Below are 57,671 nucleotides of genomic sequence, written 5' to 3' on the forward strand. Positions count from 1 at the left end.
TTCTCTCATTTATGTTAAGATGGTTGTAGTTCATGGGATTCTCCTTGATAAATGTTTGTTTTCTCACTCACATTTTATCATTGAACCCATGGACTTTTTTAATTCTTATAGGCTGTTGCACTTATTATGATAATTTATCAATAAAAAAAACGATGCGAACATCGTTTATTGAAAAATGGCGGTCCAGATGGGACTCGAACCCACGATCTCCTCCGTGACAGGGAGGCATGTTAAACCACTACACCACTGGACCAATAAAATGGAGCAGATGAGGGGAATTGAACCCCCGTATCAGCCTTGGCAAGGCTGTGTTCTACCATTGAACTACATCTGCATCAGATTGGCGGTCCAGATGGGACTCGAACCCACGATCTCCTCCGTGACAGGGAGGCATGTTAAACCACTACACCACTGGACCAATATTCACTTTTAAAATGGCGGAGAAGGAGAGATTTGAACTCTCGCGCCAGTTTCCCGACCTATACCCTTAGCAGGGGCACCTCTTCAACCACTTGAGTACTTCTCCAAAAATCTAGGTCAGAACGCTACTCGTTAGCGCCTACATATAATAGCATGGCCAAAAACGAATTGCAACTATTATTTTCAAAAAAAAATAGGCCTCATTTGAGGCCTACAACATCATTACTTATAAAGATTATAGAAAGCTTTCTTTCCTAAGTATTTTGCAACATGTGCATTGCCACGTTGGTTCAATTCGTCTTCAATACGCATTAAACGATTATACTTAGCAATACGGTCTGTACGAGACATAGAACCAGTCTTGATTTGACCAGCATTCAAACCAACTGCGATATCAGCAATTGTGGTATCTTCTGTTTCTCCAGAGCGGTGAGAAACGATGCAAGTGTAGTTATGTTTCTTCGCTAATTCAATTGCATCGAAAGTTTCAGTCAAAGTACCAATTTGGTTTACTTTGATCAAAATGGCATTCGCAATACCCTTTTCGATACCTTCTTGTAAGATCTTTGGATTGGTTACGAACAAATCATCACCAACTAATTGAACTTTATCACCAAGACGATCTGTCAAACGTTTCCAGCCATCCCAGTCACGTTCTCCTAAACCATCTTCGATAGAGATGATTGGATATTTCTTCAACCATTCTTCATACATATCGATCATTTCATCCGCAGTCTTGTTTCCTTGACCTGATTTCTTCAATTCATACAATCCTGTTTCATGGTTGTGGAATTCACTGGAAGCAACATCCATCGCGATGCACATGTCTGTACCTGGTTCATAACCAGCAGCCTTCATAGCTTCTACTAATAATTCCAATGGTTCTTCGTTTCCATCTTTACAACTTGGAGCGAATCCACCTTCATCACCAACGTTGGTATTGTATCCTTTGTTCTTCAATACTTTCTTCAATTCATGGAAAGTTTCAGCACCCATACGAACAGCTTCTTTGATAGATTTCGCACCAACAGGCATCAACATGAATTCTTGGAAATCTACCGTGGAGTCTGCATGAGAACCACCATTGATGACATTCATCATTGGAACTGGCAATGTATTTCCATTGAATCCACCAAAGTAATTATACAAAGGCATTCCATAGAAATCAGCAGCTGCAAGAGCCGTAGCCATAGATACACCTAAGATAGCGTTTGCACCTAAATTCGATTTTGTTGGGGTACCATCTAGATCGATCATTGTTTGGTCAACAAAGTTTTGATCACGGCAATCCAAACCAATAACAGCTGGTGCAATTTTTTCGTTTACATTTGCAACAGCTTTAGTAGTTCCTTTTCCTCCAAAACGAGTTTTATCTCCATCACGAAGCTCCAATGCTTCTCTTTCACCAGTACTTGCACCACTTGGAACCATAGCACGACCATAAGCGCCAGATTCAGTAGTTACTTCAACTTCAACAGTTGGGTTACCACGAGAGTCTAATACTTCGCGAGCATAAACATCTGTAATAATAGGCATAATTAAAATATCCTCCTTTAAGCCTCTAGCTACGTTTATGATAACACTTTAACAAGCCTCTTTCAACGTAAAACAGAATGAATCAAAGCAATGATTTCTTCCTTTTTTGTTGGACTTTCATCCACAAAATGTACATAGAAATCATTTATATTTAAGGCCTGAAATGCAGGAATCATCGCCAACCAATTTCTTGGTGTCTCATCAAACAATTGCATATAACAATCCTTATTTCCTTTCATCAAAAGACGACATCCATCTTTACCTTCTAATTCAAAATGATGACGATGACACAAATGACAATCCTGTCGCTTGCCATCCAAACACACCGTATTGATGGGACAATGTTTCATGATCATGTATCGAATCTTACCATATATATACACAACAACCGGTGCGTCTACATGATATCGAGCACCAAAAGCTAAAACCGTTTTTTGTATTTGATCCGGTGTCATTTCGATACTCAATGCCACTTTCTCAAATCCCATTTCTAGACAAGCCGCAATACCATAAGAATTCGTTACATTTTTGGTCAGATCAGCCATCGAATCTGGTAGATCTTGTACATATATCCGATGATCACTTGTCACTTTTGGCTGAAATGCATACGGCTTCTCTGGTTGACAGCAAATTTTTGTACGCTCTTTTTCTAACGCTTCGATCGTAGTTCGTCGCAATGCATTGATCACACCCATTGGAAAGAAAATATCACCAACAAGCGTACACGCAAATGCCGTGATTTCGACCCAGCTATCCTTGGTCTTATACATTTGCTTGGCAATGGTATCTTGGTTTAAGGCATGTTTTTGTGCGACCGAAGCCAGTTGTTCGGATACACAAGTTACCGTATGGATACCATCCGACATTGTACAAACAAGAGGTGTGGAAGGGCCATCGCAATGGACAAAACAGGAAACCTTTACTTTACGAATGGTTTCTTTCGAAGCTTTTTCCACTTCTTTTTCCAACGCATACGAAATCGTTTTATAAACGATGCTCCCCTTTTGGATCTTTGATTTCACTTCCACTTCACATCTATGATGACCATCGATATGCTTCTGCAAACGTCCTTTTTCATCAAACAGATAATTAACGCGACATCCATAGGCTTGACCAAAGCGGATGCCATCATTCTGATCAATGGATCGATCCAATTGGATCTTCACACGTTTTCCATGAATGCCAATCACCTTGCCAATGGGAATCCCTTGATGATTGGGTGAGTCCATATGCATCAAATTATATCCGCGCTGATCAAACATATGCCCTAAAGTATATCCTCGATTAAAAGCAAGCTTTAATCGTTCTTTATCTTTTTCTGTCCGTTTTTTCCCATCGCGTACCATTTTAACTTGTCGACAAGCCTCATATACATAGACTGGACTTTTCATACGCCCTTCGATCTTCAAGGAATCTACAGACAACTGTCCAATCTGATCGATCACAGAAACATCTTTTGGGCTTAATAGATATTCTTGATTGAACGATATAGGTTGGCCATCTTTATAGAGAGTGTAAGCCATACGACAAGGTTGTGCACAAATCCCGCGATTACCGCTTCTACCATAACAAAAGCTTGAAAAGTAACATTGACCGGACACGCTGATGCAAAGGGCACCATGCACAAAGACTTCAATTTCCACACCACTTTGTTGGCAAGCTTCGATTTCAGCTTTTGTACATTCTCTGGCTAAAACCACTCGTTTCACTCCCAATTTTTTTAATTGCTCGATCTGGGCTGGTGTATGAATGCTCATTTGAGTGGATGCATGAATCGTTAGTTCGGGTAAGCGATGATGCAACAAATGAATCAAGCCTAGATCTTGTACGATCAATGCATCAACACCCATTTCATATAAGGCTTTGGCTTGCGCATACGCAGCTTCTACTTCCTCTTCATACAAAATGGTATTCATGGTCACATGAACATCGACACCAATAAGATGACAACGCTGAATGATATCTTTTACTTCTTCGAGCGTAAAGTTCTTTGCATAGGCACGCGCTCCAAAATGTTTTAAAGCTAAATACACAGCATCACATCCACCTGCCAAAGCAGCATCTAACATGGAACGATCACCAACAGGCGCTAATATTTCCATTTTCTTTCCTCCCATAAAAAAGGCTGTCCATTGACAGCTTTTACTTCTTATTATTTCTTATTTTTATATAAATTCCGAATAGCTTCAAACGACTCTTCGCTAATGACGTGTTCGATTCGACAAGCATCCTTTGCGGCCGTTTCTTTATCAACACCAATATTTTCTAACATATTAGAAAAGAAACAATGTCTTTGATAGGTAGATTGAGCAATTTCTCTGCCTTCCTCTGTCAAATGTAAGATCTTTCCTTGGTCTAATCGAACTAAGCCTTTTTCCGACATGACCTTGACTGCATGCGAAACACTTGGTTTAGAAAACCCAAGATAGCTTGCCACATCCACACTACGCACACTTTCAAGTTGTTGTGACAAGACCAATATTGCTTCTAAATAATCCTCCATGGATTCACCTAATTGTTGCATAATCCGTCTCCTTTGATTATTTTATTCTATTCTAGAATTTCTCTGGTTGTCAAACAACTTGCCTAAAAAAACAAAGTGGACGTTTTGTCCACTTTGTTAAACGAGGCGTTCAAATAAATTCATCAATGGTTTACGGGATTCATGTGGCATACCTAAAGCTTCGGTAATCGGAATAGCTACGATCTTATTATCACGAATCGCAATACATTGTCCACCAATGCCCTGCATCAACAAGTCAACTGCTTTTTCACCCATTTGAGAAGCCAATAAACGATCAAATGGACAAGGTGAACCACCACGTTGGATATGTCCAAGAGTTGTTGCTCGACCCGCAAATCCCGTATTCAAGCTTACTTTTTTTGCGAATTGATCCACATCTGTGATCTTTTCCGAAATGACCACAATGGCATGACGCTTTTTCTTGATCAGATCCAAGTCACGCAAACGTCCTAAGACTTCTTCTTCATCAAAACCGGTTTCGCTTGTCACAATGATTTCTGCTCCGCAAGCAATACCAGACCATAGGGCCAAATCGCCACAACGATTACCCATGACCTCAACGATGGAGCAACGATGGTGTGAATTGGATGTATCACGCAATTTATCGATACATTCTACAACGGTTTCTAATGCGGTTTGAAATCCTATTGTATAGTCAGTACAAGTAATATCATTATCAATTGTGCCTGGCAGACCAATACAATTCACGCCCATTTCCGTTAATGCCAAAGCACCACGATAGGAACCATCTCCCCCAACGACAACAACGGCTTCAATTCCACGTTTTTGAAGTTGTTTGACCGCTTTTTGACGAACATCTAAATCTTTAAATTCAGGCAGACGTGCAGAGCCTAAGATCGTACCACCACGATTGACAATTTCACCAACAGATTCTCGTGTTAACGGTTCAATATACCCTTCCGTCATTCCTTTGTATCCATTATAAATACCGAAGACTTCCAGACCCGCATTGATACCTACACGTGTAACAGCTCGAATGGCTGCATTCATCCCTGGTGAATCGCCACCAGAAGTCAAAATTCCGATTCTCTTTACCATAAAAAGTCCTCCTAAGAAAACATTAAAAATACTTTCTTACATTTCTTTATTTATCACTTCTATCATACTCTATTTTTGTAAGAATCTCGAAAAAAATCATAACAATTCTATAAGATATTTTACTCCAATATACCTATTGATTTACTAGGATTTTTATCTTATACTAAAAACAGAAGGAGTTTATATGAAAATTTCAACAAAAGGAAGATATGCCCTCCAATTAATGCTCGATATTGCCTTACAACCATCGAATCGACCGGTAGCATTAAAGGATGTATCCAAACGTCAAAATATTTCTTTTAAATACTTAGAGCAAATCATGCCAGCCTTGACCGGTGCTGGATTGATTCGGAGCGTACGTGGTCCAAAAGGAGGCTACTATATCAATAAAGACCTTGATGCGATCACAGTTGGTGATATTTTACGGTTAACGGAAGGCTCACTTGCTCCCGTGGATCAAGTGGATTCAGATCTTCATACCATTCCATCGGACAGTCTGGATACCATCGATATCATGGTTTGGCAAAAATTATACAAAGCTATCTGCGATGTGGTTGACCATGTGACAATTCAGGACCTGGTTGATCAAGAACGATCCAATGGTGGTGAATACTATATATAAATGCGATTTATCGCATTTTTTTATGTCTTTTTTTATTTTCCTATATTTCCTCTTGACTTTATAGGTTTTTAGGTTATGATATAGACAACCCAAGCGAAAGGGGGCTTACAATGAATAGCGATTGTTGTTGTCAAAACTTACATATAGAAACCAAGATCAATAAAGAAAATTTAAGGAGGTATGAATCATGGGATACTATACAAGTGCAAGTCAATTAATTGGAAACACACCATTATTAGAACTACAAAACATTGAAAAAGCAGAAGGATTACAAGCCAAAGTATTTGCGAAAGTTGAATATTTTAATCCATCCGGATCGGTTAAAGATCGTATCGCGTTGTCGATGATCGAAGATGCGGAAAAAGAAGGAAAATTAGCACCTGGCACTACGATCATTGAACCAACTTCTGGAAATACCGGTATCGGTCTAGCTTCTATTGCCGCCGCCAAAGGATATCATTTGATCATCGTAATGCCAGAAACAATGAGCGTTGAACGTCGCCAGATCATTAAAGCATACGGTGCCGAAATTGTCTTAAGTGAAGGTTCAAAAGGAATGAAGGGTGCCATTGCGAAAGCTGAAGAATTATCAAAAACACATGCCCCTGCCTTTATTCCAAGCCAATTCACCAACCCTGCAAACCCTAAAATCCACTATGAAACAACAGGACCAGAAATCTATAAAGATCTAGATGGTAAAGTCGATGTATTTGTTGCCGGTGTTGGAACTGGTGGAACCGTTACAGGTACAGGAAAATATTTAAAAGAAAAAGCTAATACAAAAGTTGTTGCGGTTGAACCAGAAACATCTCCTGTATTATCTGAAGGACATGGTGGACCACATAAGATCCAAGGTATTGGAGCTGGTTTTGTTCCTGAAACATTGGATACCAATGTATATGATGAAGTATTGACTGTTTCCAATGAAGATGCATTCAAATATGCGAAATTGTTAGCGCATAAAGAAGGAATTAGCGTTGGTATTTCTAGTGGTGCTGCTTTACAAGCTGGTTTAGTAGAAGCTAAGAAGCCAGAAAATGCTGGAAAGAATATTGTTGTATTGTTGCCAGATAGTGGCGATCGCTATTATTCTACTGCCCTTTTCCAAGACTAAAATCCTTAAAATACAGCCATCCTAAAAATGTGAACCTTTTGTGGGTTCACATTTTTTTATACAAGACCATCGAAAGCCCGTTTTCATTCCTTTCTTATATGCAATGAAATACAATATTACATAGACCACCTATGATCATGATCCAAATCAAGTTTAGTTTGGTTTTGCGGGCAAGCAACAAACATACACATGTCAAGATCACCAAGAATACATTTTTGGCGTATCCTTGCAAGATCAAAAGTCCCGATCCCAAGATCATGGCTAGAACAATAGGTCGCAAAACTTGAAAGATCTTTTTCATCACATCCAGATTTCGATATGTAAAATAAATCTTCGCTAAAATCGTGACCAAGATCAAAGATGGTGCAATACATCCCAAAGTGCAAGCAACTGCCCCACCTAAAACAGCCACTTTTTGACCAACAAAGGTCGCACTATTAATGGCAATAGGACCTGGCGTCATTTGAGAAATCGTGATCAAATTCGTAAACTCTTTCATGGATAGCCAATGATGAATGGTCACGGTTTGTTCTTTGATCAAAGGTAAAGCCGCATATCCACCACCAAAACTAAAAGCGCCGATCCATATAAAACTAATAAATAAAGTTATGTAGATATTCATTTTTTTGTCCTCTGGAAGATCGCTTCGAGACACACGAATACCATACCACAAAGAATGATCCATACTACAGGGATATGAAAGATCGAATTGGCACAAAGGGCAATTCCAAAACAAAGCATAGATACATATTTTTTGTGTTTGATATAGGGAATGCCCATATCTAAACATACCGAAAGGATGATGGCAACAACGCCTGCTTGCATACCTTCTAACAACCAACGAATCCAGACATTGGCGATAAAAGCATCGTATACAAGCGATACGATCGATAAAATAAGAAAAGGTGGCAATATCGTTGCCACCAAAGCAACCGCAACACCAACGATACCAGATAGTTTATAGCCCACAACGATTGCACCATTTACAGCAATCGCACCAGGACTAGACTGAGCAATCGCCACCAGATCTAACATTTCTTCATCATCGATCCAATGGTATTTTTTCACAAATACATCACGCATCAAAGAAACGATCACATAGCCTCCACCAAAGGTACAAGCACTCAAATAAAACATGGAAGTAAACATTTTCCAAAGTTTTTTCGTGTCCATATTACTCCATCACTACATAAATCGAACTAAATGGCGGTAAAATAAAATGATCCGTAGACTTCTTTTCCTCTGGCTCTTTTGTGGAACCATTGAATCGTTCCCAATCCGTATGAAGCGTCAATACCCACTTATCCTCTGTATGAAGCGTTTGGGTCTGATTCGAAAAATTAAAGAAGGCAGCCACTGGTTTTAACGTACCAGCCGAACGTTTAAATCCATAGACATTGGTTTCCTTTTCATTGATCGTGATCCATTCAAAACTGCGAGGATCATCGTCCCATTCATACAATTGTGGTGTAGATTGATAAATCGTTCCCAACGCTTTAAAGAAATCATGAAAAGTATCATGCATAGGATATTTCAATAAAAACCAATCCAATGCCTTGGTTTCATCCCATTCCCGGAACATCGCAATTTCATTGCCCATAAAATTCAATTTTTTACCGGGATGCATCATCATATACAGATAAAGCGAACGCAATTGAGCAAATTTTTCTTCATAACTTCCATAGATCTTATCTACGATCGTTCGTTTTCCATGTACAACTTCATCATGTGATAAAGGCAATAAATATCTCTCCTTATAAAAATAATACATAGAAAATGTGAGTTTGCTTGATAATTCTTTGCGTTCATCACTGGTCTTCATCATATAATCCAAGGTATCATTCATCCAGCCAAGATCCCATTTATAGTCAAACTCCAAACCACCTTCATTCACTGGCTTGGTCACATTTGGATATGCCGTAGAATCTTCCGCAATCAACATCGCGCTGGGATGCAGAGCATGCAGACCCGCATTCATTTGTTGTAAAAATTCAATAGCTTTGGGATTGACGCCTCGATTTTCATCACCCATCCAATAAATGAGTCGACTCACTGCATCCATACGGATCCCATCAAAATGATACATATCCAGCCAATAATTTGCGGCCGATTGTAAAAAGCTACGCACCTCATAACGAGAATAAATAAAGTTACATGTGCCCCATTCACTTTCACCCACATCACTGGTAGGATACTCATAGAGCTGTGACCCATCATACAACTTTAAACCATAAGGATCTGTCGCAAAATGAGCTGGCACAAAATCAATAATAGCGCCAATACCCGCATTATGTAAGGCATTCACCAATGTTTGTAACTGTTTGGCACTGCCATAACGAGAGGTTGGACTGAAATAGCCAGTCGTTTGATAGCCCCACGAACCATCGAATGGATATTCACTTAACGGCATGAATTCCACATGGGTAAAATGATTTTCGATACAATAGGCAATAAGATCGTTAGCAATGGCATCATAACAAAACCATCCATTTTCATCCTGATCATTTGTTTTCCAGGATCCCAAATGCATTTCATATATATTCATGGGTTGATCAAAATTACGTGAGCGTTGGTTCATCCACGATGCATCCGTAAAAGAGAGAGCATCGATATCTCGTATGATCGATGCATAATTGGGTCGTAATTCCATCCCAAAACCATAAGGATCACAATGTTCCACACGTCCATTGGCTCCATAGATCACATATTTATACATTTGATTCACTTCTGCATCTCTACAATATAATTCCCAAATGCCACTTTGTGCATCCTGACTCATCGGTTCTTCTTGCCAATGATTCCATTCACCGATCACGCAAATGCTTTGTGCTTGTGGTGCATACGTTCGAAAGATGACCCCCGCATTTTGGGGATGTGCACCAAAATATGTATAAGCATCAAATGCTTTGCCCTCATAAAAATCTTGCCGTTTCATATATTTTCCTCCACGAAGTCATTTCGTAGTTTCATCATACCATAAAAAAAGCACTTCCGAAGAAGTGCCGATTATTTATTAGTTGTTGATCAATTTGTCGCCTTCATTGTTCCAAGAATACAAAGCACGGATTTCTTCACCGACTTTTTCACATGGATGTTCAGCAGCTTTCTTACGCAAAGCCTTAAAGTGAACTTGTCCACCAGCAGGAGACATATCAAGCAAGAAATCTTTAGCGAATGTTCCATCTTGGATATCACTTAATACCTGACGCATCGCTTTCTTAGTGTCTTCAGTAATGATCTTTGGTCCAGTGATGTAATCACCATATTCTGCTGTATTCGAAATTGAATAACGCATTCCCGCAAATCCAGATTGATAGATCAAATCAACGATCAATTTCATTTCATGGATACATTCAAAATAAGCATTACGAGGATCATAACCTGCTTCACACAATGTTTCGAAACCAGCTTGCATTAATGCACATACACCACCACAAAGAACAGCTTGTTCACCGAATAAGTCGGTTTCCGTTTCTGTACGATATGTTGTTTCCAACAATCCAGCACGAGCACCACCGATTGCAGCACCATATGCCTTTGCGATATCCCAAGCATGTCCAGTTGCATCTTGTTCAACAGCGATCAAGCATGGTGTTCCTTTTCCTTCCAAGTACTCTGAACGAACTGTATGTCCTGGAGCCTTAGGAGCAATCATTGTAACATCGACATCCTTTGGTGGAACGATACATCCAAAATGAATGTTGAATCCATGCGCAAACATCAACATGTTACCTGGTTCCAAGTTTGGTTCGATATCTTTCTTATACATATCTGCTTGTTTTTCATCATTGATCAAGATCATGATGATATCTGCTTGTTTTGCTGCCTCTGCAGAAGTATATACTTTTAAACCTTGTTCTTCTGCTTTTTTCCAAGATTTAGATCCTTTATACAATCCAACGATGACATCTGCACCACTTTCTTTTAAGTTCAATGCATGTGCATGTCCCTGTGATCCATAACCAATGATGGCAATTTTCTTTCCATCCAAATAAGATAGATCACAATCACTTTCATAAAAAATTCTTGCTTGTTCTGCCATGTTCTTTTCCTCCTTCATGGTAAGTTGTCATACAACTTTATGTGTTGTTGTATGACAATCATAAAACGCTTCAAGCCAATTGTCAATCAAAGATTTGTTTTTTCTACCGAAATTTCTTCACGAATCAAAGTATGATGCAAATGGATCAATACCGCACTACGCAATGCTGGTCCATCCCGATGTTTTAAAAACTCCATGATCAAAATATGATCGGCATATGCATCTTGTGCGATTAATTCCAAATTCGCATGAAATTCAAATGTTTTTTCGATGGTTTCCTTGATGACCATGATAAAATTATTCAAAAATTCATTATGAGCCGCACGAATGATCGACGAATGAAATTCCGTTTCGGTACTAATGCGTTCTTGAGCCGTAGGATCCAACAAAATCAAATGTTGCACCGTTTCACCGAGCTTTAAAATATGCGCAATCTCCTCATCTGTCGCCCTTTGACAAGCCAATTCCGCCGCTTGTGGTTCGATCATCAATCGCGTTTCAAATAAATCATGCAACGTCACTTTCATGGATTGCACCTCTTGCATATCCAGTTGAGAATCCGTTTTGATATCTCCCTGATTCACCACAAAAGTGCCATTTCCTCTTTCCACTCGCAACAAGCCTTCTGAGACTAAAATACGAATTGCTTCCCGCAAAGTGGTTCGACTGATCCCCATTTGAATTGAAAGTTGATTTTCATTGGGTAATTTCTGACCCGGCATGTAGACATGATTGGTCAAGATAGATTCTCTAAGTTGATCAGCTGTTTTTTGAGATAAAGTTTGATTTGCCATAAAACAACTATATCCCAAAACATCAGACAACTCAAATTATTTATAAGACAACTTAAAAAAAAGAAGGCCAAAGCCTTCTTATGCAGCCGTATTCCAACCTAAGCTTGGATCATATTCCGATGTATCATAATCATAAGGTGTGGTTGGTGTATACGTATTGTTGTTGTCTTCATATGTTCCATTGTAGGAGTCATTCGCATTGGCATCATACGTATTTGTGCTCGGATCCGTGGTTGTCTGTTGTTGCGTTGTTGTTGATTCCTGTGTCGTGGTATCTTCACTCGTAGACCAAACAACTTTTACCTTAAATTTCTTTGCTCTTTCATTGCCCGATGTATCAGACGCTGTTACTTTGGCCGTATACGTACCCGGTGTATTAAAATCTACAGCACTTGTATCAAACGATAATGTAACTTTCGTTTGATCCTTCGCTTTAAATTTCTTGCTGAAGTCATAGCTATCATCACCCACAGTGACTTTCACGCTCGTCGGTGCCTTGGTAAACGTCGGTTTTTTCGTATCCGAAATAGTGACACGCAAATATTTGACTTGTTTACCTGCAACCGAATCAAACGAAGCCTCCACAATATAAACCCCTGGCTTGTTCTTATTGATCTTACTGGTATCTACCTTAAAAGAATAAGCATTACGACTCAAAACATCCGTCGCTTTGATATCAATCTTTTGACCCAATTCATAATGCAAGCTGGTATTGCTCCATTCCGGCATCATACGCAATTGAATATTAAAGATCAAAACAACCATAAAAGCTAAAGCTAAAACGATGGCTATCGCAATTCGTAATTTTGAACCTCTATCTAAATTTGATGACATATTATCGCTCCTTTTCTTTGGCCAGAAAAACATATGCCTCGATTTCCATCGCATCCATCAAATGTGCAAACGCATGCAAAGAACGCTCTCTTTGATTTCCACCTAATAAAAATCGATTCACAATATAATCATTTGGACAATGCAATTCAATTTTGTTTTCTGATTCCAAAAACGCAAATCGAATCCAACAATCACAAGATTGGCTTTCTCCTTCTACAAAAACATCTGGACAATCCAATCCGCGAAGGTCCGGATCATGAAAACCATCAAAAGTTTTGGCATCTACATCCTGATAGTGACAAACATTTTGATAATCTTTCTTTTCATATGTCTCCAAATTTTGTATTTTAGCTAGATCCCGTAAAGCCCAGACTTGGATCATGGCACAAACAACATCATGATTCAATGGAAACGTAGGAACATATGTGCAACACACCTGCCGTTTATTGATTTCTTTGATGTTGGAAATATCAATTCTATTCATTTCCATTGTATCATCCTCCCATGTACCCATTGTACACTATCCCCCATAAAATAAAATATAGATACCCAAAAGTATCCTTAAATTTGGACTCGAATCAAAGTCATATTATCTTGTGAGCCGGCATGCAATGCCATTTGAAAAATTTGTTCGATCGATGTATTTTGATCCAATGCATGAGCTAATTCATCCACAGATAAAGACTCCAGTACACCATCTGAACCAAAAACCAATTGATCCCTTGCTTGAATAGACAAAGAATGCGCATAGTAAGCCGTTAAATACCCCATACAAGAAGTAATCACATGCGGATAGCCTTCTAAAATATGCGGTTTTGATAAAAGCATCAAAGTATGATCCCGAAACAAAAAAATCGGACTATCTCCCACATTAAAATACGTAAGTCGTTTTTTTCGATATATCCACCCGAAACCGTGCACATGGATCCATTCATCCTTTTTTTGATTGTTTGATCCATGGCTTGCAATGTCTTTTGAATGTCTTGCCCTTGCCAGTCTGCCAATTGTTGACAAGTAAAACGAGCAGCCCGCAAAGGAGCATTCGAAGTAGAAACCCCATCCGCAACAAACAATCCCACATGATCTTTCGCATGTCGTGTATGGATCCAACTTGATGGCATGATCAACTTTCGACCTTTCTGATATACACCAAAATAATCTTCATTCTGTGCTTTTTTCCCAGCTATGCTGAATGCTTGAATTTTCATTACTTGTATTATATAAAAAAACACAAAAAAGGGCATCCTAGATACCCTCACCTTTGATAATTTGTACCAATATTTCTACCATTTGTGCCATTTTAGAAAGAGAAGCAAATTCCCGTGGTCCATGATGAAGAAACGTTCCCGTACCCAGATTGGGGCAAGCCAATCCCTTTTCACTCAACATCGCGCCATCCGTTCCGCCACGAATCGGGATGGATACCGCTTCCAAGCCACAGCGCGCCATCGCTTTTTTCGCCCGATTTACTGGCGTCTTATCGGTCATAAATTCGGCCATATTATGATATTGATCATGCATTTCGATGGAAAATCTTTGTCCATACTTGTCATTTAAAGCATCGACAACATTGTTCATCAACGCTTTCTTACGTGCAAATTTTGTGGCATCATGATCACGAATGATATAGACCATCTTTGCCTTGGCCACATCACCCTCCAGCTTTAATAAATGAAAGAACCCTTCTCTACCTTGCGTATGGGCTGGCGTTTGATTATGCGGAATACAATGGGCAAAATCCATCGCCAACAAAGAAGCATTCACTAATTTATCTTTACCTTCGCCAGGATGAATTGCGGTTCCTTTGATCGTGATCGTCGCTTGGGCTGCATTAAAATTTTCATATTCAACATTATCAATACGATCGCCATCGATCGTATATGCATAATCGACTGGAAACTTCTGCAAATCAAATGTATCCGTACCACGACCAATTTCTTCATCCACAGTAAACGCAACACAAATCTTACCATGTGGTAACGATCGTATTTGTTCGATAGCCGTAAGAATAATGGCGATCCCCGCTTTATCATCTCCACCCAATAAGGTATTTCCATTCGTTACGATCAAGTCATCGTGGATACATGTCTTCAATACCGGATAGATGTCCGGATCGATCACAAGTCCATTCTTTAAAGTAATCGATTGCCCATCATAATCACGAATCATCTGTGGTTCCACCCTGGCTCCACTGATTTCAGTTGCTGTATCCATATGGGCTAAAAACCCAATGGAATCGTCCGCTTTGGTGGCATTTAATGTTGCATAAACAATCCCATCGTTTCCTTGTTCAACATGATCAAACAAGGAAAGACATTCTTTATACAATTGATTCGATAATTCCCATTGTTTTGCGGTACTGGGAATTGTCGTACTTTCTTCATTGGATTGGGTATCATACGATATATACCGCAAAAAACGATTGGCAACACTCATAATAACACCTGCGCTAGTGACGGTACGATTTGTTTTTTCCGAGAAACAAATTGCTGATCGGCAAAACGAGCTACGGCCGGTGCCACATCTTGTGCTAGATCACCGACACATAAGAAACGAGAGCCATTGCCTTCTACATTGGTAAAGACCATCATCAATAAATCATAATGAAGCTTTTTGTTTTCTTGTTCCATAAATGCCTTAAAATCTTTTTCGATATAATCTACATCATCCAGATTATAAGTAAATACTTGTGAAATATCGATACGATGACCACTCAAGATATATTCTTTTGTATCGTTATACAATAAGTTTTTAAATTCCTTTCCCTTGATAGTTGCCGTATTTTCAAATAGTTCTTTTGCCATGTCGTTCAAACACAATCCATATTCTTTTTCCAAATATGCCTTTAGATCTATATCTATTTGTGTTGTTGTCGGTGAATGAAAATTTAATGTATCACTGATCATGCCATAGGCACATAACATGGCTATTTCATTGGACATATGAATATGGGCTTCGCGATACATCATCGCAACGATCGAGCAAGTACTACCAATGATCATATTTCGAAACGAAATGGGACGACTTGTTTCAATATCACCAATACGATGATGATCCACGATTTCCACAATTTCAGCCGTCTCAATATCATCAATCGATTGTTTGACTTCATTATGATCAACCAAGATAAATTTTTTCTTTTCACTCTTCAACAAATGATATCGTGCAACCGAACCCACCAAATGATTCTGAAAAAGGACGGGATAACTCGAATGACGCGTTTTCAACATTTCACTTTCCACCTGCTCCACAAATTCCGATTGACTAAAAGATATGATCTTTTCTTTTGGCGTCATGATAAAAGATACCGGAATGGAACGATAAATCATTTGGATCACTTTCATGATATTGTAGGGCGTCTGGATCAATGTTGCACCCTTTTGTTTGGCAATTTCGATGATATAATCCGATGGACGATAATTTTGCGTACAAACAATGACAGCACAACCACGAACGATGCTCTTAAACATATCATCTTCATGATCATCCAAGACCATGATGGCCCCTTCCAAATTTCTTTCATTCAACCGTTTATCCGATATGCGCACATATCCACTACGACAAAGATTTCCCTCATAAATAAATTGACCTTTTAAAGCACGGACAATATTTGCTAGAGGGGTGTCTTTTAATAAATCTTTGGTGATGCTTACATCCTGCATCTGGATCTTTGAAATGTCATTGATCGTACAAATACCTAGATATTCATCTTCTTCATTAACGACATATAATGTTTTTACATGATGCTCTAAACAAACATCCCAAGCAAAACGAATCGTATCGTCTGGATGCACCCGAACAGCTTCATCAATTTCGATTTCAGATAAAGAACATTTGGCAGTATTCATATATAGTGGCGGTTGTATGCCTACTTTATCTAATATAAATGAAGTTTCTGGACTTAAATGTCCAATTCGACCGGCTACGGCATGAATTCCTTGGGCTTCTTTAAAGGCCGTAAGCGCCAATGCAGAACATATCGCATCCGTATCTGGATGTTTATGTCCTATTACGTAAATTGGTAAACTCATAAATTTCCTCGTTTTCTAATAGTATGTATCTATTATAACAAAATTTATAGCGCTTTCACGGTTTCGCACATATTTTAAAAAAAGAGCACATCGTGCTCTTAGTCCATATCCTTATTTCACTGCGTCTTTCAAAGTTTTTGCCGCTTTGAATTTAACGCTCTTCGAAGCAGGAATCTCAATCTTTTCCTTCGTCATTGGGTTAATACCTGTACGAGCTGAACGTTGAGCCAAGGTAAATTTTCCAAAGCCAAATACATCAACGGTTCCATCATTTTTCAATGTATCAGCAATCGTATCAAATACGCTTTGTACATATGCAGTCGCATCTTTTTTCGAAATACCATACTCTTCAGCTAATGCATTAGCTAAGTCTTGTTTTTTTACCACTTCTGCCATGATAATTGTTCCTCCTTTAATTCTTGAACGCGCTTATTGTAACACTTACAAACTGAAAAGAAAAGCTAAAACCGCACGTGGAAAAATTGACATATTCTTTCCATTGGTAAGCCCACAACATTGGAATACGAACCATCGATCCATTCCACAAAATCGCATTCTTGGATTCCATATGCACCGGCTTTATCCATGCAAGCTCCACTTTTCACATATTTATCCATTTCAAAATCCGATAAATCTCGAAAATGCACTTTGGTCGTTTCCACAAACGGATAACACTGATGATCTTTGATGATACAAACCCCCGTTTTCACTTCATGGGTTTGATTGGATAATGCATGCAGACATCTTTTTGCTTCGTTTTTATTTTTCGGTTTTCCTAACCGTTTTCCTTGAAAATAAACGATCGTATCCGCACCAATCACAACATAGTCCGGATACACATCCGCAACATCCATAGCCTTTGTTTGCGCTACTTTCATTAAAGCTTCATCAATGGGTAAGCTTTCATCAAATACCTCTTCTACTTTGGCAGGTTCCACTTCAAAGCGAAAATGAGCCTGTTCCAATAATTCTTTTCTTCGCGGTGAATTCGAAGCCAATACTATTTTCATGAATCCTCCTCAAATCCAATGGGTGCTTTTTTTAAGAGTAGACGCCCACACCCTATACAAACACATCCTAAGATCACTATGACTGTGATCACGATGCGAATGACTAATTGTGAAAAAACCGTTTCTGGTAACATATCAATCATAAAGTCTACACCTGGGGTCAATAACCAATACTCATTGGTAAAGAAGACTTGATGAAAATGCGTCCAGAAATCCGTAAAATCGGTCAAGATCCACATTCCTAAGATCCCAATCAATATCAGAAAACCGATACACGCACGTAAATATCCCTTCGCCAAAAAGAATTTGCCATTTTTCTTACGATACATACATATCCCAATCCCAATGGCTGCCATCGATAGGATGTTTCTGACCATTATCGCATTTTGATAAAATTGTTTCACATCTTTCATATGGGTCGTTTCACGCCAATCAAAAGCTTTGCGTTTCGTTTTGGATTGGGTAATGGTCACTTGAATGTCTTGTCGATCATCTTTTAGATAATCCAACAATACCGTAATACAACGATCCAGGTCACGATCTGAAACATCCAAGCTATCGGCTAGATCCATTTGATCATAGATATGATAATAAAAACTTGGTTGAAGTGCCCAAAGTCGCACGCTCCATAAAAGAACGGCAACAATGACACACCAACCAAAAAGTAAACTGATCCATTTTTTCATCTTATTCTACAGCAACCAGATCTACTTTATCGATGACATCTAGATTTGACAATAAATGCAAGAAAACGTCGATCGTGACATCCATATCGGTGATATCCAAGGTCAAAGATAAAGTATGGATCCCATTGATAGGTATTGTTTGATTGATTGCTAAGATATTCCCATTTTTAGAAGCTACTAAATTCAATACTTTGGATAAAGACCCTGCTTCTTGAGAGATGATCATCGTAATGACCGCTCGGCGACGAGATGTTTCATCATTGAAAGAAAAAACAGCATCTTTATATTTATAATACGTACCACGTGATACACCAACCGCTTTTACAGCTTCACTAATGCGTTTGACCTTTCCTGACTGCAACAAGTTACGTGCTTCTATGACTTTTTCTAATACATCTGGCAATATATCTGAGGAAACGACATAATACTTACTCATACTCTATATACGCTCCTTTTTGAGAAATTTGTACATGATGCCAAGGAACAACCAATGTACTGGCAAGATCATCTAATTTTTTCTTGTCTTTTGAAATCGCAAGCATCGAACTACCCGAACCAGAAATCCACATGGATAAATCATGTGCTTGACAATAGGCATGAATCCCTTCATATTCTGGGATCAAATCTTTTCTATAGGGTTCATGTAAATAATCAACGCAACTCAGAAATAAAGCTTCTTCATCTCCTGTTTGTAAAGCTTGCTCAAACACCAAAGCATGGGCCACTTGTTGTTTGGCCTGATCAAACGAAATCGATGGTGGCAAAACTTTTCGTGCTGCTTTGGTCGATATGGTTTCTTTTGGCACGATGGCCAAGATCTGCCAATTTGCGGTTGGAAGATAGGTCATATGAGGTATCCCATCGACCATGATGGATACCGTAGCTGCACCAAAAATTGCTGGTGCCACATTATCTGGATGACCTTCAATATCGGTCGCAATTTTTAATACATCCGCTTTCGTTAACGATGTATGAAACCAGGCATTCGCACCTAAGATTCCTGCAACAATGCATGTGGCCGAAGACCCAAAACCATGACTGAACGGAATATCCGTTTGAATGTGCAAATGAACGGCTGGTTTTTTTACATCCAATATTTCGCAAGTTCGATAAAATGCTTGCAGGACTAAATTGTCTGGTGTCCCAAATTGAGGATCACAACCAGAAATCCATGTCGTATGTGCAACATCAAATGTAAAGGTTGACCACCAATCTAGAGCAATCCCCATACAATCAAAACCAACACAACAATTGGCCGATGTAGCAGGGACACACACTTTAATCATGAAACAACTCCTCAATATAATTGGCGACATCTTGTTTCATATCATCGATTGAAATGACATCTTTATGTAGAATTGGTAAATCATTCAATTCAGCCAATCCCTTTGGTGTTTTTTCATGGGCATAGTCTTCCAATTTTTTCATGGCCTGCATCGGATCTGCTTCTTTTACACCAATGGCATTCAATACATCTTGGGCGAATTTATAAGGACTGGCGGTAGCCAAAGTCACCATTGGACGCTCCTTAGCTGCTTTACCAATTTCATACCCAATTGCAGAATGAGGATCCAAAATTTCGTTCGTTTCTTGATACGTTTTACCAATGACCGCTTTGGTTTGTACATCATCAATATAACCACAATCAAATAAGGATTGGATCTTTTTCAACAAATCCGCTGGAATTTGATATTTCCCGGTTTGCGCCAATTCATCCATGCAACCTTTCACAAAGTCTGCATCACAATTGGATACATAATAGAGCAAGCGTTCCAAATTCGAACTAATCAAAATATCCATACTTGGTGAGATGGTTTGAATAAATTCACGATTTCGATCATAAATACCCGTTGTTAAAAAATCAGTCAACACATGGTTCGCATTGGACGCAACATAGAATTTTTCAACAGGCAATCCCATCAAGTAGCCATAATAACCGGCTAACACATCACCAAAATTACCAGTAGGAACACTATAAGAAATCTTATCTCCCAATTGGATCACGCCTTGGTTGACCAATTGCTTATAGGCTTCAAAATAATAAACAATTTGCGGAACCAAGCGACCAATATTGATAGAATTCGCACTGGTCAAACGCACATGATATTTGGCAGCCACTTCACGCAAATCAGGATCCAAGAATAATTCTTTTACCTTGCTTTGCGCATCATCAAAATTACCTTTCACACCATATACTTTGACATTCTTGCCTCGTTGGGTGACCATTTGACGATATTGTACCTGACTGACTTTATGATCGGGATAAAAAACCACAATACCCGTATCTTTTACATCTTGAAAACCAGCCAAAGCTGCCTTGCCGGTATCACCGCTAGTTGCCGTAAGGATCAAGGCTTTCTGATGTGCCGATCGTAAGGCGACCGACATCAGTTGAGGAAGCAAAGTCAAGGCAACATCCTTAAAGGCAGATGTAGGTCCATGGAATAATTCCAATACATACACATCACCTACTTTACGTAGTGGGGTGATGTCTGGTGAAGAAAAGGTGTTCCCATAGGCATTGGCCACACATTGTTCCAATTCTTCTTTGGTGAAATCAGGTAATAAATGATGCAAAATATATACAGCATTTTCTTGATAACTTTGTTTACAAATCGTAGTCAAATCTAATTGTACTTGAGCTAGTTCTGGCCAAACATATAATCCTCCATCCGGAGAAATACCTTCAAAAATGGCTTGTTTACTAGTGATTTTTCGATCTCTATTTCGAGTAGATTCGTATACTTCGTGCATGTCAAATCCTCCTTGAAAATCTACATCTCCTATGATACAATGTCCACAATGCAAAAACAAGTGTTTTCAAACTGAAACTTTTTTCTTGCATCATGTACACCATTCGTACACAAAATCTTAATGATAGATATGGAGACTAGCATGTTAAAAATCACAAAATTTGGTGGTAGCAGTGTCGCAAACGCAACACAATTTAAAAAAGTAAAAAATATTGTAAAGTCAGATCCTGCTCGTCAATATGTTGTTGTCAGTGCCCCAGGACGGCGTACGGCAAGCGATAATAAAATTACCGATTTGCTCTATCTATTAGATGCACATCGTCATTATCATGTCGATGCTTCGAATGTCACCAAGATCATTCGCGAGCGTTTTTTATCGATCAAAGAAGAATTAGGCTTACAACTAAATATGGAAAAAGAACTCGATGAGTTCTTTGCGAATTTATCCAAAATGACCCAAGCCGAAATTGTCAGTCGTGGCGAATATTTCTGTGCCAAAATGATGGCTGAATATTTAGGCTATGCCTTTGTTGACGCTGCCGATGTCATTCGTTTTAAAATGGATAAAAGCATCGACTGGGAAGCAACGACCGCAAAAGTAAAAGCCAAATGTGCAAAATATGACCATTTTGTCTTTCCTGGCTTCTATGGAACCGATGCCAATGGTCATATCCAAACTTTCCCTCGTGGTGGTGGAGATATAACCGGTGCTGTCTTGGCACGTTGCATTGATGCTGACATTTATGAAAACTGGACCGATGTTTCTGGTTTCTTGATGGCAGATCCACGCATTGTCAAGAATCCTGAACCCATTACGCATATCACGTATTCGGAATTGCGTGAATTATCGTATATGGGAGCCAGCGTATTGCATGAAGATGCCATTTTCCCGGCCAAAGAGAAAAATATACCGATCCATATTTTAAATACCAACCGGCCACAAGACAAAGGAACGATCATTCAAGAAAATATCGATCAACCAAGTGAATATCCCATTACGGGCATTGCCGGTAAGACCGGTTTCACAAGCATTCTTGTCTATAAGAAACATATGTCCAATGAAGTGGGTTACATTCGTAAAGTCTTATCCATCTTAGAAGATTATCGCATTTCGATTGAACATATTCCAAGTTCCATTGATTCCTTCAGCATTGTAGTTGCAGATAAAGATGTAGAAGATATATTATATGAAATGGTCGCACGTATCAAAACAGAATTAAAACCTGATCGTGTACGTGCAAAATCCGGTCTTGCTTTGATTTCAACCGTTGGTCGTAACATGTCATCCAAACCAGGTACTTCTGGTCGTTTATTTGGCGCACTAGGTTCCAATCATATCAATATCAGCATGATTGCTCAAGGCAGTGATGAAATGAATATTACAGTGGGTGTCAAAGAAGAAGATTTCAAAAAGACCATTCAAGTCATTTATGACACGTTTGTTACAAAAGAAGGAGAATAGATCATGAAAATCGCAATTGTTGGTGCAACCGGTGCTGTAGGTCAGCAAATGTTGCAATGTTTAGAAGAAAGAAACGTTCCTGGTGAATTGAAATTATTAGCTTCCGCTCGTTCGGTTGGTAAAACATTTACATATAAAGGTCAAGAAATTGCTGTTGAAGAACTTTGTGAAGACTCTTTTCAAGATGTCGATTATGCTTTGGGGGCAACTGGCAATGATATCACAAAAAAATGGATGCCCTGGGCACAAAAAAATCATGTGATCGTAGTGGATAATTCCAGTGCTTATCGTTTAGATAAAGATGTCCCTTTGGTCATCCCGGAAATCAATCCAGAAGATATTCAAAATCATCATGGTTTGATTGCCAATCCCAATTGTGCAACCATCATTGCGTTGGTTGCTTTAAATGCCCTTCGTAAAGAATTTGGCATCAAACGCATGATCGTTTCTACGTATCAAGCCGTTTCGGGGGCAGGTGTGAAAGGTATCCACGATCTAGAAGTACAGTCCAAAGATCCAAGCGTACCTAGTACGGCTTTCCCTTATCAAATTGCTTATAACTTAATTCCTCAAATTGGTGATTTTGATGATCAAGGTATCTCTAAAGAAGAATGGAAAATGCAAAATGAAGGTCGTAAGATCTGGCATGATGAAAACTTACTCGTCAGTTGTACTTGTGTTCGCGTGCCTATCTTCCGTAGTCATAGCGAAAGCATTTTCATCGAATGTGAAAAAGAAGTGGATGTTGAAAAAGCTCGCGCATTGATCAATCAAGCGGCCGGATGTGTCTTAAAAGATGATCCTAAAAAGGGTATCTATCCAATGCCATTGGATACAACCAATCAAGATCTTGTCTATGTTGGTCGTTTCCGTAAGGATATCTCCGATCCAACTGGCCATAGCTTATCGCTATTCTGCTGTGGCGATCAGATTCGCAAAGGTGCTGCCACCAACGCTGTACAAATCTTACAAGAATTGATCAAGTAACAAAACCCAGACCATTCTGGGTTTTTTCTTATGCAGAAAAAAAGTCGTGTATTTCACACGACTAATGACGAACATGGACATAAGCAATCAATGGTGATGAACACTGTACACTGGTAATAACGGTTTGGTTCCCATTCCATCCTCCATGGACAGCCTGGCCATTACCAATATAGACGGAAACATGTCCTTGATACACACAGATATCACCCGGAACTGGATTGTCCGTTCGGTCCCCTAAGGACAAGTATTCTTCTGGCCATCCATGAAAATCAATGCCTACCGCTTTTAATGAATTCGTGACAAGCATCGTACAATCTTGGCTCACTCCCACTTGTGCTTTAGCCGCTTGGGCAATTTTGTCATAAAAATCATCTTTATTGACATGAACAGTCAATGTGGTTTCTGCCTGGCCACCTGATTTATTGGTTGCGGTAGCCGTTACTGTATATGTACCAATTTTAGAATAATCGACACTGCCTGAAAAAGAAAGGGTCGCATCTTCATCTGTGGATACATAAGAAGATAGATCCACTGTTTTATTTTCAACAGTATCGATCGTAGTTTGGCTAACTTCTAAATTTGGTTTTGGTGCCACTACAGATACTGTCGTTTTCTTCTGTTCTGTTGATGGCAATATTGTATTCTTTTTCGAAAGTTTAAAAACGACGTTTTGGTCCCCTTTTTCATCGAGCTCCAATCCCGAAACTTCCATTCGGTATGTTTTCGATTCATAAGTCATGACCTCTTGGTCTTGAATCAAACTTGTATTTTTGTACTTCATAGTTCCCATGTTTTCGGTATACATTTTTTCGAAAACCGGAATGACTGAACTCTTATCTTTATAATCAACTTTGTATGTGCTCCCCTCGTTGGCAAATACAGGTGTGGCCAATGAACCTAAGCATGAAATAGATGCGAAAATCATGGCCCATCTTTTTGCGTAACGCATTAAATCCCTCCATTCTTTCATAAAAGCCTTTTTTATGTAATCATGAATTTCCATCAAATTCCACTTTTTAGCCTAAAAACACACAATTTCACACAGGATTTCCCACTTTTTGAGACAAAATAAAGAAAAAGCGCTTCCATTTTACCACTTCTGGAAGCACTTGATTTTCTTATGGTGCGGCCGATGCGATTTGAACGCACACAGAAATAATTTCCACAGCCCCCTCAAAGCTGCGTGTCTACCGATTCCACCACGACCGCGTGTAGTCTTATTTTAATCTATTTTTTCCAATTTGGCTACACATTCTATACCATTTGTTTGACAAAATAAATCGACGGGTTGCACATATTGGCAATCATAGCCCACCTGTGCAAAACTTTGGATATCTCGTGCTAATGTCTTTGGGTTACAAGACACATAGATCACACGTTGTGGATCTAATTTCGCAATATCTTCAATGCCTTGTTTATTCATCCCTTTTCGTGGTGGATCCACAAAAACAACATCAACATTTTGTTTTTGTTCTTTCATGGCATGTGCAAACTGACTGGCATCCATACAATAATAAGACCCATTATGGAGATCGTTTAACGCATAATTTTCTTTCGCATTTTCCACCGCTTCGGGCACAATTTCTACCCCAATCACTTGTTTCACATAAGAGGCCGCCATCATTCCAATGGTTCCGGTTCCAGCATAGAGATCGATGACCGTCATGGATGGATCCAAGCAAGCTGCCTGCAACGCTTGTTGGTATAAGACTTCCATTTGCATCGAATTGACTTGAAAAAACGCTTTGAAATGCAAACGTACTTGGTTTTCGAAACAGGTAGCCAAGATATATGGCTTTCCATATAATACCTCGTACTCTTCGCCTAAGATCACATTGTCTTTTCGCGTATTTCGATTATAAACAATGCTTGCCACATGATCAAATGTAGCCACACAATCTTTCACCAATGGCTCCCAATCGTTTTTTTGTTGACCAATCAAAACAATTTGTGATTGGTGCGTGGACGAACAATATCGTATATATATATGTCGTAAACCTTGTGCGAGTCGAGGTGTTAAATGTTGTTGAAACCATTCATACAAGTCATTGATCACAGGATCTTGAATGGCACAGCGTTGAATAGGAACAATGTCATTGGAATGTAGACGATAAAAACCCATGACCACCTTATCCGAATGAATCTGAATCGGAAATTGGGCCTTATTCCGATAGGCATAGGGCGTATTCATGCCCAATGGATATCGAACTTCTTGTTCCGGCATCCAATCCTGTACCATTTTTTGTTTATAAGCCAATTGAGCTGGATAGCGCATATGTTGCAACTGACATCCACCACACGTCTTAGCAACCGGACAAACCGGTTCGATCCGATCCGGACTGGGCTTGATGACTTCTATCAATCGTGCATAGGCATATTTTTTACAAACCTTCGTGATTCCTACTTTTACTTCTTCTTGAGCTAATACATTGGGAACAAAAACAACCCATCCATCAATACGAGCCACGCCATAAGCCATATTCGTTAGATCAAGGATCTGGGTCGTATATACTTCATTTTTCTTCATGTTCACATTCTAAACAATTTATTTGTAGATATCAATTGACGAATGCGTATATTCGTTGTATATATATTTAGCATGCTAAATAATAGGAGGAGTTATGTTTCATTATGGATATTATTTTAAGCATATTAACATAGAAATTAATAAATATATTCAGCAACGTTTGCAATCGTTTGATTTGACCAAACCACAATTGGATATTTTATTTATTCTACATCAACAAGAGGATCATCGCATCACCTTAAAAGAACTACAAGATCAGTTGCAACTTTCGTATCCGACCCTAACGGGGCTTGTCCATCGGTTGGAATACAAAGGCTATGTCTATCGCAGTCTCAGTAAGAAAGATAAACGAATTCGGTATATCAATGAAACGGAAGAGGCACAAAAGATCCATCATCAAATTTGTCTTGTATTTGAAGATATGGAATCGCAATTGATGAAAAATATCGATGTAGATTCCCAAGTGTCATTACGATCGATGCTGATACAAATTTTACAAAATATAGAAATGGAGGAAAAACCATGTTAAAAACGATTCTTTCTGAACTAAAAGAATACAAACGTGCTACCATTGTTACCCCGTTGTGGGTCATTGTCGAAGCCTTGATGGAAGTTTTTATTCCCTATCAATTAGCCATCATGGTCGATGAAGGCATTCAAAAAGGCAATCTACACGTTGTTGGTATAAGTGCTGCATTGATGTTGGCCGCTGCTATCCTTTCTTTATATTGTGGGTTCCAAAGTGGTAAATATGCAGCCTATGCATCCACTGGATTTGCGAAAAATCTTAGAAAAGCGGAATATAAAAATATTTCCAATTTTTCTTTTAAAGAAATTGATCACTATTCCACGGGTTCATTGATCACGCGTATGACAACCGATGTTACCAATGTGCAAATGGCATTCATGATGGTCATTCGTACATGTGCTCGTGCACCCATGATGCTCATTGCTTCTTTGGTGATGACCTTTTTGATCAATCGCAAGATCGCCCTGATTTTTTTAGGCGTCAGTCTTTTTCTCGCCCTTGTCTTATTTGGCGTCATCTTTATTGTCCGTCCCATCTTCAATCGTTTATTCAAAAAATACGATGCCTTAAATGCACGTATCCAAGAAAATATAACCGGTATTCGAGTCGTCAAATCCTTTGTGCGGGAACCTTATGAAATTCATAAATTTGAAGATACCAGCCAAAACTTATTCAAGATACAACGATTAGCGGAACGTATCTTAAGCATCAACTCACCAGCCATGCAACTTTCTGCTTATATCATGATTTTAGGGATTGCCTGGGTTGGTGCTCACATGATCGTGAGTTCCCAATTGACAACCGGTCAATTAATGACTTTATTGACCTATGTCATGAACATCTTATTCGCATTGATGATGTTATCGATGGTCGTCGTCATGGTATCGATGTCCATTGCTTCTGGTCAAAGAATCAGTGAAGTATTAACGCAAAAAAGTTCGATCGTGTCCCCTGAAAATGCGATCAATTCGGTTGCCGATGGCAGCATTCAATTTGATCATGTCTATTTTGATTATGGTAAAAACGATAAAGAAGATGAGCATGTTTTGAGTGATATCAATATTTCCATTCCTACTGGTTCGACCGTGGGCATATTTGGTGCTACCGGAAGCTCAAAATCAAGTTTTGTTCAATTGATTCCTCGTCTATATGATGTCACGTCCGGATCCATCCGAGTCGGTGGTATCGATGTTCGAAAGTATGATCTGGAAGTGTTGCGTGATAATGTCGCCATGGTCCTTCAAAAAAATATCTTGTTTTCTGGTTCTATCAAAGAAAATATGCGTTGGGGAAATCCAAATGCGAGTGATGAAGAAATTCTAGAAGCTTGTCAGTGGGCACAGGCCGATGAATTTATTCAAAAAATGCCTGAAAAATACGATAGTCATATTGAACGTGGTGGAGCCAATGTTTCGGGTGGCCAACGACAACGTTTATGTATTGCCCGTGCTTTATTGAAAAAACCAAAAATCTTGATCTTGGATGATTCTACCAGTGCTGTTGATACCAAGACAGATGCGTTGATTCGTCAGGCTTTTAAAGAAAAAGTACCCCATATCACACGCTTGATCATTTCTCAACGAATCAGTTCCATCCAAGATGCGGATATGATCATTGTTTTAAACAATGGAAAGATCGATGCCATCGGTAATCATGAAACCTTATTGAAGACATCACCAACATATAAAGAAACATTTGAAGCTCAACAAGAAGGAGGAGGTGATTTTGATGAAGCAGAATAGTTTAGTCCGTATCGTAAAAGAAGTCATTCATAATTATCCTATACATTGTCTACTCGTATTGATCTTCATCATCCTTTCATCATTGGCCAGTGTCTATGGCAGTATGTTCCTGCAACAATTGGTCGATGACTACATTACCCCATTGATTGGTCAGACCCATCCCAATTACACGCCTTTGTTTCATGCACTGATCCAAGTTTCCATCATTTTTCTGATTGGTGTATTCGCAAACTGGTTATTTAATTTTCTATGTGTGACCATTTCCGTTGGCTCTTTAAAGAAATTACGTGATGGCTTATTTAAACACATGGAAACCTTGCCTATTGGCTACTTTGATACCCATGCCCATGGGGACATCATGTCAGTCTATACCAATGATATTGATACGCTACGTCAATTATTATCGCAAAGTATTCCGATGGCTCTTTCTTCATTGATCACGATCATTACCGTATCGATTTCCATGTTGATCTTAAATATTCCTCTGGCCTGTGTCACTTTTGCGGTTGGTGCTTTGATGATCCTTGTTTCCAAAAATGTGTCAAAAAAATCCAGCACCTATTTTATTCGCCAACAAAAAGATCTGGGTACGGTCAACGGATTTATTGAAGAAATGATCGAAGGAAGTAAAGTCATCAAAGTCTTCAATCATGAACAAGCATCGATTGAGGAATTTAATCAATATAATGAAGATTTGTTTCATGCCGCCGACCAAGCCAATAAATATGCCAATGTCCTAATGCCAATCTTAGGTAATATGGGCTATATATCTTTAGTATTAAATGCGTTAGTAGGATCTATCTTAGCCATCAATCATATGGGTGGCTTAACTTTAGGAACCATTGCGGCTTTTATCCAGTTGAACCGATCTTTCAATGGTCCCATTGGTCAGATTTCAACCCAATTAAATGCGATCGTCATGGCTCAAGCCGGTGCGCAACGAATCTGTGAACTCCAAGATGCTGTAAGCGAAGTCGATGATGGCCGAGTCACCTTGGTCAATATGAAACAAGATGAACAAGGAAATTGGCATGAATGCCATGAAAATACAGGTCATTGGTTCTGGGCGCATCCACGTAAAAATGGAACCGAATATGTTGAATTAAAAGGCGATGTTCGCTTCTTGGATGTTTCCTTTAGCTATACGCCGAATAAAGAAATTCTCCATGATATCAATTTATTTGCGAAACCCGGTCAAAAGATCGCGTTTGTTGGACCAACCGGGGCAGGTAAAACCACCATCACCAATTTGATCAATCGCTTCTATGACATCCAAAAAGGTTCCATTACCTATGATGGCATTGATGTTAAATTGATCAAGAAAAAAGACCTGCGTCAATCTTTAGGTATCGTCCTTCAAGATGTTAACTTATTTACCGGTACCGTGATGGATAATATTCGTTATGGAAATTTAGAAGCCAGTGACAACGATTGTATTGCCGCCGCAAAATTGGCCAATGCACATGAATTTATCATGCACTTGGAACATGGCTATCATACGATCATCAATAGTAACAGTTTATCGCAAGGTCAACGACAACTTCTTTCCATTGCGCGTGCAGCTGTTGCCAATCCACCGGTCTTGATCTTGGATGAAGCAACATCTTCCATTGATACCCATACCGAACGTATCGTTCAAGAAGGTATGGATAAACTGATGGAAGGCCGTACGGTCTTTGTGATTGCGCATCGTTTATCTACGATACAAAATGCCAATGCCATCATGGTCTTAGAACAAGGTAAGATCATCGAACGTGGTAATCATGACGATCTATTAAAACAAAAAGGTAAATATTATCAATTATATACAGGATCATTTGCCGATAATGCCTAAGAGAAATTCTCTTAGGCATTAATATTTTCCCACAAAAAAAGGCAAAGCCAAGCCTTGCCTATCGGGTAATTTCATTGACCAATTCCTGATCTTTTGGTGTCGTTAATACATCCGTCGTTTTCTTACCTGGTGCCGTCTTTGTGATCTTGATATAGATCTGACTCGATTGAGGATGCGAATTATCTACCACATAATTATATCCATCGACTTCGAGATCATACATCTTTCCTTTACTGCTATTGGTGAAATAGGTCTTGATCGGAAGCAAATTATCCACAACACTATATGCTTCTTCCGTGATTTGATTGATCGTGGCTTGATCGGCGTCATCCGCACAATCTAAATTCACACGTAAAGTCGCACTTTCCAAAGTGACGGTCACATCGGATACACCACTAATTTGGGCAACCTTTGTTTGCACTTCGGCTATATTTTCCGTTGTGATCTTTGGATCTAAATCACCATCTTGGAAACGATTGCCCTCAACGGGTCGATCACTGCCGATGGCACTCGTTCCTACGACATATAATACGAAAACAATGGGAATCGCAATCAAGATCAACGTGATCCAAACAAGTTTATGTCCCTGTTTTCGTTTCACCTTCTTCATTCGTTTCGGTTTTCTTGTTTTTTCTTCTTGCATAGCATGTCTCCTGGCTTTCATTATAACATACTCTGCAAACTACATGGAAGTCACACTGACCACTTCCGTCGAGTTTGCGGCTCGCTTCATCATGCAGTACACCTTATCATTATTCGTGATCCGTACCGTATATTCGCATGTACGTTTTTTGAATTTCGATAAATTTTTTTCTGCACTCTGTGAAACCGCCAACATTTCACCTGCTGTTTTCCCATGCGCGGTAATGTCAATGGTCATTCGCGTGAGGGTATCCCCTTCATACTTGGCAGAGCCAATCACATACGAATTATCTGGCAATACCTTTTGCATGGCTTCTTGGAAAGATGTAAATTGATCGGCGGTCGTTGAATCTTTACTTGTTAAACTGGTACTTGGAACGCGATACCATTTTTCATCTAAAACGGCATATTCTTGTTTATTTCCTTCAAAGTAGCCAGAATACATATATCCGCCCGTATCATCCGCGGTTTCACTACCATTTAATTCATAGGTGGCCACATAGATGGGAATATTATCATTGATCTCATTAAAACGTGAACGCATATAGTTGACCAATTTCGTAGATGTTACTTTCAAATATTGTCGCATTTTTGCTTTCGTGATCTTCGTGTTATTATCGCCGACACGATCATTGACAACCAAGCCCAAAGAAATGCCTTTTAGATCATTTTTCTTATACCAATCCAGCTCATAGATATCCACCAAAATGGTAGCTCCTTTGACCTTGCCATTGCCCGTATCAAATTCATCATTGGTACTTGGATTTAAACCATTGGGATTATCATCACGTAATGTTCCTAAGAGTCCACGTGAGCCATCGGTTGCATCCAATTCATCATAATCCAAGAAAGCATGGGTCTTATAACCAACTTCGCTTGGCGAAAAATATTGTTTGGAAAGATCCATCAAACCATCTTCAATTTGTATCCGGACATCTTCACTCGCAATGATTCCAACATGTTTGACCCGCGTATCACTGGATTCATAGGGTAAGATAGCACTATATTCTTCTTGTTGATCCGATGAAGATTTGGACGAAGTGATCGATGAACAACCACTACCACTTAATAAAGAGGCACAAAGAATGCCTACGAGTATATTACGCTTGTGCATTTTCTACCTCCTGTAAAAATTCATCCTCACTCATCGTTGCTACGCCTAACGTTTGTGCTTTCGTTAATTTTGAACCCGCTGCCGTTCCATAAATGACATAATCCGTTTTCTTTGAAACCGATCCCGATACATTGGCACCTAATGAAACCAAAATGGCCTTGGCCTCGTTGCGCGTATAATGTTCCAACGTACCTGTCAATACACAAGTTTTATTCGTAAATCGACTTTGTTGGATCGATTTCTTCGTTTGCGTCATACACAAACCTTGATCTTGTAAGACCTGTATCAAATGGATATTCTTTTCTTCTTGAAAAAAGGCAACGATGCTTTCGGCAGTAATTTGACCAATATCTTTGATCTGGATCAAATCATCGATCGAAGCTTGTCGCAAGGCATCCATCGAACCAAATGCATTCGCTAAGATCATGGCTGCTTTCTTACCAACTTGTCGAATTCCTAAGCCAAATAATAAAACACCTAATTCTTGTTTTTTGCTGGCTTCAATTTGTTCCAGTAATTTATCCACAGATTTAGCTTGGTAATGTGGTTTATTCAATAATTCTTCGCGATGATCTTTCAAAAAATAAATATCTTCAATGGAATTCAATAAGCCCCAATCATGTAACTGTTCAATTTTTTTATCACCGAGCGTTTCAATATCCATCGCATCTCGGGATGCAAAATGAATCATGCTTTCTACAACACGAGCTGGGCAATCTTGATTCACACAATAATGCGCTGCCTCATCTTCAAAACGCACCAATTTTGAACCACAAACCGGACAAGTAGATGGAAAGATGTACGGCTTTTGTGTCCCATCACGACGTTGTGGAATGGCTCGCACAACTTCTGGTATGATCTCACCGGCCTTATGGATCACAACAATATCGCCAATACGCAAATCTTTATGAAGGATCATATCTTCATTATGCAAAGTAGCTGCTTGTACAGTGGTTCCTGCCACGCGAACCGGTTCTAAAACTGCATTGGGTGTGATCTTGCCAGTTCTTCCCACACTCAATTGAATATCCAACAAACGCGTCTGGACTTGTTGAGCTGGAAATTTATACGCAATCGCATAACGTGGTACTTTAACAGTCGTACCCAAACGAGAAGAATCCGTTAAAGAATTCAATTTAATGACCATACCATCGATCTCATATGGTAAACTTTCTCTTTTCTCACCAATTTCTTGAATGAATGCCCAAATTTCATCCGCGTTCTTACAAACTTTACGAATGGGATTGACTCGAAAATGAAGCTCATGCATTTTTTCTAGTGCTTCTTCTTGGGTCAAAATGCCAAAATCCTGCGCATTTTGAAAATAATACCAATAGGCATCCAATTTTCGCGAAGCACAGATGCGTGAATCCAATTGACGAATCGAACCAGCTGCGGCATTGCGCGGATTCGCAAATGGCTTTTTATGAGCTGCTTTTTGTTTCGCATTCAATTTTTCAAAACTTTGTTTGGGCATATAGACTTCACCACGTACTTCTACATGCTGCTGAGTAGGAATATGCATCGGAATCGAAGGAATGGTACGGATATTATTGGAGACATCTTCTCCCACCGTTCCATCACCGCGAGTCACAGCACGGATGAATTCCCCATTATCATAGGTCAGTGACATAGCCAATCCATCGTATTTACATTCCACTACATATTCTGCATCGGTAACGCTTTCTTCAATACGGCTACAAAAAGCACGGATCTCATCCAGATTAAAAATATCGGAAAGCGACAACATCAAAGATGTATGGGTCACTTTTTCAAATCCATCTAAGACCGACCCAATGATGCGTTGACTGGGCGAATTGGCATCGTACATTTCCGGATGTTTTTGTTCCAAATGAATCAATTCATCCAATAGACGATCATATTCTTGGTCAGGTACCGTTGGATCATCATAGACATAATATGCGATCGAATATTCTTCTAATATTTTTCTGAGTTCTAGAATTCGTTTCTTTTCATCCATATAAATATACCTATCAATGTTTGTATTATATCACGATTCCCGTTTCTTGAGAGATGGATGTAGGATATTCAATTTTTTCACACCAATCTTATGATCAAACGCAATCGTTGCCACACGGCCTTCAACCTTAATGATCACACCTTGTCCATAGACCGTATGTTCCACAATATCTCCCTTCCGATATTTGGATTTATGACCAGCTTTCGGTGTCGAAGATAAAATTGGTTTTGATGCTTGATGTTGACTTGTCTGCATCGCATCCGATTCAATAAAAGAGGCAGGAATCTCTTTTAAGAACTGGCTTGGTAATTTATTTCCTTCCAACATATAGCTATAGCCACGATTGTAAGTAATATATAAAACTTTTTTTGCCCGGGTCATGGCAACATAACACAAGCGTCTTTCTTCTTCCAAGGCAGCATTGCCACCTTCATCCAAGGAACGTAAGCTTGGAAAGATACCATCATTAAAATTTACCAAGAAAACCGTATCAAATTCCAATCCTTTGGCAGCATGGACGGTCATCAAAAGTAAATGATCTGAATTGGCCACCTCATTCCGATCGGTAAATAACGAAATATCTTGAAGATAGGTTTCCAACGTGGTATCTGGATTTTCTTGTACCGTTTGTGCGATATCTTGTTTTAATTCTTTCAAGTTATCGATACGGGTTGTATCTTGTTCTTTTTCCAACATATCCATATAACCGGATCGTTCCAATACATAATCCAGGAAATCTTCTAATGCATAATCATCTCGATGCGAGCGTAAATCATCAATTAAATGAACAAAGTCTTCACAACGTTTTTTTGTTGCTCCCGAAAGATCTTGACTATGACGCATGGTCTCTAACATATTGAGATGACGAGCGGATGCTTCTTCCTGAATTTTTTGAAGCGATACGGCACCAATTTTTCGACGAGGCTGATTGATCACACGAGTCACAGCTAAGTCCAGCGAAAATTGTTGTGGATCTTCTGTATCCGGATGGGTACATAATTTCAAATACGATAAAGCATCTTTAATTTCCTGTCGTTCATAAAAGCGAATCCCGCCATAGACAACATAAGGAATATTGGCTTGTCGCATTCGTTTTTCAAATGCCCGAGATGTGTAATTGGATCGATACAATACGGCCATATCCGCATAAGAAATGCCTTGATCATGGCGTTGTTTCACCAATTTGGCTACATACAATGGTTCTTGATCATCATCCAACTCACAATGTACATGAATCTTATCCTTACCTGGCAAATTGGTGAATAGATCCTTTTTGATGCGCGATTGATTATGCGCAATGACCGCATTGGAAGCATTCAAGATGGGTTGTGTGCTTCGATAGTTCTGATTCAAGATCACAGTTTGACAATCAGGAAAATCTTTATCAAAACGCAAGATAATATCAACCGATGCCCCCCGCCATGTATAAATCGTTTGATCGGGGTCCCCCACCACACACAATTTGGTATCAGGTCCGGTCAATAAACGAATGATGCCATATTGGGTTGGATCCACATCTTGAAATTCATCCACATGAATGTAATCCAAGCGATTTTGCCATTTTTTTCGAACTTCGCGATCAAAGTTCAATAAATGATGGCCTTCCAATAATAAATCATCAAAGTCAAATGCCTTCATCTCCTTTTTTTTCTTTTCATAGTTGCGATACAATTTGACCATGATTTCTTGCTCTTCTGTTTGCACATAATTTTCAGCTTCTTCCGGATCCACATGTGCCATTTTATGACTGGAAATAAAGCCAATCACTTTATTCAATGGAAAACTTTTCTTATCGATATCCAACTCTCGATAGAAAGGATTCAATATGGATCGTTGATCATCGCTATCTAAGATCGTAAAGGATTTTGGATAGCCTAACTTATCCGCATCTTCACGTAATATTCGTACACACAAAGCATGAATCGTTGAAATACGCACACTATATGCATCTTCTCCAAGTAAATGGATCAGGCGTTCTTTCATTTCATTGGTTGCCTTATTCGTAAATGTGATGGCAAGAATACGACTGGGATATACGCCAATCTTGTTGACCAAATATACGATACGTGCCATCAATACACGTGTTTTTCCAGATCCAGCCCCAGCAATGATACGCACATGCGAATCAATGGTCGTTGCTGCTTTATATTGATTTTCATTTAAAGAGTCCAGTACTTCTGTCATTTTATCACCGTGCTTTATCATATCACGGTTCAATTTGTTATGTATAGAATGAATACCATCTATTGTTTTCTTTAATTAGACAAACCAAAAAAATTGCGCTAGAGTATGCCTAAGGAAGGGTGAGAAATATGTCAACACAAAAAGAAACACATCGTATCGTACTTGTCGCTTTAGGCATTGCGTTAGTTGCCATTACAACACTTTTGATTCGGATTCCCAATGGTCTTCAAGGATATGTCAATGTGGGCGATGCTGTTATTTTTATCTTCGCTGCATTGGTTGATCCAATCGACACATTATTGATTGGTGGTATTGGTTCTGCCATTGCTGATGTTGCAGGTGGTTATGCCTACTATGCGATCTTTACCTTGATCATCAAAGGCATTGAGGGCTATGTCGCCAGTCGTTTATACAAACAATGGAACAAAGGTTGGTTCGCATTTATCATTGCTGCTCTTTGCATGATTGGTGGTTATATCATTGCGGACAGTATCGTGAATCAAAGCATTTGGTTAGGTCTTGCTTCGGTCGCCGGAAACCTTGTACAAGGTGGTGCCAGTGTGATCATTGCGATCGCATTAGAACCAGCCATTAAACGAGCCGCCATTAAACGATTTTCTTTTTAGTCAGCTAAGCTGACTATTTTTTTTATTAAAAAAAGCCCAGTTACCTAGGCTTGATGAATAAATCCGCTTTCTTTGATGCATTGTTTGATATAAGGCACATCCTTTGGATTGGCAATGATCGCGTGAAAATATAAACTACGATCCTCTTCTTCCAGTAAAGCATCGATCATTGTCGCATCGTCTTCCATCCATTGCGTAAAATAAAATTGTTTGTTGTCATAAGAAATCGGGTCTTCATGTAATAATTCATCCAAATGCGAACAAATATCCGATTTTTTACTAGCCATCAGTAACCAGGACCACTGGGACTCATCCTTATAAGGAGCCATCAAACATAAGGCTTCATTGACCGGATCCACACTTCTTTCACAGGCACCATCAGCAACGACCTTCACATCATCGAATAGATGATACACTTCTTGGGTACGATATTGGATGGCTTCTTGTTCCATCGCATGTGCATGTTCCAATTGTGGTTGGCGCCCTAATTGTTGACACAGATCTTCATATACATCCAAGGGCAACGAAATATGTGGATCTTTCCGATTTGCCAATTCAATAAAATCACAAATTTCATTGGCATGTTTGATCGTATCCGCATTCATGGTCGCATACGGACCGACGCCTTCTTTCGCCAGTGTCACCAATGCGGCATTCTTATAATAACGGGCATTCTTTTCCCAATCGTTCCAAACAAAGAAGCTATCCATCAGATCATGCGCTTCCATGCGTGCAAATTCAGAAATATCCATATCCCCAATGGCGGTGGAAATACGTCCATCTTTTTCAATGGGTAAAAAATACGTTTGATCATAAATATAATTCATATTTCTGACTTCCGGATTTTTCAGCAATAGATCCTTTAAATAGACAATTTCATCTTCATAGATATGGTGTAAACGATGAAAATCTTCATCTGCATCAAAATCCAGATCATCAATCAATTCATATTCCCCTGGACATTCGGTTTGAATATCTTTACAAAACTCCACCGCAAAAGCATGGAAACCAGCGCCGCCATGTCGTGTATTCGCTTCGATGATCACATCATCGTCTTCTTCGGTAATCACAATATTCCCTTGTACACAAGCATAGATCACAACACGATCTGCTTGTTCTTCTATTTGCATATGTTCACGCGCACATAGAGCACCCATGACTTGATATAACTCATTTTTTTCTTTTTCGTTTCGATCCTTACAAATCATCCGTACAAACATTCTTTTGACCTCCTAGATCCATCCATGAGATTTCATTATAAAGAGCCACATTGTTAAAGTAAAGGCAGATACTAATGTCGTCAAAGAAACAACAGCCGCACTGAGTTCTCCTTTATGATGCATATTGATGGCCATCACATAACTGGATACGGTCGTTGCTGAACCCATCATCACCAATAAAGCGACGATGTAACTATTGCGAAAACCCATTCGAATGGCCAATGGCATAAACAAAGCAACAAAACCAACCAATTTCATAAAAGTGGCAACAAGAGTTTGTTTCCATACTCTTCTCATACTATGAAATTCAAAGGCAGCTCCCATCGCAATCAGAGATAACGGTGTTGCCAGATTTGCCACCGATTGTACCACTTTGCCAAAAATAACGGGATATGGCAAGTGACAAACCGACCAAAATAAACCAACCACAATGCCAATGAGAATGGGATTGGTCAATATTCCAATCAGGCTTTGTTTGATGGCTCCTGCCTTTTTTTCGGAACTGGTCAACGTCAAGATAATGACGGCTGCTACATTGTATAAAGGAACCGTACCGATGATCATTAAAGGAGCCATACCAGAAGATCCATAAATATTTATGATAAATGCTAAACCAAGAATGGCTGCGCTACTGCGATACGTCGCCTGAATGAATTCGCCACGTTCGGCTTTATCATGCATGGGTAACGATAACAGAAAAGCAATGCCAATGGATGCCAAAGTGATGACAAAACAAAATAACACATATTTCCCATTCCAGGCTTTCGCAAAATCTTGTTGTGCAAGATCTTGAAATACCAGAACCGGAAGAGCAATTTGAAACGCAAATCGATTCATCTGATTGGCAAGCGCTTTATCGAGTATGTGAACTTTTTCAAAAAAATATCCCAAAACGATCAATAAAAAAACGGGCATCGTCGCTTCTAAACTAAAAATCAAATTATCCATGGGTTTATTATATCACGAAGTTACTATATAATATCCATATGAATCAAATCGCAAAAGACTGGAAAGACTATGAAGTCATCGATACCGGAAATAAAGAAAAACTAGAACGTTGGAATCACATTGTATTGCGTCGTCCGGATCCCGTTTGTATCTGGCCCATTGAAGATGCCACTCCATGGCATCAAGCCGATGCCATCTATCATCGCTCCCACAAAGGGGGTGGCTATTGGGAAACCAAGAAACAAACCAAAGAATTCTGGACCATTGGTTATAAAGAATTGCGCTTTAAGATCAGTCCTACAGGATTCAAACATACCGGTCTATTTCCGGAACAAGCCGCAAACTGGGATTTTATCATGAAGTCCATTCGTAACTCCCAACGTAAAGATATTCGTATCTTGAATTTATTTGCCTATACAGGTGGTGCCACCATGGCTGCGGCCAAAGCAGGTGCCAATGAAGTTGTTCACGTAGATGCAGCAAAAGGAATGATCCAATGGGCGAAAGAAAATATGCAACTCAATCATCTAGAAGATCATAAAATTCGTTTTATTGTCGATGATTGTTTAAAATTTGTGAAACGAGAACAACGTCGAAATCGAACCTATGATGGTATCATCATGGATCCACCAAGCTATGGTCGTGGTCCCAAAAAAGAACTCTGGAAATTGGAAGACAATCTCTATGAGTTGGTCAATGAAACACAAAAGCTATTGAGCGAGGATCCTCTATTTTTCATCGTGAATTGTTATACAACAGGGTTTTCTTGCCAAACTTTACAAGAAACGCTACAAAGAAGTGTACAAAAAGAACATGGTGGATCCATTGAAACAGGTGAAAATCTATTACCAGTGACCCATGATCACAGTGTCTTGCCCTGTGGTATTTTTGGCCGTTGGATTCCATAACATTGTTTGCGCAGAATTTTCTGCGTTTTTTTTCATTTCCATCAAAAAAAGCTGCCTTCGTAAAAGACAGCTTGCAGGGATATATTATTTTTTTTGGATGGCACCAACTGGACAGCTTCTTTGTGCTTCTTCAGCTGCTGGATCTTCCGTATCCACATCTTTCGCATGGGCTTGATAACTATCCTCACCCATTTCAAACACATCTGGACAAAGGCCCACACACATACCACAACCGATGCATTGATCATTGACTTCGTATTTACTCATCTAAAATCCTCCCATCTCGAGAAATCGTTACGACTTGCCATGGAATAAATTTGCCACTGGCTTGTAAGGCTTTTTTTGCAGCCATTTCCAAACCACCGCAACAAGGCACTTCCATTCGTACGATTTTCACGCTTTTGATCGTATTACGAGAAAGAATCGCTGTTAATTTTTCACTATAGTCGACTGGATCCAACTTTGGACAACCCACACAAACAATATGTCCTTGGATAAAATCTTGATGAAAATTCGCATAGGCATAGGCCGTACAATCCGCCGCAATCAATAATTTCGCATTTTCATAAAAAGGAGCTTCCATTGGCAATAATTGAATTTGGACAGGCCATTGTCTCAATTGACTTTGTTGCACCAAAGAAACCTGTTCAACATCTTTTCTCTCAAACATTTGTACTTGATGGCCTGGACACATATTACTTTGCTTATGTCGTTGTACCGCAATTTCATCATAAGCAGCTGCTTCCCTTTTTTGAATCTGGATGGCTTGCGTTGGACATTCTGGTAAACAATCGCCAAATCCATCACAATAATCTTCACGAATTAAATGCGCTTTTCCATTGATCATTTCAATGGCTCCTTCATGACAGGCTTGTGCACAAGCACCACATCCATTACATTTGGATTCATCAATCGTAATAATATCTCTTAACATCTATGCTTCCTCCTATTTATTACTATAATGAAAGAACCAATCTTATTTCGTTTGATTTCCAACAAATTAACTAATTTGCCAACGAATATGCGACCCTTTATCATCTTTTGTGACGATCAATTGATCTTCGATTGACTGTTTCAATTCATCCACATGACTAATCAAACCAATCATTTTTGTACCGGTTGACATACGTTGTAAAACGCGAATGGCTTGTTTACGTGCATGATCATCCAAGGTACCAAAGCCCTCATCAATAAATAAGATATCCAATTGGATACCAGATGCATGGGCTTGAATTTCATCAGCCATTCCTAAAGCTAAAGAAAGGGCAGCCATAAATGACTCTCCACCCGACAAGGTACGAACTTCACGAGTTTGTCCGGTCACATGGGAATAGACCATAAAATCAAGACCTCGATTCTTGCCTTCACCAGCTGTTTCGACATCTTTCATCCGCAATTCAAACATGCCCGAAGACATTTCTAAGAACCGAGCATTGGCTGCATCCAGGATACGAGCTAAATACGTTCGTTGCACATAGGTTTCAATATCCATACGAGATCCTGGTATATTTCCCGATAATTGTCGATACAATCGATCATACATTCCATACATATGTAGCGTATTTTGGTGTTGTTGCCACTGCGCTTTGATCTTTTGCATCGTTTTCTGATTATTGTCAAATTGCGACAACGATCGCACGGCATGCTCGGAAGTTTCTTTGGCCGTTTCTTCTATCGATCGTAGTGTTTCTTCCATTTTTTTGATATCCGGTCTTGGTCGATTTTTGATCAATTGCTGTGCATCTTGAATCTGAGTATGGATCGCAATGATCGATCGTTTAAAGGTATCCACAGATCGTTTCCAAGTTTCCACATCTTCTTTGGTATATTGCGTGACATAGGTTTGCCAATCATCGATGGGCTGTTCTTTCTGTTGTTTAAGAAAAGTAGCCTGTGTGCTTTCCATCCATTGTTTTCTTTGTGGAAGTTCCTGTTCGTACTTGCTTTTCAATGTTGCCAAACGATGCCATTCGTTCGACACTTTTTCTAGATCATCATGGATCGTTTCATATGCCTGTTTCTTGTTTTTCATTTCACCATGTTTATCTTGCCATTGTTGCTCAGCCTGAAACAACGATTCAAACGGTGTTGCTTTTTTTAATGTCTCTTTTTGTACCTGCCACTTTTCTTTTTGTAGCGAAAGATCCTGTTGGCGCGTTTGACAAGCTAAGATCTTTGTTTCCATATCCTGGATTTGTGAAGTCATTTTTTCTATTTCTATGGTACTCTTTTGAAATCGTTTTTGATCATTTTGCCATTGATTCCATTGATCTTGATACATTTGATAAGCGGTAGTAAAATCTCCCTCATGTTGATTGCTCAATTCTTGTCGTTTTTTTGTCATCGCATCAATATCATAAGCCATCTTTTCTCGTTCTGTATCTAAGCTTTGTACCAAAGCTTGTTGTTCATTGACTTCTTCTTTTGTGATCGTATCTTCTTGTTGACTAGCCGGATGAGGATGTTGACAAGAACCACAAACAGGACATGGCTTTCCTGGTTCTAATTGAGCAGCGAGCAAACCGGCTTGGGTATCATAAAACTGATTGGATACTTGGTGATAACTGATCAAAGCTTGATCGTGTTCAAAAGCAATATTTGTGTAATCTCCTTGCTTCATTTTTATCTTTGCGTCTAATTCATCCATTTGATCCAAGTCTTTGTCCCAAGCATCCAATTCTTGTTTTTGATTTTCCAATTGGAGCTTACGAACATCTAGATCTTTTAACGTATCCAAGATGGTTTGATGCCTCTCTTGATCTTTTTTCAAACGGATTCGTTTCTCTTCCAACGTTTTTAGATCCGAAACATTTTGTTTCTGATCATCATTGACTTGTTTCAATAACGTATCACAGTGATCGATTTCTCCAAACGTTTTGCGAGCTCTTTGTACTTGTTCTTCCAACGCATGATACCCTTTCATCCATGACTCGTATTGTTTCTTTTCCTGCGCTTCTTTTGTTTGTAGATCAATCATACGTTCATGAAGTTTTGGTTCTTTTTCCTTTACCTGTAACAGATGGGTTTCTACTTCCTTATATAAATTGAGAGCTTGCGTATATTGTTGATACAACTGATGTAGATGCCATGCTTGTTCCGTTTTCTGGATCCAATCTTCTTGCTTTTGAATATTTGGTTTTTGTCTTTCCAATTCTGCTTTTTTCTTGTTCGCTATGGATAAAGATGTATAGGCCTCTTCCAAATGGATGGCTTGTTGAAACAATGTATAGTACGTATCCCTTTCTTTTTGAGCTTGCTGGTTTTTTTCATTCCATCTGTCACTTTCTTGCTTCTCGGATTTTAAAGCCGCTTGTAACTGTTGAATATACGCCTCTAAGTCATTGTTTTTCCCATCGATGATCATTTGTCGATTGGCTATCAAAACGGGGTCATCACATTCAAAATGTTCAAATTCAGAAAACAAGCGCAACTGAAATTGATGAAGATCATTTTCTCCTTGTTTCTTTCGTTCATTCGCTTGATCAATGATCTTCTGATAAAAATCGGTATGAAAGAGCTTACGGAAGATGGCTTTTTTATCATCGGAATGGGATCGCAATACATCCATAAATTCGCCTTGAGCGATCATGGCCACTTGCATAAATTGTTCTTTGGATAATCCCATAATTTGTTCGATCTTCGCATTGGTTTCTTTTGGTGGATACACGCGTCCATCGGGCATGATCAAAGAGACAGAACCATTTTCCGCTTTTTCCTTACGTTGCCCTTTTTTAGGCCCTCGTTTATACATCTGATAATGAGCCGGCACGCGATGAATCGTATATTTTTGACCATGGTCGGTAAAAGTCAATTCAACATAGGGAGTCGTATCATACGAACTAAATTGACTTTGGAGGATAGCTCCCATTTTTTTATTATTGTTGGAACTGGCTTGGCCATATAACGCAAAAACCAATGCATCAAAAATGGTTGTCTTCCCGGATCCAGTATTTCCGGTGATCAAGAAAAGATTTTGATTGGGCTTATCAAAATCAATCGTTGTTGTTTGTGCATAAGATCCAAACGCACATAGCGTCAATGTATTGGGTTTCATTCTTCCACCTCCAGTACAGCATTCAAGATATCTTTTAAAGCCCTTTCTTCTTCCGTATTCATTGGGCCTAAAAATTGCGAGCAAAGCGTCCATGGATCGGCGATTGGTTCGCTCGAAGAAATCGTTTGATAGCTCGATGTATATCCAAATGCTCGTTTGATTTCCAATAGATGAGGAAAAGCTGTGCGCAGTTGTTTTTGGATTTCAGCTACATAGATATTGGTTTGATCGGTCAGTTCCAACGAAACATAATCCTCACAAGCTTGATCCAATAACGTTTCCAAAGATCCCGAGAGTTTACGAATCGGATGGAGTGGAGCTAATGGTAAATATTGGATCGCAATCTTTTCTTTTTCTTTGATTTGAATCATCACGATATGTTTTTCTTGTCCAGTTTCACTAAGTGAATACGGCATGGGTGTACCACAATATTGAATGGTCTCCTTCCCAACTTTCGTTGGTTTGTGGATATGGCCTAAAGCAACATAATCAAAAGGAGCCAAGATATCACTATAGATTTGATCGATATTGCCTACGGTACAAACTTCAGAATCCATTCGTTCAATCGAGGATGGATCACTTCCTTTTGGTACAAAAAATTGATGCGCTACAAAAATATTTCGTATGGATGGATCGATATGTTCTCGTTGCAACAATTTTCGCATCGAAGCATCATACGATAATCCATCCTCTTCAAAAATAGAACGGACCATGGACGGTTTAATGAATGGTAACAAGAAGAAACGCACAGGTCCATAGGCATCGTTTATATCAATCGTAAAGATGGATTCGGTTTTATTTTGTGGTGGCTGACCAATCATATAGATATTTTGTTTCGATAGGATATGACGAAAACAATCAATGCGTGGTGCACTGTCATGATTTCCTGAAATCATCATGAATACGCAAGAGGGTAAAGCCATTGCCAAAGTGGAAATAAAAGCATCAAATAATTCAATGGCTTGAGCACTTGGCACGGCTTTATCATAAATGTCACCAGCAATGAGGATGACATCAGGCTTTTCTTTTTTTGCATAGGCAATAATTTGATCAAAGACATATCTTTGATCTTCGATCAAATCATAATTCATAAGATTCATACCAATGTGTAAATCGGATAAATGAAATATTTTCATGATAACCTCCCTATTCTCTAGTTATAGTATCATTTTATTAATTTTCATGTTTTTTTAAAGTATCTCTAATTTTTCATAGGATAAAGTACTCTCGTTTAGGGAGGAATTTATGAAATCACATCGTAAGATTGTCGCTTGTGCCTTAGTATTGGCCTTGATGTTAAGTGCATGTTCGACAACCAGCACAACGCAAATCACTGATACCGGTGATACCGTATTGAAAAATACGAATTTTGATTCTTTGGAAAATCGAAAGAAAAAAACCGTGGCTGCTATGGTCGAAACGGTTTATTCGACCGATTATTCGAGTTCGGTTAAAGAAAATATCGATGATCTAAAGAACCAAAAGGACTATACCGATGAAGATATGTTGATCATTCATGATCCATATGGAACCAATCATTTGTCTTTATATGTTTACTTCAAGACCGATAAAGCCGTTCAAGTATCTTATACGATCCAAGCGAAGAATACGTCCGATTTTAGTGAAACGGTTGAAAAAAGCGCCAAGAAAACGCATGAATTTACTGTACTTGGATTGATTCCAAATACGACCAATACCATCACCTTTACATTAACGGATGCGAATGGTAAAAAGACGACAAAGACCATCAAATACAAGATGGGCAAAAAATTAGGCGTAGAAGAAACCAATTTGGAAGTTACGGCCAATAACGAAACCCAATCTTTATCCAATGGTTTATATGCGATCTTAGGCAATGACAGTGATGATCAAGATTTTGTTTATTATTATGACAATAATGGAACCCTTCGTGGTGAAACGCCCATTATCGGTTATCGTGCCCATCGTTTATTGTTCCGAAACGGTTTGATGTATTACAGTATTTCCGAAACCAAAATAGCAGCTGTCAATTCTTTCGGACAAGTCAAGAAGATTATCCATACGGGTGATTATGAACTCCATCATGATTATTGTTTCGATGATGATGGAAACTTACTTGTCTTAGGAAGTAAGGAAGGGAAATCATATAGTGATTCCAGTAGTGAAGATCTGATCTTGCGCATAGATCCAGATACCGATAAGATCTTACAAGTCGTCGATCTAGGTGATATTTTAGGTGATTATAAAGCCACAGCGCATAAAGCCAGTATTACCAATCAAGAAGGTGTCGTTGGTTTAGATCGGATCCATATCAATGCCATTCAATGGTTGGGAAATGATACGGTCATTTTATCGAGTCGAGAAACTTCATCCATCCTTAAAATTAGTCATTTATTTGATGACAGTCCAAATATTGATTATATCATTGGTCAACAGAATTTCTGGGATGCTACATATGGAGATAAGGTATTGAATCAAGTTGGTACGTTCGCAAATACAGGTGGCCAACATAGTGTAAACATTGAATACGATGATAGCTTAGCCGATGGTCAATATTATTTATACATGTTCAACAATAATTATGGTCAGTCACCAACACAAACATACGATTGGACGCAAATTGATGGTATCCAAACAAAGACCAATTCAAATTTAAGTACAACGGAATTAGCTCAAGCCTCTTCGTATTACTACAAATATTTAGTAGATGAAAATGCTGGTACGTATGAATTGGTACAATCCTTTGCAGTTCCTTATTCTTCGCATGTATCAAGTGTTCAGGAATTAGCTGGCAATATTATTGTGGATTCGGGATTCCAAGGTATCTTTGGTGAATACACAAAAGATGGTACGTTATTAAAGCAATTTCAGATGAAATTAAATAAATATATGATCTATCGCGTATACAAATACGACTTTGATGGATTCTACTTCAATAAATAACAAAAAAGAGCTGTGCAAATAGATCCATCTACTTGTCTACAGCTCTTTTCTTTTGATCCATACAAAAGAACCAGCAGAAGCAAGACCCATTTGCTTCTACTGGTTCCAAATTGGACTTATTTATTCAACCGGTAATACTGTTCCTTTGAATTCATCTTTGATCCATTTTTTCGTTTCATCGGATTTTAAGATCTTGACCAAAGCTTTAACGGCCTTACTATTCTTATTGGTTTCTTTTACGGCAATGACATTACCATATGTTTTGGCAACTTCACCAGAACTGGATTCACTGGCCAATAGCTTATCGGTAACTTTTGCATCCAATGCATAGTTTCCATTAATGACACCAAAATCAACATCGGCTAATTTTGAAGCAATTTGGGCGCCATCCATTTCCACTAAATCTAAATTATGTGGATTGGAAGTAACTGCTTTTAAAGTAATCTTGGTTGTCGTTGGCGTTACGCTCTTTTTCAATTTGATCAAACCTTGATCTTGCAGCAACAACAAGGCACGAGCTTCATTGGATTCATCATTTGGAATGGCAATTTGGGCACCATCTTCAATTTTGTCAAGATCATCACTCTTTCCAGCATAAATGCCCATTGGCTCAAAATGGATCTTTCCAGCAGATACTAGATAACCATCATCCCCTTTTTTGTATCCTTTATCTTTGTTGTAGGATGTTAGATAAGGTTGATGTTGGAAATAATTGGCATCCAAGGAACCATCCGAAGTGGAAGGATCAATTTCTGGATAATCCGAAAATTCTTTGATTTTTAGTTTATAGCCTTTTGCTTCAAATTCTTTTTTTACATGTTTTAAAATAATCGCATGAGGCGATGTTGTTGCGCCTACAGTTAATGTTTTGGTTTGTTTAGCGGCTACATCTGGTACATTGGCAACTACTAATGACAATGCCAAAGTCGAAGCAGCTACGGCTTTAATGATCTTACTTACTTTCATTGTTCTCTCTCCTCTTTTATTTAAGTACACTTAGAATAGCATAGCACATGTTATTTGCATACTAACCAATATTGATATTGGCTATAAATATTTTTTATCGGGTGAACTTTTCAACCAATCGATCACCAATGACCTGAATGACCGAAATGATCAATAAGATCAAGATGATGATGACCAATGTAATATCGCCCATCGATCGATACAAACCATAGCGAATGGCCATATCTCCTAAACCACCTGCACCAATGGTACCAACGATTGCAATTTGACCAACTAAAGCAATCATAGAGATCGTTATCCCCCGAATCATGCCAGGAATGTTTTCACGTAATAATACTTTGAAGATAATTTCTTTTGGGCTTAGTCCCATGGCTTGACTGGCTTCAATGATGCCGGGATCAATTTCCATGATAGAAGTCTCCATTTGTCGTGCAATAAATGGGGCCGTACCAATTACTAAAGGAACCAAGGCGGCTTGCATACCGATGGTCGTTCCGCAAATAAAGCGGGTAACAACCGCAACGGTTGGCACTAAAATGATAAATGGAATGGAGCGAAACAAGTTAATGATCTTGTCCAAGATCCAAAAAATAACTTTATTTTCAAGAATACCTTCTTTGCGGGTCACCACCACAATGACGCCTAAAAACAATCCAATGATCGTTGAGATCACACCACTGACAATCAACATATATAAGGTATCGGCAATGGCACTTGGAAATTCATCCGCATATGCAATGACATTAGAAAACCATGCTTCCATATTTTTTCACCTCCACTTTTACGCCACTTTTCTTAAAATATTCAAATCCTTTTTTGATATCTTTGCTATCGCCTGTAAAAATCGCTTCAATTTGACCAATGGGACTGTCATGCACAATCTCTACATTGGCAAATAATAAATTGATATTCACATTAAATTCACGCGATACTGTGGATATGATTGGTTCAGCCGTATTGGCACTTTGATACTGCAAATGAACTAAAACTTGATTTTCTTTTAATGCGATCAATGGATTGCTTTCTTCAATCAAGGTGTCGATCTTTCTAGTATTATTTGTGGTATTGATAAAGTTTCTTGTGACTTCTTGTTGCGGATCACTGAATACCGAAACAATATCCCCTTGTTCAACAACTCGCCCATTTTCCATGACCGCAATATGATCACACACTTCTTTGACAACCGCCATTTCATGCGTAATGATGACTACGGTAATATGCATTGTTTGATTGATCTTTTTAATCAGATCCAAGATGGTTTGTGTGGTTTGCGGATCCAATGCACTTGTGGCTTCATCACACAATAATACTTTTGGATTATTGGCTAATGCACGAGCAATGGCTACGCGCTGTTTTTGTCCACCCGACAATTGACTGGGATACGAATCTTTTCTTTCTTCCAAATCGATCAATTCCAACAATTCATTCACTCTTTGATTGATACGGTTTTTATCCCATCCAATATGTTCCAATGGCATCGCAATGTTGTCATAGACCGTGCGAGATTTCATCAAATTAAAATGTTGGAAGATCATCCCCATTTTTTGTCGTTCCACTCGCAATTCTTTTGGTGTCAATTTTAATAGATCTTTATCTTCTAAATAAACATTCCCATGATCGGGACGTTCTAATAAATTGATACAACGAACTAAAGTACTTTTTCCTGCTCCAGAAAAACCAATGATGCCAAAGATCTCACCTTTTTGAATATGTAAGCTGACATTTTTGACAGCTTGCACTTCTCCATCTTTGGTTTGGAACGTTTTTGATACATGTTCCAATCGAATCATATTTTCTCTTCTCCTTTTCATAAAAAAAGCCCCATCCATTAGGACGAAAGGCTCCGTGTTACCACCTAATATTCATGAAACAATCACTTGCTTCACCTTATCGAGTACTTCACTCTTGTGCGATAACGAACACAACCGGCATAACTTACCTATCAGTTATGCAACTCCAAGACCATCTTCAACATATATTTTTGATCTGTTTTCACCAACCACAGACTCTCTTTTCAAATGTATATGCCTACTCTTCTTTTCAACGTCTTTGTTTCATTATATCGATAATTTAAGGATTGTCAACATAATTACTATTTTCATACATGATTAATAGGTTTTAGCAAACACGCCAATCTGGATAAAACTGGATCCCATTCTTGATCATGCGATGAATCAAAGGTCGACCTAAGGTTTGAAAATAATGTTCGATCGTTGGTACTTGAAGCACAAGGATATCGGCTCGTTTCCCAATTTCAATGGAGCCGCGATCATCCAAATGATATTCCTTGGCTGGAATCGAAGTCATGGATTCAAGCACAGGTTGACTTGGTACATTCAAACTATTGAAGAGTTGATAGGCTAAGGGCTGAAAACTATAGACATAGCTATTGGGACGACCAAATCCACACGATAAACAAAATGTATTGTAAGTCTTTTCAAACATTTTTCGGGATTCGATAATCGGTACATCGGACGTATTTTTACGCAAAAATACATCTTGTGTCAGCTCATGTCGTAAGAGTGCTTTTTGACTGGTCAATAAGGTCAAGATACCATTCATTTTCATCGCAAACAAAGCCGATCCATCTTGTCGTAATTGATCACCCAAGCGAACATGATGAAATCCTTCATAGTTGCAATCAATGAAAGCAGGTAATACGCATTCCCCACAAGAATCGATCACGACCGTAGCGGGATCTAACCATTTTTTAAAGCTATGAGTACCAAAATCGATGATTCGTTCATGATGAATGGCTAAAAACGCTTGGTGTAATATGGTAAAATGAGCATCACATGTATATAAATTCTCAATATTTTTTATGATCAACGTGGCTTTCATATGTTCATTATAAACTATTTGGGCTGGCTTTTCTTCTATTGATTCTACTTTTCGCTTTGACTATAATAAGTCCAAGTCGGAGGTAAACATCTATGTTTTTCTTTCATCCTATCCAAAAACCGGTGATCGTGACCATTCATGGATTTGGTAAACGACTCCATACAGAATTTGATTCATTCGCCGCTTATTTCGAAAAACGGCGCTATACCGTGATTCAATTTGATATATATGACCTGAATAATCCCAACGATGCAGATCCTCAAGTTTGGATCGAACGTTGTGAAAAGAAACTTTTAGAAGTGACAAAACAATATGAACATGTCATTGTGATTGGTTTTTCCATGGGCGGGGTCATTGCTTCTTATTTAGCATCTATCTTTACTATTGATCAATTGATCTTAGTGGCTCCTGCCTTTGAATACATCAGCGCGCATACGGTACTTGAATATGGCGTAAAAGCCGTTAAAAATATCTATCAAAATCAACCTCAAAAAGAAGAAAAGCCGAGTTCAAAACAAACTTCGGCTTTTACGGAAATTGTAAATACCTATCGCGAATCCATCACATCGGTAAATTGTCCTGTCTTGCTTCTACATGGCTTAAAAGATGAAGTCATTCCGCTTTCCAGTAGTCGAAATGCTTATCAAAAAATCAAAGGCAAACATCGTTTGATTTGTTTTGAAGATGGCAAACATCGCATGTTGTATGACAATACGATCCAAGAAACCATTTTCCCTATCATCGAATTGATGATCACCAATCGGCTGATGTAATGGTAGAAACAACATCAATGCCATTCATAGCCATATTTTCTAAGCCAAATGCATTCCACATAGTTGCAGGATGCATTTTATTATCGTAAGTATCCACACAATCCACCGGAACGATCAAGCGATGTTCCTCCTTATTGTGTTCATTGAGCCAGCTTTGAAAACTCAAAACAAACTGTAAGATACATAGATCTGTACAACAACCTGTAATGATAATGTCTTTGTACCAAGATAATTCATCTTTTAAGAATTCTTGAAAAGCCGGAGCCATAAAGGTATTGGTACTATTTTTCGCTATTGTTCGCTTAATATAAGGTTGTAACGAATCAATCACTTTTGCTTCTTGAGTACCAATGACACAATGAGCAGGAAAGGCCTGAAATTCTCTTGTATGTGGCGGATGATTATCACACACAAACACATTACGGCAATCCAATCCTTTTACTAAACGTTCGATCGATGGGCCGATCGCACCAATGCTTTCATCATGTAAAGCTCCTTCATTGATAAAGCCATTGACCATATCAACCACAAAAACAATGGGGTCCTTTATTTGATTGGCATGGATGGGTACATACTCATTTTTTTCTAAACGTGCCATCTTTTCTCCTTCTAAAAAAGATGTGATCAAGCCACATCTTTTTGTTCGGCTTCATACGCCTTCAATTCTTGTTCAATTTGTTCCTTAAATTCTGGATGCTCTTTGATATATTGTTTCACCGAATCGCGTCCCTGACCAATCTTATCCCCTTTATAACTGAACCAAGAACCACTCTTATGAATGATATCGGCTTCAATACAAAGATCGATCAATTCCGATAAGTAAGAGATACCTTCGCCATAGATAATTTCTAAGGTTGCTGTTTTAAATGGAGGGGCCACCTTGTTTTTGACAACACGCACCTTCACTTTATTCCCGATCATTTCGGATCCATTTTTGATTACTTCCGAACGACGGATATCTAAGCGAACCGATGCATAAAACTTGAGTGCACGTCCACCCGGCGTCGTTTCTGGATTTCCATAAATGACCCCCACTTTTTCACGCAATTGATTGATGAAAATAGCGGTGCATTCATTATGATTCATGATCCCAGCTAATTTACGCATAGCTTTTGACATCATACGGGCTTGTGCACCGACTTGTAGATCACCCATTTCGCCATCCAATTCCGATTGTGGAACCAAAGCAGCCACACTATCGATCACGACCAAATCAACAGCCCCACTGGCAACCAACATATTCATGATGTTCAATCCTTGTTCTCCTGAATCGGGTTGAGATAAGATCAATTCTTCAATATCCACACCTAAATTACGCGCATAAACCGGATCGATTGCATTTTCGGCATCGATGAAAGCTGCACGTCCGCCTGCTTTTTGAACTTCAGCAATCGCATGCAAAGCCAATGTCGTTTTACCACTCGATTCAGGACCGTAAATCTCGATGATACGTCCTTTCGGATAGCCGCCAATCCCTAATGCACGATCCAATAGTAAACTTCCCGAATGAATGGGTTCTACATTGACAGCTGGCCGTTCTCCCAACTTCATGACCGAACCTTTACCATATTCACGTTCAATTTGTTTGACGACATCCTCTAGCAATTTATCTTTATCATTGGTCGTTTCGGTTTTTTTTGTTGCCATTTATTCACACTCCTTTTTCACTTGCACTAACAAGTTATTGATCATTTGTTCCACTACATAGATACGAACTTCATTCCTATCCATCCTATCACATTGAAAAGGAAAGAGATATGTATTTGCTCGGGTCGCAATAGCACAATATACACATCCTGCTGGTTTTCCTTCCATCGTAGATGGGCCCGCATTCCCCGTAAAGGATATCGCAAAATCAACATCCATGATTTGTTGGGTATGTCGCGCCATGGATTGGGCACATGGGCCGGAAACGACCCCATACTCTTCTACGATAGACGGTTCCACATGGACCACTTTTTCTTTTATTTCGGTCCAATAGGTCACAAATCCGCCTTTTAAAACACGACTAGCGCCGGGGACACTGGCAATTGTTGCACTAAATAAACCAGCTGTTAAACTTTCACAACTGGCTATGGTAAAGCCTTGTTTTGTGCATTGTTGAACCAATTCTTCTACTGGTTTCATCACATGCTCTCCAAGACATATTTTTTTAATTTCACAAAATAAATATATCCACTATATAAAGACATAAGCGTAGCCAACCACAACAGGATGGATCCCATTGGAATACCAATCAAGGCAAATGGCCAATTACGCAACAACAGTACACATAAAGCAATCATTTGTAAGACTGTCTTACATTTTCCATAAATACCGGCACTAACGACCCGACCATGCTGAGCAGCAACCATGCGTAGCCCATCCACGATCAAATCACGAGCTGTCATTAAAAGTACGGCAATCAAATTGGCTTGCCCTGTCGCAGCCATCATGATCAATAAGGTATTGACTAATAATTTATCCGCAATCGGATCTGCAAATTTACCAAATGATGTGATCAAATGATTTTTTCGGGCAATACGTCCATCCAAAAGATCGGTGATCGATGCAACCGCAAAGATCAAAAATGTCAAAATATCACGCAAAGCGAGACCACTTCTCCTATCTACCACACCAATAGTCGTAGGAATACATAAATATACAATCACTACGATTGGCACCATGATAATACGTGCCATCGTCAATTTATTTGGTAAATTCATCTTGTCATCTCCTTATTCACTCGTTGTTGTCTGATCGGTCGTTGTCGTATCGGATGAAGTCGTACTATCCGTTGTCGAAGAACTATCGGTTGAATCCGTACTCGTGGATGTCTTTACTTCAAAATACAATACAGCTGGAGTGTCTTTTTCCCAATTGGTTTTTGAGAAAGATACCGATTTGCCATTCAAACGAATCTTGTTGTTGTCATAAGTACCAATCTCTACTTGGATCAAACAAGCAGAATCCACACTGATCGTTTGTTTAAAAGTACCTGAATATTCTTTATCCGCTGAAGAATTGACCAATTGATCATCTTTGTAGACCGCAATCGTACTATCACTCGGTAAAGTGATGGTCAATTGCAACTCTTTTGAACCTTCTACTACATTGGTTACTTCATAGGCATTGTTATCCTTATCCGTAGCTGTCAACGTAATCTCATTGTTTGTCGTTTCTTGTGATGATTTTTGCTGTGCCAATTGTTCAGTTTGTTTTTCTTTTTGTTTGATTTCTGCTTGTCGTTGGGCTTCTTCTGCTGCTAAGCGCCGATTATTCGCATAACTAACACCCATATTGAATAAAGACAAAACCAACACAACAACAATGCCAAGGATCACAATATGATAGGTACGTGCATACTTCGATGCATTCATTCGTTTATTCCAATTGCGTATTCTTGAAAAAACGCTATTACTATTATTTTTATCTTTTTTCGCTTTCTTCGTTTTCGCCCGTTGATGATTAGGTTTCTTTGGTGATTGACTTGTTTTTTTGGGTTGTGGTTTCGGCTTTTGGGCAGCCAATTGCTGTTTGCGAGCTTGCTCATAAGCCGATAAATTTGCTTCGACCTGTGGTTGAATCGCTTGCCAATTCACACCAATGGCTTCGCAATACGACTGCATAAAATAACGAATAAATGAATAATCATCATTAAATACTTCTAAATGATTTTCTTCAATGGCTTCAATGTATTGTGGCGCCAATCGTGTTTGTGAAGATATATCTTGAATAGAAAGCTGTAAAGCTAATCTACGTTGTTTCAATATTTGATAATAAGTCACTATCGTTCCCCCTATAATCCTAATCATTATATCAAAAAATGATTCACCCTTGTAGGTGGATGTCAGTTATTTTTTTATAGTAGTTGACAAAACTGGTCTTTATCTGTCAAAATAGACGTATGCCGATATAGTATAATGGCAATACGGATCCATGGTAAGGATCAACTCGTGGTTCAATTCCGCGTATCGGCACCAGTTCTTTATATAAAAAGGGTTTCAGTGACCATTGGGCAACTCTAGAAACCTTTTTTTGTTTGAGTTTGTATTGACTCAAAGTAAAAATAGCCACTTCTAGGCATTATTAATGATAACTATAGAAAATAAGAGAAGACCAATATCATCCCCTTATAAGATATATTTAATTTTAAAATTCTTGACATCCATCCTTAAAAACTCTTTTTTGTTCAATTTGACATATTTGTCTAAACTTATTTTTCAACACCAACGTCTTGTGCTATTTTAAAGCTATCTAACACAATTAAAGGGAGGATACTATGTCCAATATCTATGAGATGTTTGGTGATTATATGTATAAAGAAACGTTTCGCAATCCGAAACGAGCTCAAAAAATCTTATGTCTAGCCTATGAAGCTTTTGGTCTCAAATCCAAAGTCTTTCCCAATAAAAATTTATCGAAAGCGAATCAATATCTAGCCAATCTTACAATGGATGCCATTGTGAAACCTTTTTCACACCCAGAAAACTCCGTACTGACCAGTATTTTCTTTCCGAGTGAGATCATTCATGCCTTTGGACTGGATCCTCTATGTGCTGAACAATTTTCTGCTTATATCAACGGTGCCAAAGCCACCCGTGCTTTTCGCGAAATTGCTGAAGGTGCAGGCATTGCCGAAACGTATTGTTCCTATCATAAAATTCTTATGGGTGCATCTGAAGTCGGTGTATTACCGAAACCTACCTGTATTGTAAATACATCGATTATTTGTGATGCCAACAATTTGACTTTTCGCCAAGTGGCACAAGATGAAAAAGTTCCTCATTATTACGTAGATGTGCCCTTTGAAAAATCAGAAACATCCGTGCAGTATGTAACCAAACAATTGGAAGAGCTGATTCCTTGGTTAGAAGAAAAAACAGGTCGTACCTTGGATTGGAATGTTTTAAAACAAAATGTAGAACGGTCCAAAGAAACCATCGATACGATCAAAAAAACGTATCTCTATCGAAAAGATCGGTATCTTGCCAATGACCTAACGAGTGAATTATTCCAGGCATTAGCTATCAACACCACATTAGGTACGCCTGGTGCCTTGAAGTTTGCGAAAATGCTATTGGCCGATTATCAGAATGCACCTCGATCACATGCCCATAAAATCGTTTGGATGCACACCAATCCACAATGGCAACAACCATTAAAAGATATCTTTAATTATTCACAAGATTGGCAAATCATCGCGATAGATATGTGTTTTGCGACCTTAGATATTGAAATCGATCCTGAAAAACCATTAGAATCTCTAGCACGCCGCATGGTTTATAACACCTACAATGGCCATGCCAAAGATCGCATTCAAGCGACAGCCAATATGGTCAAACAACTGGATGCCGATGGTGTCATTTGTTTCTGTCATTGGGGTTGTAAACAAACTTGTGGTGCCAGCGCCATGATCAAAAATGAACTCGAAGCTCAAGGCATTCCAACCCTGATCTTAAATGGAGACGGTGTAGATCCGGCCAATTCATCGGATGGCCAGATTCAAACCCGGGTGGAAGCCTTTTTAGAAATGTTGGAGGACCATGCTGCATGATGTACTATACTTGTAAATATACACCCCTAGAAATTTTGGCTGGATTTGATGTGGAAACATGTCGATTGGATCCACATCCAGATACTGTAGATTGTGCCAATGGTTGTGCCCATCCCAATCTTTGTGGATTTGGTAAAGCCCTCATTGAAACGATTCATACACAAAACGTCCGTGAAGTGATCTTAACCGATTGTTGCGATGTGATGCGTCGTATCTATGATGTGTTATTAACTTTTGAAGATCTTGACTTTCTCTATTTTTTGCCTCTACCTCATAAAGGTGGACCACTAGAAGTCAATTTATATGAAGCACGAATCAAAGATTTCATCCAAACCTATGAAGCCTATAGCCATAAAACATTTGATGTAAATAAAGCCATACAAGCCTATCTTCATCAACCCGACTTACCGGATAAGACGGATCCATATATTCGATTGACGGGTGCGCATG

At 38.9% G+C, this 57,671-nt stretch carries 55 protein-coding genes, 6 tRNA genes and 1 other annotated feature (1 of these 62 running past the window's edge); of the genes, 14 read left to right on the plus strand and 47 right to left on the minus strand.

Annotation, left to right across the window (positions count from 1 at the left end; genetic code table 11):
• Positions 1 to 176: 176 nt before the first annotated feature.
• The 8 genes from SOS22_RS07760 to pfkA form a co-directional block, all read right to left on the minus strand.
• A tRNA-Asp gene (locus SOS22_RS07760) sits at positions 177 to 253 on the minus strand.
• 7 nt (positions 254 to 260) lie between these two features.
• Positions 261 to 334, minus strand: a tRNA-Gly gene (locus SOS22_RS07765).
• Between the two features lie 7 nt (positions 335 to 341).
• Positions 342 to 418, minus strand: a tRNA-Asp gene (locus SOS22_RS07770).
• Between the two features lie 17 nt (positions 419 to 435).
• A tRNA-Ser gene (locus SOS22_RS07775) sits at positions 436 to 526 on the minus strand.
• Positions 527 to 642: 116 nt separating this feature from the next.
• Positions 643 to 1,956 (minus strand): phosphopyruvate hydratase, encoded by a 1,314-nt coding sequence (gene eno / locus SOS22_RS07780; RefSeq protein ID WP_320325200.1) that lies wholly within the window; start codon positions 1,954 to 1,956, stop codon positions 643 to 645.
• 62 nt (positions 1,957 to 2,018) lie between these two features.
• On the minus strand, positions 2,019 to 4,058 hold the full coding sequence (locus SOS22_RS07785; protein ID WP_320596857.1) for a U32 family peptidase: 2,040 nt from the start codon (positions 4,056 to 4,058) through the stop codon (positions 2,019 to 2,021).
• Between the two features lie 50 nt (positions 4,059 to 4,108).
• Positions 4,109 to 4,480 carry a metal-dependent transcriptional regulator gene (locus SOS22_RS07790; protein ID WP_320596858.1) on the minus strand — a complete coding sequence of 124 codons (372 nt, stop codon included), beginning with the start codon at positions 4,478 to 4,480 and terminating at the stop codon, positions 4,109 to 4,111.
• Between the two features lie 96 nt (positions 4,481 to 4,576).
• A complete protein-coding gene (gene pfkA / locus SOS22_RS07795) occupies positions 4,577 to 5,539 on the minus strand; it encodes a 6-phosphofructokinase (protein ID WP_320325203.1) in 963 nt (320 codons plus the stop codon).
• 184 nt (positions 5,540 to 5,723) lie between these two features.
• On the opposite strand from pfkA, the gene SOS22_RS07800 reads away from it, so the two are divergent.
• Together SOS22_RS07800 and cysK are read left to right on the plus strand one after the other, a co-directional pair.
• Positions 5,724 to 6,161, plus strand: a complete 438-nt coding sequence (locus SOS22_RS07800; RefSeq protein WP_320596859.1) for an Rrf2 family transcriptional regulator — start codon at positions 5,724 to 5,726, stop codon at positions 6,159 to 6,161.
• Between the two features lie 187 nt (positions 6,162 to 6,348).
• Positions 6,349 to 7,275: a cysteine synthase A gene (gene cysK / locus SOS22_RS07805; protein WP_320325205.1), complete on the plus strand. Its 927-nt coding sequence runs from the start codon at positions 6,349 to 6,351 to the stop codon at positions 7,273 to 7,275.
• 94 nt (positions 7,276 to 7,369) lie between these two features.
• Here the strand turns inward: cysK and SOS22_RS07810 are convergent, their stop codons facing one another.
• From SOS22_RS07810 to thrC, 17 genes are all read right to left on the minus strand, one after another.
• Positions 7,370 to 7,897, minus strand: a complete 528-nt coding sequence (locus SOS22_RS07810; protein WP_320596860.1) for a chromate transporter — start codon at positions 7,895 to 7,897, stop codon at positions 7,370 to 7,372.
• A complete protein-coding gene (locus tag SOS22_RS07815; RefSeq protein ID WP_320596861.1) occupies positions 7,894 to 8,448 on the minus strand; it encodes a chromate transporter in 555 nt (184 codons plus the stop codon). Before SOS22_RS07815 ends, SOS22_RS07810 begins: the two co-directional genes overlap by 4 nt.
• 1 nt (position 8,449) lies before the next feature.
• Positions 8,450 to 10,210, minus strand: a complete 1,761-nt coding sequence (gene glgB, locus SOS22_RS07820; protein WP_320596862.1) for a 1,4-alpha-glucan branching protein GlgB — start codon at positions 10,208 to 10,210, stop codon at positions 8,450 to 8,452.
• Between the two features lie 78 nt (positions 10,211 to 10,288).
• A complete protein-coding gene (ilvC, locus tag SOS22_RS07825; RefSeq protein ID WP_320325209.1) occupies positions 10,289 to 11,317 on the minus strand; it encodes a ketol-acid reductoisomerase in 1,029 nt (342 codons plus the stop codon).
• Positions 11,318 to 11,403: 86 nt separating this feature from the next.
• Positions 11,404 to 12,111, minus strand: a complete 708-nt coding sequence (locus tag SOS22_RS07830) for a FadR/GntR family transcriptional regulator (RefSeq protein WP_320325210.1) — start codon at positions 12,109 to 12,111, stop codon at positions 11,404 to 11,406.
• Between the two features lie 78 nt (positions 12,112 to 12,189).
• Complete coding sequence (locus tag SOS22_RS07835) at positions 12,190 to 12,945, minus strand: hypothetical protein (protein WP_320596863.1); 756 nt, start codon at positions 12,943 to 12,945, stop codon at positions 12,190 to 12,192.
• Position 12,946: 1 nt separating this feature from the next.
• A complete protein-coding gene (locus SOS22_RS07840; protein WP_320596864.1) occupies positions 12,947 to 13,435 on the minus strand; it encodes a hypothetical protein in 489 nt (162 codons plus the stop codon).
• Between the two features lie 71 nt (positions 13,436 to 13,506).
• Positions 13,507 to 13,866 carry a PP2C family protein-serine/threonine phosphatase gene (locus SOS22_RS07845; protein ID WP_320596910.1) on the minus strand — a complete coding sequence of 120 codons (360 nt, stop codon included), beginning with the start codon at positions 13,864 to 13,866 and terminating at the stop codon, positions 13,507 to 13,509.
• Positions 13,773 to 14,153 (minus strand): hypothetical protein, encoded by a 381-nt coding sequence (locus tag SOS22_RS07850; protein ID WP_320596912.1) that lies wholly within the window; start codon positions 14,151 to 14,153, stop codon positions 13,773 to 13,775. Before SOS22_RS07850 ends, SOS22_RS07845 begins: the two co-directional genes overlap by 94 nt.
• A gap of 37 nt (positions 14,154 to 14,190) precedes the next feature.
• Positions 14,191 to 15,381: a peptidase T gene (gene pepT / locus SOS22_RS07855; protein WP_320596865.1), complete on the minus strand. Its 1,191-nt coding sequence runs from the start codon at positions 15,379 to 15,381 to the stop codon at positions 14,191 to 14,193.
• The gene (locus SOS22_RS07860; RefSeq protein WP_320325215.1) at positions 15,378 to 16,976 is read right to left on the minus strand and encodes a putative manganese-dependent inorganic diphosphatase; all 1,599 of its coding nucleotides are present in this window, start codon (positions 16,974 to 16,976) and stop codon (positions 15,378 to 15,380) included. The genes pepT and SOS22_RS07860 overlap by 4 nt, the downstream gene beginning before the upstream one ends.
• Before the next feature lie 111 nt (positions 16,977 to 17,087).
• Positions 17,088 to 17,372, minus strand: coding sequence for an HU family DNA-binding protein (locus SOS22_RS07865; protein WP_320325216.1), 285 nt, complete (start codon positions 17,370 to 17,372; stop codon positions 17,088 to 17,090).
• Between the two features lie 65 nt (positions 17,373 to 17,437).
• Entirely contained in the window at positions 17,438 to 17,986 is a 549-nt protein-coding gene (locus SOS22_RS07870) for a Maf family protein (RefSeq protein ID WP_320596866.1), read from the minus strand.
• Positions 17,983 to 18,672 (minus strand): TIGR01906 family membrane protein, encoded by a 690-nt coding sequence (locus SOS22_RS07875; RefSeq protein ID WP_320596867.1) that lies wholly within the window; start codon positions 18,670 to 18,672, stop codon positions 17,983 to 17,985. The genes SOS22_RS07870 and SOS22_RS07875 overlap by 4 nt, the downstream gene beginning before the upstream one ends.
• Position 18,673: 1 nt before the next feature.
• A complete protein-coding gene (locus SOS22_RS07880) occupies positions 18,674 to 19,108 on the minus strand; it encodes an ACT domain-containing protein (RefSeq protein ID WP_320596868.1) in 435 nt (144 codons plus the stop codon).
• On the minus strand, positions 19,101 to 19,958 hold the full coding sequence (gene thrB / locus SOS22_RS07885; protein WP_320596869.1) for a homoserine kinase: 858 nt from the start codon (positions 19,956 to 19,958) through the stop codon (positions 19,101 to 19,103). The genes SOS22_RS07880 and thrB overlap by 8 nt, the downstream gene beginning before the upstream one ends.
• Positions 19,951 to 21,426, minus strand: coding sequence for a threonine synthase (gene thrC / locus SOS22_RS07890; protein ID WP_320596870.1), 1,476 nt, complete (start codon positions 21,424 to 21,426; stop codon positions 19,951 to 19,953). Before thrC ends, thrB begins: the two co-directional genes overlap by 8 nt.
• A gap of 141 nt (positions 21,427 to 21,567) precedes the next feature.
• On the opposite strand from thrC, the gene SOS22_RS07895 reads away from it, so the two are divergent.
• Together SOS22_RS07895 and SOS22_RS07900 are read left to right on the plus strand one after the other, a co-directional pair.
• Complete coding sequence (locus SOS22_RS07895) at positions 21,568 to 22,887, plus strand: aspartate kinase (protein ID WP_320325221.1); 1,320 nt, start codon at positions 21,568 to 21,570, stop codon at positions 22,885 to 22,887.
• A 3-nt stretch (positions 22,888 to 22,890) separates the two neighbouring features.
• Complete coding sequence (locus tag SOS22_RS07900; RefSeq protein ID WP_320325222.1) at positions 22,891 to 23,874, plus strand: aspartate-semialdehyde dehydrogenase; 984 nt, start codon at positions 22,891 to 22,893, stop codon at positions 23,872 to 23,874.
• Positions 23,875 to 23,935: 61 nt separating this feature from the next.
• On the opposite strand, the gene SOS22_RS07905 is transcribed toward SOS22_RS07900, so the two are convergent.
• The 3 genes from SOS22_RS07905 to rlmD all read right to left on the minus strand — a co-directional run bounded on the left by SOS22_RS07905 (position 23,936) and on the right by rlmD (position 26,401).
• The gene (locus tag SOS22_RS07905) at positions 23,936 to 24,823 is read right to left on the minus strand and encodes an NlpC/P60 family protein (RefSeq protein WP_320325223.1); all 888 of its coding nucleotides are present in this window, start codon (positions 24,821 to 24,823) and stop codon (positions 23,936 to 23,938) included.
• A 172-nt stretch (positions 24,824 to 24,995) separates the two neighbouring features.
• Positions 24,996 to 25,083: transfer RNA gene (locus SOS22_RS07910), tRNA-Leu, on the minus strand.
• 13 nt (positions 25,084 to 25,096) lie between these two features.
• Complete coding sequence (gene rlmD, locus SOS22_RS07915) at positions 25,097 to 26,401, minus strand: 23S rRNA (uracil(1939)-C(5))-methyltransferase RlmD (RefSeq protein WP_320325224.1); 1,305 nt, start codon at positions 26,399 to 26,401, stop codon at positions 25,097 to 25,099.
• A gap of 94 nt (positions 26,402 to 26,495) precedes the next feature.
• Between rlmD and SOS22_RS07920 the strand changes: the two genes are divergently transcribed.
• The 3 genes from SOS22_RS07920 to SOS22_RS07930 are packed head-to-tail and all read left to right on the plus strand — an operon-like array spanning position 26,496 to position 30,506.
• Positions 26,496 to 26,930 carry a MarR family winged helix-turn-helix transcriptional regulator gene (locus SOS22_RS07920; RefSeq protein WP_320596871.1) on the plus strand — a complete coding sequence of 145 codons (435 nt, stop codon included), beginning with the start codon at positions 26,496 to 26,498 and terminating at the stop codon, positions 26,928 to 26,930.
• A complete protein-coding gene (locus SOS22_RS07925) occupies positions 26,924 to 28,672 on the plus strand; it encodes an ABC transporter ATP-binding protein (protein ID WP_320325226.1) in 1,749 nt (582 codons plus the stop codon). The genes SOS22_RS07920 and SOS22_RS07925 overlap by 7 nt, the downstream gene beginning before the upstream one ends.
• Positions 28,659 to 30,506 (plus strand): ABC transporter ATP-binding protein, encoded by a 1,848-nt coding sequence (locus SOS22_RS07930; protein WP_320596872.1) that lies wholly within the window; start codon positions 28,659 to 28,661, stop codon positions 30,504 to 30,506. The genes SOS22_RS07925 and SOS22_RS07930 overlap by 14 nt, the downstream gene beginning before the upstream one ends.
• A 58-nt stretch (positions 30,507 to 30,564) precedes the next feature.
• Here the strand turns inward: SOS22_RS07930 and SOS22_RS07935 are convergent, their stop codons facing one another.
• Genes SOS22_RS07935 through SOS22_RS07950 form a run of 4 tightly spaced genes read right to left on the minus strand, consistent with a single transcriptional unit; the run spans position 30,565 to position 36,427 of the window.
• Positions 30,565 to 31,149 (minus strand): hypothetical protein, encoded by a 585-nt coding sequence (locus SOS22_RS07935; protein WP_320325228.1) that lies wholly within the window; start codon positions 31,147 to 31,149, stop codon positions 30,565 to 30,567.
• Between the two features lie 39 nt (positions 31,150 to 31,188).
• Positions 31,189 to 32,262, minus strand: a complete 1,074-nt coding sequence (locus SOS22_RS07940; RefSeq protein WP_320596873.1) for a CamS family sex pheromone protein — start codon at positions 32,260 to 32,262, stop codon at positions 31,189 to 31,191.
• Positions 32,249 to 34,243, minus strand: a complete 1,995-nt coding sequence (gene ligA, locus SOS22_RS07945) for an NAD-dependent DNA ligase LigA (protein ID WP_320325230.1) — start codon at positions 34,241 to 34,243, stop codon at positions 32,249 to 32,251. Before ligA ends, SOS22_RS07940 begins: the two co-directional genes overlap by 14 nt.
• A 30-nt stretch (positions 34,244 to 34,273) precedes the next feature.
• Positions 34,274 to 36,427 carry an ATP-dependent helicase gene (locus tag SOS22_RS07950; protein ID WP_320596874.1) on the minus strand — a complete coding sequence of 718 codons (2,154 nt, stop codon included), beginning with the start codon at positions 36,425 to 36,427 and terminating at the stop codon, positions 34,274 to 34,276.
• 128 nt (positions 36,428 to 36,555) lie between these two features.
• Between SOS22_RS07950 and SOS22_RS07955 the strand changes: the two genes are divergently transcribed.
• Positions 36,556 to 37,053: an ECF transporter S component gene (locus SOS22_RS07955; protein ID WP_320325232.1), complete on the plus strand. Its 498-nt coding sequence runs from the start codon at positions 36,556 to 36,558 to the stop codon at positions 37,051 to 37,053.
• A gap of 44 nt (positions 37,054 to 37,097) precedes the next feature.
• Here the strand turns inward: SOS22_RS07955 and SOS22_RS07960 are convergent, their stop codons facing one another.
• Positions 37,098 to 38,273, minus strand: a complete 1,176-nt coding sequence (locus SOS22_RS07960; protein ID WP_320596875.1) for a hypothetical protein — start codon at positions 38,271 to 38,273, stop codon at positions 37,098 to 37,100.
• Between the two features lie 12 nt (positions 38,274 to 38,285).
• Positions 38,286 to 39,221 (minus strand): AEC family transporter, encoded by a 936-nt coding sequence (locus SOS22_RS07965; protein ID WP_320325234.1) that lies wholly within the window; start codon positions 39,219 to 39,221, stop codon positions 38,286 to 38,288.
• 38 nt (positions 39,222 to 39,259) lie between these two features.
• Between SOS22_RS07965 and SOS22_RS07970 the strand changes: the two genes are divergently transcribed.
• The gene (locus tag SOS22_RS07970; protein ID WP_320325235.1) at positions 39,260 to 40,129 is read left to right on the plus strand and encodes a class I SAM-dependent methyltransferase; all 870 of its coding nucleotides are present in this window, start codon (positions 39,260 to 39,262) and stop codon (positions 40,127 to 40,129) included.
• A gap of 84 nt (positions 40,130 to 40,213) precedes the next feature.
• On the opposite strand, the gene SOS22_RS07975 is transcribed toward SOS22_RS07970, so the two are convergent.
• The 4 genes from SOS22_RS07975 to SOS22_RS07990 all read right to left on the minus strand — a co-directional run bounded on the left by SOS22_RS07975 (position 40,214) and on the right by SOS22_RS07990 (position 45,319).
• The gene (locus tag SOS22_RS07975; RefSeq protein WP_128520762.1) at positions 40,214 to 40,396 is read right to left on the minus strand and encodes a ferredoxin; all 183 of its coding nucleotides are present in this window, start codon (positions 40,394 to 40,396) and stop codon (positions 40,214 to 40,216) included.
• A complete protein-coding gene (locus tag SOS22_RS07980) occupies positions 40,389 to 41,063 on the minus strand; it encodes an ATP-binding protein (protein ID WP_320596876.1) in 675 nt (224 codons plus the stop codon). Before SOS22_RS07980 ends, SOS22_RS07975 begins: the two co-directional genes overlap by 8 nt.
• 66 nt (positions 41,064 to 41,129) lie before the next feature.
• Positions 41,130 to 44,183 (minus strand): SMC family ATPase, encoded by a 3,054-nt coding sequence (locus SOS22_RS07985; protein ID WP_320596877.1) that lies wholly within the window; start codon positions 44,181 to 44,183, stop codon positions 41,130 to 41,132.
• Positions 44,180 to 45,319, minus strand: coding sequence for an exonuclease SbcCD subunit D (locus tag SOS22_RS07990; protein WP_320596878.1), 1,140 nt, complete (start codon positions 45,317 to 45,319; stop codon positions 44,180 to 44,182). Before SOS22_RS07990 ends, SOS22_RS07985 begins: the two co-directional genes overlap by 4 nt.
• Before the next feature lie 109 nt (positions 45,320 to 45,428).
• Between SOS22_RS07990 and SOS22_RS07995 the strand changes: the two genes are divergently transcribed.
• Entirely contained in the window at positions 45,429 to 47,105 is a 1,677-nt protein-coding gene (locus SOS22_RS07995; RefSeq protein ID WP_320596879.1) for an aryl-sulfate sulfotransferase, read from the plus strand.
• A gap of 120 nt (positions 47,106 to 47,225) precedes the next feature.
• Here SOS22_RS07995 and SOS22_RS08000 read toward each other — a convergent pair whose 3' ends face one another.
• From SOS22_RS08000 to SOS22_RS08015, 4 genes are all read right to left on the minus strand, one after another.
• Positions 47,226 to 48,071, minus strand: a complete 846-nt coding sequence (locus tag SOS22_RS08000; protein ID WP_320325240.1) for a MetQ/NlpA family ABC transporter substrate-binding protein — start codon at positions 48,069 to 48,071, stop codon at positions 47,226 to 47,228.
• A 94-nt stretch (positions 48,072 to 48,165) separates the two neighbouring features.
• A complete protein-coding gene (locus SOS22_RS08005) occupies positions 48,166 to 48,834 on the minus strand; it encodes a methionine ABC transporter permease (RefSeq protein ID WP_320325241.1) in 669 nt (222 codons plus the stop codon).
• A complete protein-coding gene (locus SOS22_RS08010; protein WP_320325242.1) occupies positions 48,815 to 49,861 on the minus strand; it encodes a methionine ABC transporter ATP-binding protein in 1,047 nt (348 codons plus the stop codon). The genes SOS22_RS08005 and SOS22_RS08010 overlap by 20 nt, the downstream gene beginning before the upstream one ends.
• A gap of 36 nt (positions 49,862 to 49,897) precedes the next feature.
• Positions 49,898 to 50,124, minus strand: a binding site (T-box leader).
• Between the two features lie 65 nt (positions 50,125 to 50,189).
• Positions 50,190 to 50,912, minus strand: coding sequence for a hypothetical protein (locus SOS22_RS08015; protein WP_320325243.1), 723 nt, complete (start codon positions 50,910 to 50,912; stop codon positions 50,190 to 50,192).
• A 92-nt stretch (positions 50,913 to 51,004) separates the two neighbouring features.
• On the opposite strand from SOS22_RS08015, the gene SOS22_RS08020 reads away from it, so the two are divergent.
• Positions 51,005 to 51,685: an alpha/beta hydrolase gene (locus SOS22_RS08020; protein WP_320596880.1), complete on the plus strand. Its 681-nt coding sequence runs from the start codon at positions 51,005 to 51,007 to the stop codon at positions 51,683 to 51,685.
• Here the strand turns inward: SOS22_RS08020 and SOS22_RS08025 are convergent.
• From SOS22_RS08025 to SOS22_RS08045, 5 genes are read right to left on the minus strand one after another with little or no spacing between them, the layout of a single operon-like run.
• Complete coding sequence (locus SOS22_RS08025) at positions 51,666 to 52,283, minus strand: cysteine hydrolase family protein (protein WP_320325245.1); 618 nt, start codon at positions 52,281 to 52,283, stop codon at positions 51,666 to 51,668. The two genes, SOS22_RS08020 and SOS22_RS08025, sit on opposite strands and share 20 nt — an antisense overlap.
• Before the next feature lie 26 nt (positions 52,284 to 52,309).
• Positions 52,310 to 53,332: a recombinase RecA gene (gene recA / locus SOS22_RS08030; protein ID WP_320596881.1), complete on the minus strand. Its 1,023-nt coding sequence runs from the start codon at positions 53,330 to 53,332 to the stop codon at positions 52,310 to 52,312.
• Positions 53,333 to 53,812 carry a CinA family protein gene (locus SOS22_RS08035; protein WP_320325247.1) on the minus strand — a complete coding sequence of 160 codons (480 nt, stop codon included), beginning with the start codon at positions 53,810 to 53,812 and terminating at the stop codon, positions 53,333 to 53,335.
• Positions 53,812 to 54,390 carry a CDP-diacylglycerol--glycerol-3-phosphate 3-phosphatidyltransferase gene (gene pgsA / locus SOS22_RS08040; RefSeq protein WP_320325248.1) on the minus strand — a complete coding sequence of 193 codons (579 nt, stop codon included), beginning with the start codon at positions 54,388 to 54,390 and terminating at the stop codon, positions 53,812 to 53,814. The genes SOS22_RS08035 and pgsA overlap by 1 nt, the downstream gene beginning before the upstream one ends.
• Positions 54,391 to 54,402: 12 nt before the next feature.
• Entirely contained in the window at positions 54,403 to 55,452 is a 1,050-nt protein-coding gene (locus tag SOS22_RS08045) for a helix-turn-helix transcriptional regulator (protein ID WP_320596882.1), read from the minus strand.
• Between the two features lie 121 nt (positions 55,453 to 55,573).
• On the opposite strand from SOS22_RS08045, the gene SOS22_RS08050 reads away from it, so the two are divergent.
• The 3 genes from SOS22_RS08050 to SOS22_RS08060 all read left to right on the plus strand — a co-directional run.
• Positions 55,574 to 55,647, plus strand: a tRNA-Thr gene (locus tag SOS22_RS08050).
• A 299-nt stretch (positions 55,648 to 55,946) separates the two neighbouring features.
• Positions 55,947 to 57,221 carry a 2-hydroxyacyl-CoA dehydratase family protein gene (locus SOS22_RS08055; protein ID WP_320596883.1) on the plus strand — a complete coding sequence of 425 codons (1,275 nt, stop codon included), beginning with the start codon at positions 55,947 to 55,949 and terminating at the stop codon, positions 57,219 to 57,221.
• On the plus strand, positions 57,218 to 57,671 hold the 5' end (the start) of the coding sequence (locus SOS22_RS08060) for an acyl-CoA dehydratase activase (protein WP_320596884.1). It continues 1,193 nt past the right edge of the window; the window shows 454 of its 1,647 coding nt (coding positions 1-454); the start codon lies at positions 57,218 to 57,220; the stop codon falls past the right edge of the window. Before SOS22_RS08055 ends, SOS22_RS08060 begins: the two co-directional genes overlap by 4 nt.

This window comes from Absicoccus sp. (assembly GCF_034090965.1).
GTDB classification, from domain to species: Bacteria; Bacillota_I; Bacilli_A; order Erysipelotrichales; family Erysipelotrichaceae; genus Absicoccus; species Absicoccus intestinalis.

Coding starts and splice junctions, on each gene's coding strand:
- SOS22_RS07790 (WP_320596858.1), bottom strand. CDS start 4,480: ATGCAACAATTAGGTGAATCCATGGAGGATTATTTAGAAGCAATATTG.
- SOS22_RS07955 (WP_320325232.1), top strand. CDS start 36,556: ATGTCAACACAAAAAGAAACACATCGTATCGTACTTGTCGCTTTAGGC.
- SOS22_RS07860 (WP_320325215.1), bottom strand. CDS start 16,976: ATGAGTTTACCAATTTACGTAATAGGACATAAACATCCAGATACGGAT.
- pepT (WP_320596865.1), bottom strand. CDS start 15,381: ATGAGTGTTGCCAATCGTTTTTTGCGGTATATATCGTATGATACCCAA.
- SOS22_RS07895 (WP_320325221.1), top strand. CDS start 21,568: ATGTTAAAAATCACAAAATTTGGTGGTAGCAGTGTCGCAAACGCAACA.
- SOS22_RS07835 (WP_320596863.1), bottom strand. CDS start 12,945: ATGTCATCAAATTTAGATAGAGGTTCAAAATTACGAATTGCGATAGCC.
- SOS22_RS07800 (WP_320596859.1), top strand. CDS start 5,724: ATGAAAATTTCAACAAAAGGAAGATATGCCCTCCAATTAATGCTCGAT.
- SOS22_RS07815 (WP_320596861.1), bottom strand. CDS start 8,448: ATGGACACGAAAAAACTTTGGAAAATGTTTACTTCCATGTTTTATTTG.
- glgB (WP_320596862.1), bottom strand. CDS start 10,210: ATGAAACGGCAAGATTTTTATGAGGGCAAAGCATTTGATGCTTATACA.
- SOS22_RS07840 (WP_320596864.1), bottom strand. CDS start 13,435: ATGGAAATGAATAGAATTGATATTTCCAACATCAAAGAAATCAATAAA.
- SOS22_RS07975 (WP_128520762.1), bottom strand. CDS start 40,396: ATGAGTAAATACGAAGTCAATGATCAATGCATCGGTTGTGGTATGTGT.
- eno (WP_320325200.1), bottom strand. CDS start 1,956: ATGCCTATTATTACAGATGTTTATGCTCGCGAAGTATTAGACTCTCGT.
- SOS22_RS08010 (WP_320325242.1), bottom strand. CDS start 49,861: ATGATTCGATTGGAACATGTATCAAAAACGTTCCAAACCAAAGATGGA.
- thrC (WP_320596870.1), bottom strand. CDS start 21,426: ATGCACGAAGTATACGAATCTACTCGAAATAGAGATCGAAAAATCACT.
- SOS22_RS07785 (WP_320596857.1), bottom strand. CDS start 4,058: ATGGAAATATTAGCGCCTGTTGGTGATCGTTCCATGTTAGATGCTGCT.
- SOS22_RS07990 (WP_320596878.1), bottom strand. CDS start 45,319: ATGAAAATATTTCATTTATCCGATTTACACATTGGTATGAATCTTATG.
- SOS22_RS07850 (WP_320596912.1), bottom strand. CDS start 14,153: ATGAAAATTCAAGCATTCAGCATAGCTGGGAAAAAAGCACAGAATGAA.
- SOS22_RS08020 (WP_320596880.1), top strand. CDS start 51,005: ATGTTTTTCTTTCATCCTATCCAAAAACCGGTGATCGTGACCATTCAT.
- SOS22_RS07960 (WP_320596875.1), bottom strand. CDS start 38,273: ATGTTTGTACGGATGATTTGTAAGGATCGAAACGAAAAAGAAAAAAAT.
- SOS22_RS07810 (WP_320596860.1), bottom strand. CDS start 7,897: ATGAATATCTACATAACTTTATTTATTAGTTTTATATGGATCGGCGCT.
- SOS22_RS08005 (WP_320325241.1), bottom strand. CDS start 48,834: ATGGAAGCATGGTTTTCTAATGTCATTGCATATGCGGATGAATTTCCA.
- SOS22_RS07905 (WP_320325223.1), bottom strand. CDS start 24,823: ATGCGTTACGCAAAAAGATGGGCCATGATTTTCGCATCTATTTCATGC.
- SOS22_RS07865 (WP_320325216.1), bottom strand. CDS start 17,372: ATGGCAGAAGTGGTAAAAAAACAAGACTTAGCTAATGCATTAGCTGAA.
- ilvC (WP_320325209.1), bottom strand. CDS start 11,317: ATGGCAGAACAAGCAAGAATTTTTTATGAAAGTGATTGTGATCTATCT.
- SOS22_RS07900 (WP_320325222.1), top strand. CDS start 22,891: ATGAAAATCGCAATTGTTGGTGCAACCGGTGCTGTAGGTCAGCAAATG.
- cysK (WP_320325205.1), top strand. CDS start 6,349: ATGGGATACTATACAAGTGCAAGTCAATTAATTGGAAACACACCATTA.
- rlmD (WP_320325224.1), bottom strand. CDS start 26,401: ATGAAGAAAAATGAAGTATATACGACCCAGATCCTTGATCTAACGAAT.
- SOS22_RS07980 (WP_320596876.1), bottom strand. CDS start 41,063: ATGTTAAGAGATATTATTACGATTGATGAATCCAAATGTAATGGATGT.
- SOS22_RS08055 (WP_320596883.1), top strand. CDS start 55,947: ATGTCCAATATCTATGAGATGTTTGGTGATTATATGTATAAAGAAACG.
- ligA (WP_320325230.1), bottom strand. CDS start 34,243: ATGGATGAAAAGAAACGAATTCTAGAACTCAGAAAAATATTAGAAGAA.
- SOS22_RS07830 (WP_320325210.1), bottom strand. CDS start 12,111: ATGGCAAATCAAACTTTATCTCAAAAAACAGCTGATCAACTTAGAGAA.
- pfkA (WP_320325203.1), bottom strand. CDS start 5,539: ATGGTAAAGAGAATCGGAATTTTGACTTCTGGTGGCGATTCACCAGGG.
- SOS22_RS07930 (WP_320596872.1), top strand. CDS start 28,659: ATGAAGCAGAATAGTTTAGTCCGTATCGTAAAAGAAGTCATTCATAAT.
- SOS22_RS07940 (WP_320596873.1), bottom strand. CDS start 32,262: ATGCACAAGCGTAATATACTCGTAGGCATTCTTTGTGCCTCTTTATTA.
- SOS22_RS08035 (WP_320325247.1), bottom strand. CDS start 53,812: ATGAAACCAGTAGAAGAATTGGTTCAACAATGCACAAAACAAGGCTTT.
- thrB (WP_320596869.1), bottom strand. CDS start 19,958: ATGATTAAAGTGTGTGTCCCTGCTACATCGGCCAATTGTTGTGTTGGT.
- SOS22_RS07925 (WP_320325226.1), top strand. CDS start 26,924: ATGTTAAAAACGATTCTTTCTGAACTAAAAGAATACAAACGTGCTACC.
- SOS22_RS08025 (WP_320325245.1), bottom strand. CDS start 52,283: ATGGCACGTTTAGAAAAAAATGAGTATGTACCCATCCATGCCAATCAA.
- SOS22_RS07995 (WP_320596879.1), top strand. CDS start 45,429: ATGAAATCACATCGTAAGATTGTCGCTTGTGCCTTAGTATTGGCCTTG.
- SOS22_RS07950 (WP_320596874.1), bottom strand. CDS start 36,427: ATGACAGAAGTACTGGACTCTTTAAATGAAAATCAATATAAAGCAGCA.
- SOS22_RS07880 (WP_320596868.1), bottom strand. CDS start 19,108: ATGAGTAAGTATTATGTCGTTTCCTCAGATATATTGCCAGATGTATTA.
- recA (WP_320596881.1), bottom strand. CDS start 53,332: ATGGCAACAAAAAAAACCGAAACGACCAATGATAAAGATAAATTGCTA.
- SOS22_RS07970 (WP_320325235.1), top strand. CDS start 39,260: ATGAATCAAATCGCAAAAGACTGGAAAGACTATGAAGTCATCGATACC.
- SOS22_RS07920 (WP_320596871.1), top strand. CDS start 26,496: ATGTTTCATTATGGATATTATTTTAAGCATATTAACATAGAAATTAAT.
- SOS22_RS08015 (WP_320325243.1), bottom strand. CDS start 50,912: ATGAAAGCCACGTTGATCATAAAAAATATTGAGAATTTATATACATGT.
- SOS22_RS07935 (WP_320325228.1), bottom strand. CDS start 31,149: ATGCAAGAAGAAAAAACAAGAAAACCGAAACGAATGAAGAAGGTGAAA.
- pgsA (WP_320325248.1), bottom strand. CDS start 54,390: ATGAATTTACCAAATAAATTGACGATGGCACGTATTATCATGGTGCCA.
- SOS22_RS07965 (WP_320325234.1), bottom strand. CDS start 39,221: ATGGATAATTTGATTTTTAGTTTAGAAGCGACGATGCCCGTTTTTTTA.
- SOS22_RS08000 (WP_320325240.1), bottom strand. CDS start 48,071: ATGAAAGTAAGTAAGATCATTAAAGCCGTAGCTGCTTCGACTTTGGCA.
- SOS22_RS07985 (WP_320596877.1), bottom strand. CDS start 44,183: ATGAAACCCAATACATTGACGCTATGTGCGTTTGGATCTTATGCACAA.
- SOS22_RS07870 (WP_320596866.1), bottom strand. CDS start 17,986: ATGAAAATAGTATTGGCTTCGAATTCACCGCGAAGAAAAGAATTATTG.
- SOS22_RS07875 (WP_320596867.1), bottom strand. CDS start 18,672: ATGAAAAAATGGATCAGTTTACTTTTTGGTTGGTGTGTCATTGTTGCC.